Below are 54,332 nucleotides of genomic sequence, written 5' to 3'. Positions count from 1 at the left end.
TTTACCAAGCGCCGGCGCATGCGAGTGAGCCCCAGGCTGCCCGAAGGGCGTGATGCTGGCGAACGGTTATGGAACAACGCCGGTATCGGCCTGGTAGAGCTGGATGGAACCGGTGCGCCAACCAATATCCAGCAACTGAATTCACGCTCTGGCGGCACACGTTTCCTGAAACCGGAACGCCACGGCCCTGACGACGACTTCCATTGAAACAACCATTGATGAGGTAACAAGGAACATGAACCCACTCCAAAAACTGGCCGCCAGCGCCCTGATCGCCTGCAGCACCCTGATTGTCACCCCGGCCGCCGCCCACGATCATTCCTCAGACTCCGTAACCATCAATCACCCCTGGAGCCGCCCGACGCCTCCCGGTGTACCCATGGGCGTTGGCTACATGGTGATCACCAACCACAGCGACAGCGACATCACCCTGACCAGCGCTACCACGCCCAGGGCGAAGAGCGTCTCCATTCACGAAAGCACCATGACCGACGGCACCATGAGCATGCGCCCTCTGAAAGGTGGCCTGACCATCCCCGCCGGTGAAACCGTGGAGCTCAAACCCCACAGCTACCACATGATGCTGGAAAAACTGGATGGGCCGTTGAAAGAAGGGGAGCGCGTGCCGCTGACGGTGAGCTTTGATGGCGCGGAAACCATGGAGGTTGAACTGAAGGTTGCGCCGCTGGATGGGGAGATGAAGATGGAAGGGGATGGGATGGATCATTCCGGGCATTGATTCGTAGAACACCGATTCCAGAACTTTGGATGCATGGTTTAAGTTTATGAACTATATTGAGTTTTTGGACTATGTGCGGGTAGGTGTGTGGAATTATACGAATGCTGGATATACGCCCGGAGTTTTGCGAACGAGTTCGTATAACACGCTGTTAAAAAGGAAAATAGAAATTGACAGTTGTGCCTGGTAAGGACTGGTACAAAGAGATTAGTGGGGCAAAATCCCTGCCGACGCGCTGCCCTTATGCCTCTGTAAAAAGGTGCCCTCGTTATTACCAAAGCATATCCCTTCATGGCGATATTGGAGGTACGTCGCTCAACGCAGAAGAAGATAATCAGTTGCTGAACTATTGGAGCAAGTCCGATTTGTGGCCAAAGGTTGAGGAGCAGGCGACCTCGGTCTTCAAAGTTGATGACCAAGTTTCATTTATTTCAAACTTCTGTCCAGAGGTGACTTACCAGCGCTTCGGCTTTTTCTGCTCTCATTTAAGCTTTTATACAGATAGCTTAGACAGGAGAATTGCTCACGAAAATTTATCCAGGCGAGGGGCTGAAGAAGATGATCTACAATGGCGATTCGAGAGTTCGACGGAAGAGCATTTTTCAGACTGCGATCTATATTCACTAATCCGTGAATCGGGAGCCTTTGTTAAAGAAAAGACAGAGCCAGAAATCTCGCCTTGGTGGAGAGAACATGCAGCGAAGATTGCTGTGGGTAGTATAGTTGCTCTGACAGCAGCTATTTTTAAATTCATATTTTCCTGATTTTTTAACAAGTGAATCAAGCCGACCGTTTTGCGCCGGCGCTCCAAACGGCGGCTTATTCTGGCGTTAATTTTCTAGGAGCCGACTTGGATCCAACTGAAAGATATGTTGAACGGCACTTACGTCACCGCGGTTTTAAAGACATTACTTATGAACCAGACGGTAACGTACCGCCCGATTTCTTACTGGGCGGCACTATTGCTGTGGAGGTTCGACGTCTAAACCAGAATCACTTCGATGGTGGGAAATTTAGGGGACTTGAAGAGGTAGAGATACCACTCTGGAGAAAAATTGATGACCTTACCAAAAGCCTCGGTCCGCCATTGTTTGGGCAAAGTTGGTTTGTTTTTTTCCGTTTTGCTCGCCCGGTTGCTCCATGGAAAACTCTTGGCCCAAAGATAAAAACTGCTCTCCAGTCATCTGCTGAGAATCCCCTTCAGAAAAAAAGGGACTATTTTTCGGAATGGAGATTTTGAACTCGACATTTTTCCGGCAAGCAACCGGCACTCAACAATGTTTTTGATCGGAGGTTGTAGCGATGAAGAGTCCGGCGGTTTGGTCTTAGCTGAGATGGAAAAGAATATTCGCTACTGCGCTGCCGAAAAGTTGAGAAAGGTCTCCAAAGTCAGAAGTAGATACCCAGAGTGGTGGCTTACCCTCGTAGACTATGTTGGCTTCGGAATTGACGACTACGATCTAGAGATGTTTCGCAATCAAGTCCGAATTGAACATGATTGGGACAGGATCGTGGTAATCGATCCTAATGAACCAACTAGATACTTTGAAATCTAACACATATGAGCCTTCTCGGATTCAATAGGCAATAGTCATTTTTTTGGCCGCGCCAGCGGCCAACCCAAACCGTGAGCGAGAACGCCTTCCTCCTCAGCCTTGTGGGGCTGTCAGGTACTCACAGTAAACACATATAGGGGCGCTCTTAGGTGGCCTTAGATCACGACCTAACCTCGGGGGCAGGGTCACCAGCTATTAAGCCTTTAATCCCATTCCAAGGGCGCGCATACCGCAAACAACATGGCTTTTGAGCCTAGCCAACCTTTGGGTTAACATTTGGCAGTCGTACGGAACTCAAGGAAAGGAGAGCAGGACACATGGAATGTCCAACCATTTCCGGACTTCGGCTGGACTCCGAAGATCTGGAAGCTATCGAAGCCATTCGAAATGCGCAGCGCAATGGGAATATGCTGGAAATCATGTTGCCGGCAGGTGTTCTAACCACCATTTTCCTCGGCAACAACTCCGCACAGGCTGCGTACAATATCCACTCCACGGATTGGGCTCAGTTTGCAGAAGCAATGACCCACATTTCACCGATGGTCAAAAAGAGAATTGTGACCATCTCCCAGATGCAACGTTTACGCGCTGGCTTGTCCTACGAACAGACTCAATTCTGGCGGGCAGTCGAGGCGGGGTGTCAGCCATGAGAATGGGTAAAGCAGCTATTGTTCTGTGTTTAAGTTGGCTTTCCGCATCATGTCAGGCCGGGGATGCGTCTATCTCTCAGCAGTATATCGAGTCAAATATAGAGCGATTGGAAGCGGCGATCGTGAGGTGTGATTCAAAGGCTGCTGAAAACGGCATGCCGGATTCAGACGTTTTCGATCTACTCCGGCAGTACGAGTATGAAGAAGTGCGAGTCTTTCTTATTACCCGAAGTGCGGCGATGGCGAATGAGTGCCAAAAGCCCCACCTGACTGATTTGGCACACACAATCGGCATGCTAGAGGCATCTACTGCCTACGCTGAGGTCGAGGATTTGATTTCCAGCGTGAAACCCCTGATGTATGGAAAGGAAACGTGGGCGCTCAAGGAAAGGTATCTTCAGTTGCCTGACGACATGAAGAAAAATCTCGAGTCGATACCGTACTTCCAGAAGCCTTTTCGTGATATTCCGATAATCGAAAGGCTGGAATCTGCGAATGGGCTGTAAAAATTCGCTGTACATGGATGGCTGATACGCCGCTCCGTTCTGTAAAAAACATCGGTGAGCTTCGCATTAACGCCCACGGAAAACCAGAGTGAAATTCGAAGTATCGAGCAAGCTTGAAATCAGTCCAGATGAGGTCAGCGAGCTTCTCACCATGAGAGGAGTAAACTCGGAGCTGAGCCCTCTTATACGCATGACCGCGTCTCCCCAATGGGCTAACCGACCGATCTTCGAGTGGCCTACGGGGCGAGTGCTTTTTTCGAGCTGGATACTGTTTTTTGGGATCATCCCGATCGACAGGCACACGTTCTTTTTCCAGAGCATGGATCGTCAACGGGGTTTTGCGGAGACGTCCTACTCTTTAACCAACAAGTTGTGGCATCACTGTAGGGACATTGATTGTAGTGGGGCAAACTGTCTGGTTACCGATACTGTTGAGTTCCAATGCAGAGTGCCCCTACTGACATACCTTCTCGCGCCAGCTTACCGGTTCGTCTTTCGGCACCGTCACAAGGTGCTAAAGTCATGCTATGGGGGCAGTGCAGCTTAACCAGTCAACTAACTGTAGTTCCGCCGGTGCTGCAGGAAAGGGATAAAGCCCCATTTCGGCGTTTTGAATCAGGGAGTAGCCATCGATGGAGTGGCGCAAGAACGAATACCTTATCACCGACGACAAATCCCGGGTGCAACTGGATGTTGTCCACCGCTTGCTTGCCGCAACCTATTGGGGGAGCCGCCGTCCCAGAGAAATTGTGGACAGTATGGTTGCTGGTTCCATTTGCTTCAGTCTTTACTGTGGTTCCAGGCAGATTGGTTTCGGGCGAGCCGTCACCGACAGCGCTACGTTTACCTGGGTAGCGGATATTGTCGTTGAGCCTGAGTTTCGGGGTGCGGGGCTGGGGCAGTGGATTGTGGAATGTTTGGTTGCGCATCCGACCATCAAGGGCACTCAAATGGTATTGCAAACCCTTGATGCTCAAGGGTTGTATGAGAAGTTTGGCTTTTCTGGGAACAGTGCTCTCATGAGCACCACAACGTTACTGGTTTATAGAGAGTGATTGAAATCACGGTAGCCTCGGCACTGATCGTCCTGTACTTGGTCTTGAATCGTGAGGATGTCTACGAGGTGCAGGTTGCCTATGCATCAGCTTTCATGGTGATTTATCTGGCGATCTATTTGTACGTTCCCCCCAAACTGGGGATAACGGCTACTCATTTGGGCCATATTTTCGGGTTTGTCCCGGCGGTCTCCTTTGGGGCAATTCTGTTCCCGGAATTGAATGCTCGATTTCCGGTCGGAGTTACCAGGTTCTGTGGATGGCTTGGGTTGGTGGTGGTTTTCTCAATCCTTTGCGTTTTGAAGGTCTTTGTTTGGTGAGCATTAGCCTTACTGGTGCTCTGTCACCAAGTTTGTAAGTGTTTGTATGGGTATATGGTGAAACCACGATGTACTTCGCAGTTGTAACTATGAAGCGGCTTTTGCGGCCGTTTATGGCGGGTGTTCGATGAAATGACGATTTCCATCCCTGGTATAAGAAACAAACATGGCGCCACAACTGCGGATGTGGTTGCAGAGCAGATTGCGCTTTGCAAAGCGAACCTTTTTACAATTGAGAAGGTTGCTTTTTTTCGCAGGCCCAGAGAAAAGCGAGACGAAATCAATCGCAGGTTGAGAGGGTGTCATGATTTCATGGGTATGGCTGGTTCTCGAAAATTCGGCTGTCTCTATCGCGAAGTGGGTCTAAATCCTGAGATCCCAGTAGTCTGCGAACACGCTATTCCGGTATCAGCAATGGTGTCCTTATACGAGGCAGGAATTCCCTTTGAGGAGTTAGTATTCTTCCCAGTAGCTCGAATTGCCAGAACCTCAGATCAAAAGTTTGGCCGCCTAGGCCTCACAAAATCTGGGCATGACCTTGAGCGGCCGTTCTTGCGCTACCATACCGCCGGAATAGAGGTTGAAACCCACTTCGGTGAAAAGATTTCCTGTAAGGACTGGAGCATTGAAGATCATTGGAACTTGGTAGATAAAACGCCGGAACTCTCAAACATTCGACAAGAAGTGATGGATAAGCTCTCAGTCGATCAATGTACGGTGTGAAAGCTACGTTACATTTTACGGCTCCGATCTTGAGATTTATACGGCAGAGCCGTATATTCTGGTAATGCTATTCATCGAAACCTCAACGTTCACCAAGCTATTGCCGAACTACCTCACGGACGAGGAATACCGTGGGCTTCAAACCTACCTTTTGCAGAAGCCGGATGCCGGGGATCTAATCAAAGGCTCGGGTGGCGTTCGTAAAGTTCGATGGGCACCAGCGGGTTCGGGAAAGAGCGGTGGTATCAGAGCCATTTACTACTGGAAGAAGTCTGACCACGAGATATGGATGCTCACGCTGTACAGTAAATCAGAGCGCGCCAGCATTCCTGGCCATACGCTCAAGCAGATAGCGGAGGCGATCAAAAATGGGTGACAGGAACCTTGGAGCAGAGATTCTTGACGGTATCAATGAAATCAAGCAATTCAAGAAGGGCAAATTGGCTCTACGAACACATGAGCTTTCTGAGCCCTCACCGCCCAAAGTGATTAGGCTGAAGTTGAATATGTCGCAATCAGCGTTTGCAGGTCTTATGGGAGTGAGCGTGCGAACTCTTCAGGATTGGGAGCAAGGACGCAGGGAGCCACAAGGCCCAGCGGTTGCTCTTTTGCGCATTGCTGAACAACACCCGGAAGTTTTTAATCAGCTTCACTGACCAAGATGAGGTGTCATCAAGCTATGTACCGGATGCCAGAACCCCCGCTTCGCTGTGGCTGTGTCATCGGTGATGGTGGGAGTTGTAAATAATTATGGGCATAGAGATCGCTGACATACTAAATGAGCATTCCGTCACCTTAGTCTTTGCAGTGATGGTGTCGGTTGTTGGGCTAGCTCTGAAAGTTGCCAAAAGCATTTACGACTTCTATGAGGAGTACATTATTCGTAGATCATATAGGCGAATTGCTGATCTATCCGAGATAGTCAAGGAGTCTGGGCTTCATAGGGATTTTCTAAGTGACTTGAAAAACAATGAGGTATTTAGGGTGGTCTCTGGAATAAAGTCATCACCAAAAAAGTCGAAAGCGTTAATGCGACTTTATTTATCGGGTAACGTTTCTCTTGATAGATTGCAAGGAATCTCGAGGTATTTGGAGCCCTCCTCTGACGGCGGACTAAAGCTGTCGATATCTAGGTTCGAGAAGTTCGCCTCTTTATACTCTTTAGTCTCGGCTTCGATAATTTTCTTTCTTGGTCTTCTGATGGCCACTCAGCTACTGTTTTCAGATAACAGTGTAACCAGCTTCCTAGGAATGTTAGTGATGTTGGTTTTTTCATTCTTGGCAAGGCTTATGTCTAAGGACTTCAGGAATTTGCGAGATGTAAAGAAAATCGATCTCAGCGAGGTATCTAATAACTCACTTGCAGATGAACGCTGATATATCGATTGAGTGAGGCATTGATGTGCCGCGTCACCTGCAGATCATAGAAGAGAATCCTATGACTAAGCATGTCGGTTCCTGCCTGTGTGGCACAGCGAAATTTGAGGTCCATGGGGACTTCGACAGCTTTTACCTGTGTCATTGTGAGTATTGCCAGAAAGATACGGGATCCGCTCATGCGGCAAATTTATTCTCGCAGTCAGCTAAATTGGTCTGGCAGTCGGGTGTAGATGCTGTGACTTCCTTTACGCTCCCTGGCACTCGTCATAACAAAAGCTTCTGTAAGTTGTGTGGTTCGGCATTGCCAAACACTCAGGTCGCAGGTTTGCTCGTTGTTCCCGCAGGGTGTTTGGACACTGAAGTCTCTGTGTTGCCAACTGCGCACATCTTTACATCGAGCAGAGCGGTTTGGGACGAAGCGATTGGAGACGTGCCAGAGTTCGAGGTCCTGCCAGAGTGAGCTAGGATCACATAACCAGAGATTCTTGGCGGAAGAGCATGCTCTGGCGCGTTTAGCAGAGTGAAATATAAAAAACCGTTCAAACCAGCCGGTACTTCGCTGTGTTCGGCACCGGCGCTTTAAAGTAGACGTTACCTCAGTTATGAAACAACAATCGCAATCTGAAGCAAATATTGCCCCCGAGGATCGAGTGGTCCTGTTCGACGGAGTGTGCCGATTGTGTTCCGCGTGGGCGCGGTTCCTCATCAGGTTTGATAGAAAGCGTCGATTCAAGTTGGCGACTGTTCAGTCACCTGAAGGCCAGGCCATTCTGGAATCGCATGGTTTCCCAACGGATTCATACGAAACCATGCTGCTTGCTGAAGGGCCCAACATATACACGAAGTCCTCAGCGTTTTTCAGAGTAATGCTTCGGTTACCATGGCCGTGGCCACTTTTCTGTATTGGCTGGGTTGTCCCCTCAGTCATTCGGGACTGGCTTTACGACCGCATCGCACTAAATCGTTACAAGCTTTTCGGTCGCTATGAAGTTTGTATGATTCCGGATAAAGATCATGATTCGAGGTTCCTGGGCGAGTAGCCCATTTTTTAGCTATGCAGTCTGCCGTGGCGCTATCGCCTTTATTTGGTTCTATCATGGCTTGATTCCGAAACTGCTCTATCCGCATGAGGATGAACTGGCTATGGGGATGGCAGCGGGCTTTTCACCGGCTGGTGCGTTGCAGTTGGCAACTATCGGTGGCGTACTAGAGATCACCATGTCGGCTGTTGTCTTGATATTTTGGCGCCAGCGATGGCCGATAGTCGTTACATTGATTGCAATGATCGGCTTGCTGGCATTTGTGGCTCTGATGCAGCCCATGCTGCTTGGGGCAGCCTTCAACCCTGTGTCAACGAATGTCGCTGTAGCCGCGCTTGCAATCGTTAGTTTGCACCTTCTGAGCGTGGTAGAGAGTGGTAACCACGAGGATTAATGGCGAGCTCATTAGCCTCGGTAACCCAATTTCAGACGGTAGCTTGGTAGTGTATTACCATCAGCTACTCGTGCACCCAGATCAACACGGTAAAGGTGTTGGTAGGAAAATAGTTGAGGCGATGCAGCGGCGAATGCCAAAGATATGGACTTACCCGGCCTTCGTTTGCACGAACTCTCTGGCACCCGGGTGAAGTACTGCGAGAGCTTTGTCTTGAGCCCCTTGGCCTCTCTGTCACGGCGGCGGCTAAAGCATTGGGTGTTAGCCGCAAAACGCTAAGTGCCGTGTTAAATGGCAAAGCTGGCATCAGTCCTGAAATGGCGATCCGGCTCTCTATTGCTTTCGATACTTCGGCAGAAAGCTGGTTGAATCAGCAGTCCCAATATGAACTCTGGCATGCCGAACAACATCGCAAAGAGCTCAACGTGAAGAGGCTTGTTGCAGCCTGAAGAAGCGCATAACCCATATGATCCTTCTTGGGATCAATAAGCAATAGTCTTTTTGGGGCCGCGCCAGCGGCCACCTGGCTCTCAGTCATCATCTTGTATGATTCAGTTAGAGGTCATGCTCAAACCGTGGCGTGACTAACAAAACCGTCGCAAAAGCCAGCGTTAGGAGATAAGGATGTCCGTAAGTATTGAGGTGGCTGAGACCGCCGAACAGTTTGATTTGGGTGGTAGGTTGATTCGTGCATATGCAGAATTTCTAGGGCTGGATTTGGAGTTTCAGGGCTTTTCCAGTGAGTTGGCATCGCTGCCAATTGTACGGTCCACCCAAAGGTGCGCTATTGCTGAGCTCTTTTGAGGGAGTGCATGTTGGTGCTGTCGGCCTCAGAGAGTTCGAGCCCGGAGTTGCTGAGATGAAGCGGATGTATGTTTTGCCAGACTACCATGGCATGGGTATCGGTAAAGCTCTGACTGAAGCTTTGCTCTGTCAGGCGAAGGAAATGGGTTATGGTTCAGTGCGACTCGACAGCGTTCGTGAGCTTGATAAGGCCTTGCGGTTGTACCAAGCTTTTGGCTTCAAGGAAATCGAGCCGTACCGGTTCAACCCTCACCCAGAAGCTGTATTCATGGAGTATAGAATCTCTTAATTATCGAATTGAGTTATGGGAGCGTTACACATATTGCAGGAGGCATCGTGATAGTCATATATGGAATCAAAGAACACCTTAACCCGGTCAAAGCTCAGCTCTCTGAGGTCATTCACGGATGCATGCAATCCGTACTCGGAATGCCGGAAGACAAGCGGGCTCATCGTTTTATCCCTATGGATGCCGAAGATTTTTATTACCCAGGTGGCAGAACTCCAGCCTACACTGCCATAGAGATCAATATGATGCAGGGGAGGGCTCCAGAGACCCAAAAGGCTTTGATCAAGGAACTTTTCAGAAAAATTGAGTCTGTGGTTGGCATATCTCCTGTAGATATCGAAGTGACAATTAAGGAGCAGCCTGCCCATTGTTGGGGATTTCGGGGTATGACTGGAGACGAGGCACGTGACCTTAAGTATTCAGTCAATGTGTAGCAGGTCGCTCAAGTACGTTTTGGGCCTCCGGCCTCCACCGAATGCCTTTTCGTTAAGCCACAGGGGCGCTGCCAAACAAAGGTGTTGAGCAATAGTCTAAAACACGGAAGAGATGGTTATGATCAGGGATGTGGTCTTCCCCGCAGATAGCGATGAGTTAAGAAAGCTTATTCTCGAGTATGCAGATTGGCTGGGTATCGATCTTTCCTATCAGGATTTTGAGGGAGAGATGGCCTCGCTCGAAGCACTGTTCTCGCCGCCTAGCGGCCAATATACATTCGCAATAGAACGTTTTCGTATCGCCGGTGGTGTTGGGTTTAGACGGATTGACGAGTACACAGCCGAGGTGAAGCGCCTGTACGTACGTCGACAGTATCAGGGTAAGGGACTCGGGCGTGTGCTCATGGACAATCTGCTATTGAAGCTGAAAAGAATGGGTTATACCCGAGTCGTTTTGGATGCCGTGCCTCCTACGAAAAAAGCCCAGGAACTATACGAGTTAATGGGCTTTGAGGAAATCGAGCCCTATTTTTTCAACCCGACGCCCGGCACCAAATTCTATGGCCTTGATCTGCAGAGTTATGCCCTGGAGTCAAATGCTTAACGAGGTCAAGAGACGCTACTGATGTGGCGCACATGTTGCCCGTTTCATCCCAATGGATGCTGAGGACTTTTACTATCCAGGTGGTAGATCACCCGCTTACACGGTTATTAAGATTAATATGATGCAGGGGCGCACCTCGGTGATTCGGAAGGTTCTAGTTAAGGAGTTATTCAGCAAAATCGAGTCGGAGGTTGGCATTCGTTTTGTGGCAATTGGAAAAGAGACTTGAATGACAGCAAAATTTAGCCAAGCGAAAGAAAAGCTTTTAAGCACGGGTTACCCGCGTTGGCGCAATATTCTATCTTGCGTGATTCTTGTGCTACTCGCTACGGGGGCAGTTTCGGCTTGGTGGTATGCGTATTACACAGCAACTGACGTAGAGTGCCACAAAGGTTTTCTGTATTTCTCAGTCGTGTGGCTGGTTGTGCAATGGGTGGTGATCGGGTATTTATTCCGATATCAAAATATTCCGGCCTTTGCGCGGGGCGGCATCAAGTTACTGATACTTCTTGGTAATGTGTGGTTTGGGCTTTTCATTTTTTCACTCCAACCGTGTGCCTCATAGGTCAAGCACATCACCAGAGACTATGGTTTCGACCCCCAAGCCTCAAATAAAGGCCATCTCACCTTGCTGCCAGTAGCAAATAGCAAGCTGCAATGGTAATTCTCTATACGTGTCGGTGGACGCGCTAAAGTAAGCCACTACACCCTGACCCTGCATCAAAGGAATGAATCGGATGGCGAGTGAAAGCTGGTTGTTAGTTGGTGGACTGGTCGCCATCGTTGTAGCGGTTGTCCATTCAGCGCTTGGCGAAGTTCTGATTTTCCAGCGAATGCGTAAAGAGACAATTGTCCCAACGCAGGGGCAGCCGGTCCTCAGAGAGCGTTACGTTAGAATTTTGTGGGCCACATGGCACATCGTTTCTGTATTCGGTCTGGCCATTGCGGGGGTACTTGTTTTCATGTCTCTTTATCCGGTCACCGATGTCCGAGGCTTGTTTCTCCGAGCGGTGGCAATTTCAATGGGCGTGTCCAGCGCATTGGTACTTTTCGCAACTAAAGGAATGCACCCGGGGTGGGTTGGGCTGCTGATCGTGGCGATATCATCGGCAATGGCATTTTGAGAATGCTGCATAAACACAGCAATATTGAGGTCTAGTAAGTTGAGAAGAGTATTAATGAGCGCCTGCCTTCTAGGGAAACGGGTTCGATACGATGGTGGGAGCCTTTCGATGAATGATCAGCTTGTAGAGACCTGGATAACAGAAGGTCGGGTTGTTTCAGTGTGTCCCGAAGTTGAAGCCGGAATGAATATCCCAAGGATGCCTGCGGAGATTTACGGAGGAAGCGGGAACAATGTATTAGACGGCGAATCCGACGTTATTGAAAAGGGCGGAAATATTGTCACCGACGATTTTATTGCAGGTGCTTCTATTGCTCTGGAATTGTGCAAAAAGTTCAGTATTGAGATAGCGATACTGGCCGAGTCCAGTCCTTCTTGTGGAAGTTCATTTATCTATGACGGTCGCTTTTCAGGTAACCGAACTCCAGGCATGGGTGTTACGGCTGCGTTGTTACGTCGGCATAATATCCAGGTATTTAGCCAATATGAGATAGCAGAAGCTAATAACGCCATCCACGCGACAAGCGCTTGATGGTCCTTTTCCAAGGCACCACCTGAACCATGACTTAGAACTGAACGATTGATACTTCGGCAATGGGATGTCAGACCTACCTATGCTGCGCTTTTCTGCGCAGTGCAGCCACACGTTAAACAGTTCATTACTCATCTTGAATGGCTGCCACTGTCGATATATGATCCGTATATAAATCGTATATTAAGGGGCTGCTATGGGAATTGTTAAGATTGACGATGAATTACACGGGGAGATCCGCAAGGCAAGTGCCGTGATGGTTCGCTCTATCAATGCTCAGGCTGAATATTGGATAAAAGTTGGCATGCTTGCCGAGGCGAATCCCAGCATGTCGTTCTCCGAAATCATGCGCGACCAAATGAAGCTGGCCGAGGTAGACATAAGGAAGGCTGTCGGTGGCTAGTGTAAAACGGAAAAGCACCGAGGAACTGAGTGCAATGCGGGAGTCCGGTCGGCTTCTCGCAACGGTTTTCGACTACCTTGATGGCCATATGGAGATCGGCGTATCTACAATGGATATCAACAATCTTGCGGAGAGGTACATTGTCGATCAGCTGAACGCTCGCCCAGCGAGTAAAGGTCAGTATGGGTATCAGTATGTTCTGAATAGCTCTGTAAACCGGGTTGTATGCCACGGCGTTCCTTCAACCGCTCAGAAGCTGAAATCCGGGGATATCATCAACGTAGATATCACGTTAGAGCAGGGCGGATTTATCGCTGATTCCAGCAAAATGTACATGATCGGCGACGTGACTCCGGTCGCCAGGCGTTTGGTCGATAAAACCTATGAAGCCATGTGGGAAGGGATTCGAAGCGTAAAGCCTGGTGCCACACTTGGAGATGTCGGCCATGCCATTCAAAGCCACGCCCAGAAGAACGGCTATTCAGTTGTTCGCGAGTATTGTGGGCATGGGATTGGTCGAGAAATGCATGAAGAGCCACAGGTTCTGCACTATGGCCAGCGTGGAAAAGGGTTGGTCCTCCAGGAAGGCATGGTGTTTACAATAGAGCCCATGTTTAACCAGGGTAAGGCCAAGGTTAAGTTGAAGAAGGATGGGTGGACCGTTGTCACCAGTGACAAGAAGCTGTCGGCTCAGTGGGAGCATACAGTGGCCGTTACCTCCGATGGTTATGAGGTACTGACACTCCGGGCCGAAGAGCATAGTTAAGAGCCTTTAAGTCCACGGCTTTTTCGTTGCGGCGGCGCCTTCACCACAAAACCGTGGACTTCCCTCACTTCAATAGACAGGCATCGATAACTCCGCAATAGCCTTTGTTATCACCTGCTCTTAAGCAAGCCCCTCCAACATTCCCTGAAGGCGCTGCTGTGCCTGCTCATTCAAAGGCAGAAGAGGCTTTCTCGGGTTGCCGACATCGTTGCCTTGCAGGGCCAGGCCGGATTTCACCGCTGCCGCCAAGCCCGATGAAACGATAAACTCCAGAAACGCGTACTGCCGGTAAAACAGCTCTTTGGCTTTCTCGTTTTCACCTTGCTTAACGGCATCATACAGCTGCTTCGGCTTGTCACCGATCAGGCAGGGTGCCGCCGTACACCAGCCGGTGGCACCCGCATTGAGGGCTTCGAGGGCCATGTGGTTGCAGCCATTAAAGAATGGCACTTTGCCATCCGATAGCGTGTAGATTTTATGCATACGCTGAATGTCGCCGGTGCTTTCCTTGATCATGCTGGCGTTCGGGATGCGCTCAACCATTTCCAGCATGAATTCTGGGGACATATCCACGCCGCAGGTGGCGGGGTTGTTGTAGATCATGATGGGCAGTGGGCTGGCGCTTGCGACTGTTTCATAGTGCTGGAAGGTTTCCGCCTCGCTCAACTTGTAGTACGAGAATGGCGAGAGCATGATCGCGTCCGCACCAATTTGATAGACATGCTGCGCTTTTCGCATAGCCTGTTCGGTGGTCAGCTCGGCGATGCCGATGACCACCGGCACCTTACCCGCAATATGCCGCACCGTGTACTCGGCGACCTGCTTCCATTCCGCTTCACTCAAATAGGCGGCTTCACCGGCACTGCCCAAGGCCGCTATGGCGTCCACTTTGGCTTCAAGCAGCACATCGATGACGTCGCCGAGCTTATTGAGGTCAACCTGTTTATTGTCCTGGCTAAAAGGGGTTACCGGATAGCCAATGATGCCTGATAGGTTCATGTCCTGTTCCTCGAAAAAAGGTTGTTAAATGCAGTCCGCGTGGTGTTTAAGCGCCTGCCGTGCGTAGTAGGCAAAATTCACTTTGTTGCGCTTGTCGGTGGATACCCAGTCGTGTGCTTCCCGGGCCAGCTCGTGTGGCAGCGGCTTGATCTCTCCTGCAGCCATCGCAAGCAGCTGCAGCTGTGCCGCGCGCTCTATCAGCACGGCCAGGTTGCAGGCCTCTTCGATCGTCTTGCCGGTGACCAGTTGGCCGTGGTGGGAGAGGAATACGGCGCGGTTGTTGCCCAGGGCGTTTGAGATCAGCACGCCTTCCTCATTGCCTACGGGGACACCAGGCCAGTCCGCGACGAACGAGCAGTCGTCGTACAGAGCGCAGACGTCCATCTGGGAGATCTGCAGTGGTACCTCCAGCATGGCCAGCGCAGCCACGTGGGTCGGGTGGGTGTGAATAATGCAGTTAACCTCCGGATGCTCTTTGTAGATCCAGGTATGGAAGCGGTTGGCGGGGTTGGGCATGCCTTCCCCTGCCAGCGGCTTGAGATCATGGTCGACAGTGATCAGGTTGTCGGCCGTAATCTCGTCGAACCCCAGCCCCAGTCGCTGGGTCAGGAAGGTGTCGCGGTGCTCGGTACGACAGGTGATCTGGCCCGCCAGGCCGGAGTCATGGCCCTTGTCGAACAGAATGCGACAGGTGAGCGCGAGCTTCTCATGGTCGGTCAGTTCCATATCCTGAATCAGGCTTTGCATATCGCGTTCGGTGCTCTGCATCAGTGCCTGCTTGCTTGTGGTGGCGGTCTTCATACGCGTTCTCCTTGGTGTCAGCTTTGACGTGGGGAGAACGATATCGCTATTCTGGACCGGCAATAAGAGCCAGTTTTGTTAGGTTTTCTGGTCCAGTGGAGAGGCGGGCATGTTAAGACCCTGGAAAACGCAGCTGTGGCTGGAGGACAGCCCCGGCAAAACCCTGCATGCAAGATTGCTGAATACGTTGACGGTGGATATCAAGGAAGGCCGGCTGTCGCCGGGGAGCATGCTGCCGGGCTCCCGCTCACTGGCCGAGCAGTTGGGTGTAAATCGCAAAACCGTGCAACAGGTGTATGAGGAGCTGGAGGCCCAGGGCTGGCTGGTTACGCGCCCGCGGTCGGGAACCTTTGTGTCCGAGACCCTGCCCGAGCAGGGGCTGTCGTCCTCTGACCATCAACTGGTTAACAGTACCAACAGGACTCGATCCGCCTCGGAGCTGGTGGAAATCCTCTATCAGGACGCGCTTAGCGCCTACAACGCAATGCCGGTCACCAATGACGGCACCCCGGATTCCCGGTTGATCCCCTATCAACTGCTGGCGCGCACTTATCGACGGGTCTGTATTGAGCTGAGCCGCAACTCCAGGCTGGGCTATGGCGATCCCAAAGGCAGTGTTGACCTGCGCAAGTCGGTTGCGAAGATGCTGTCTGGTGACCGCTTTATGAATTGCTCAGCCGAGCAGGTGTGCATTGTCAGGGGTAGCCAGATGGGTATCTATCTCGCTTCCCGTATTCTAGACCCGAGTAAGGGGGCCATCGTGATGGAAGATCTCTGCTATCTGCCCGCCCGGGCAGCCTTCGAGTCGAATGGTTTCAAGGTGCTGAAATGCAGGCTGGATGGCCAGGGGCTGGATATCGAACACCTACAGGCATTACTCGCCGAGCATTCGGTTGCCGCCATTTATGTCACACCGCATCACCAGTATCCCACCACCGTTTGCCTGCCCATGGATCGGCGGCTAACACTGCTAGAACTTTCCAAAGCACACAGGTTCGCGGTGTTGGAGGATGATTATGACCATGAATTCCACTATGAGACGAACCCTGTTCCCCCACTTGCGAGCTTGCCCAATGCCGAGAACGTGGTGCATATCGGCTCGATGTCCAAAGTGTTTGCGCCGGGTTTAAGGCTTGGCTACATCGCAGCGGATATCCGGTTCATTGAACGTGCTGCACAGGAAATCATACTCATTGACCGTCAGGGCAATACAGTCACAGAGCAGGTTTTGTCTAACCTGATGGAGTCTGGTGAGGTCCGGCGTCACATTCGTAAGACGCGCAAGGAGTATGAGGCCCGGCGTAATTTTGCTGCAGCCGAGTTCGCCCGGGTATTTGGTGACAAGGTATCTTTTACCTTGCCTACCGGCGGAATGGCTATCTGGGTTGATATTTCCAAGCTGGCCAAAAGCCGGGAGCTGGATAGCCTGCCAGGTAAGGATTCGACCCTTAGTACTGCTTATACGGACGATCAGGTGGCGCCGACTCACCTGCGATTTGGGTTTGGAGCGTTAAGTAAAGCTGAGATAACCCAATCGGTGGAGTTGTTAGCGGAGGAGTTGAACTCGACAGGACGTTAGACAGCGAAAGTACGGCGCCTCAGCAATCAGAGGCGCCGCGAGTGGAGGCAACGATTACTTCAGATCTGAGATGCTTGCCCCAAAGTTGATATGGAACGGAGCCCCTTCCAAGACAAGAGCCGGGACTGACTTGACTCCGGCTGCCTCGGCTTCGGCGATTCTCGCCTTGTCATTGCCAAGATGGACCACTTCAACATCGTAGCGAGAGCGATCAATCGCCTCGGCAACATGGTCCTCAGCAGCGACACATACAGGGCATCCTGCGTGGTAGAAAATAGCTTTGCCACTCATTATTGAACTCCTAATATCTGTTGGTTGATTGGCGTGCGCACGACTAAACGATAGAGTTGGCAGAGTGCGTTGACTAGTGGGCACAAATGAGTGGGCTGGGCACCTTTTGGTGTAATTTGTCGAAATGAAAGGAGAAAAATTCTTGCAGACTCGCAGCACCTATCGCAAGTTGGAGGACATAGTGGGCTGCAAATGGTCGGTTTCCGTCCTTCTCGCCGTGGAGAAGGGGGTTAACCGGCCTGGGGCCCTTGAGCGACATATTGAAGGAATCTCGGCAAAAGTCCTCTCTGAACGACTTCGAAAACTTACGGCATATGGCCTGATGCACAAGGAGAGCTTCCCGGAGGTCCCACCGCGTACCGAGTATTCGCTGACCAAGTCTGGTCAGAGGCTCATCAAAATCATTCAGCAAATCCAAGATCTCGATGTCGAAATGAGCGAAAAAAGTGAAAATTCTGTGTAGATGCAACTACCACATAACGCATATGAGCCTTCTTGGAACCAACAGAGAATAGGCATTTTGTTGGCCGCGCCAGCGGCAAACTGAACTCATGAGCGAGAACATTTGCCTCGACAGTTTCGTTCAGCTTTCAGACGCTTAGCGGTTCAGCGGTCACCGGTTAGAGCTAAATGAACCTCAATCTGTGGGAGACAAAATGAAGGTAAAACGAATAGTTACCAACATAGCGGCGGCAACCCCCTCCGAAGCAGAGAAATTCTACTCGGCTATTTTTGGGCTTAAGATTGTGATGGATCATGGATGGATAAGAACCTATAGCTCGGGCGAGGAAATGACCACTCAGGTAAGCGTGGCATCGGAAGGTGGCTCCGGAACGCCAGTTCCTGATCTGTCTATCGAGGTTGATAACCTGGAGATCGCTTTGGAGAGAGTGAAGAATGGAAATATTGAGATTGAGTATGGCCCGGTAAGTGAGCCCTGGGGTGTTCGTCGGTTCTATGTTCGTGATCCGTTCGGGAAGCTCATCAATGTTTTACAGCATGAGTAACCGTTGGGGATTGCTCTAACGGTTCGTTCCGTGTCAGATGGTAAAAATATGGAACCCGTTGTTCAGGAAGAAACCACTGGTTGTGGTATAGCCGCAAGTGCAGCTTTAGCAGGCATCAGTTATGCCGAGGCTAAACGGACTGCAAACGCGCTGGGTATTTACGCCGACGATACGGCGCTTTGGTCAGAGAGCGTGGTGATGCAAAGGTGTTGGATTCCAGGAAGGCACTGAAAGCAAATGTCCGCCGGGATTTCGGGCGCACGAAACCCAAGTGGTACATTGAGATATAAAGCGAATAGGCCACAGCAGTGGTGGCCTGCACCGGTTCATGGGTTTGGTTCAAAAGGGAGCCAAAATTCAAACTGAATGTTAGGTATGGAACAGTCGATTCAGTCCAGGTTCTGACGGGATCAAACAAGCAGACAAGGAGGTGTACAGATGAAGCAAATGGGTCGCTGTCTCTGCGGAGGCATTCAATCGTGAAAGAAACCCCGTCAGCAAAGCTTGTATCGTCAGCTAATCATACCGCCTCGCCATTTGGCACTCAGTTTTGCGATCATATGACACTCGTCCGTTTTGCCGATGGGCGTTGGTCTGAGGTGGAGACACTGCCGGTAGGACCTTTGCCGCTACACCCAGCATCTCATGTGTTGCATTATGGCAGTTCGTGTTTCGAGGGCATGAAAGCTTTTCGGATGCAGAATGGCGGCGTTCGTATTTTTCGCCTCGACCGCCATGTTGAACGCTTCCAGCGCAGCGCCGAGTTGCTTTGCTTGCCTCTGCCGCCCGCCGACATTGTCGAAGCAATGATCCGCCAACTCGTTGATTTATGTTTTGACGATATACCGGAAGCACCTGGTGCGCTCTACCTACGGCCGGCGCTGATTGGCACGGAGGAGAACATCGGTTCGGCGGGTGCGCCCTCTGCACAGGCCATGCTCTATGTGTTGGCGTCGCCCGTCGGAGATTATTTCTCGAGAGGTGGTCATGGTTTGACTATCCTGATCGAAGATCAGGAGTTGCGGAGTACTCCCGGCTTCGGTCAGGCGAAAGCCGGAGGTAATTATGCCTCAGCGCTTCGCCATGTCGTTAAAGCCAGGAAAGAACATGGAGCAGATCAGGTGTTGTTCTGCCCGAACGGCGATGTGCAGGAAACAGGGGCGTCGAACTTCTTCCTGATCAATGATTCTCAGCTGCTCACGAAGCCTTTGGATGCGTCGTTTCTGCATGGCGTCACCCGGGATTCGGTAATAACCCTTGCTCGAGACTTGAACTATGACGTCATCGAACGAGATTTTACCGTTGCTGAGGTCATGGATTGGATTCAGACCGGAGAAGCCGCGTTATCCGGAACAGCGGCTGTTCTTTCTGGTGTGGGGTCGTTTGTGCACAAAGGCGCTACATACAAGGTAGGCGATGGTAGCACCGGCCCTAACACTCGAAAACTGAGCGACGCACTGCGGGCACTGCAATCTGGTAGAACTGAAGATAGATTCGGCTGGCTGAGCTGAATGTTGCTTCTGGAGTAGCGACGTGAAACTCAAGGAACTTTTAGAAGAACTCGAGACGCTAGGGAAAGAGAACGATGCGTCGGTAGAGCAGAAAGATCGCAAGTATCTCAACATCACCAGGGATACCGGGGAGTTCTTGTCGGTACTGATAAAAGCTGGCGCAGTGAGACAGGTTCTGGAGATCGGAACGTCTAACGGTTATTCCACTTTGTGGATAGCGTCCGCGCTACCAGAGGATGGACATGTGACCACTCTGGAAGTGTCTCCGTTCAAGATTAGTCAGGCCAAAAGCAACTTCAAACGTGCCAATCTCGATCATAAGATCACTGTGGTACAAATGGGCGCCGTCGATTATCTCGGGCAAGCTAGCCGTTTGTTTGATCTGGTTTTTCTTGACGCCGACCGCGCGAGCTACGTTCAAGTTGCTGGCCAAATCGTTTCCCTCATTCGGCCCGGGGGCATTCTGGTGTGTGACAATGCGGTTTCGCACGCTGAGGAACTGAGGGAATTCATTGATTTTGTCGACAGCACTGGCGGGTTTACCACCACTACTGTGCCGGTAGGCAAAGGTGAGTTCGTGGCGTGTAAAAAAACATAATCAAGACTGGTGGTGGGAACGCTTGGAAGCGGTTTCTCTACAACCTCGTTAAGCACCAGGGGCGGATGCGCGCGTGTGTGGCCCGCAGCGGAATGTTATCTGATTGGAATGGAGGCACAGATGAGATCTATTGCAACATCACTCATGTTTGTTGGAGAGCAGGCTGGGAAAGCCGAGGAGGCCATCAGGTTTTATACCTCGCTATTCGTTGGTTCAGAGATCGTCGATATTCAACGTTACCAGGCCGGCGAGCATGAACCAGAAGGTTCTGTGAAAATGGCGAAGTTTAAGATAAACGGTCGAGAGTTTATGGCGCTCGACAGCCACCTTGATCACCAATTTACGTTTACGCCCTCCATGTCGCTGTATGTTGAGTGCGAATCGGCGAGCGAAATTGAGGAAGTATTTAAAGCCCTGGCAGAAGGTGGCTCAGAGCTAATGCCGCTGGATAATTATGGTTTTAGCCAGAAATTCGGGTGGTTGAATGATAGGTATGGTGTGTCTTGGCAGCTAAACCTGTCGAACTAGTGTGGCGACAACTCCAGCCCAAAACCGTGCGCAGTGTTACGTAGTTTCCGCGGTTGCCGGAGGCCCTACATTGAACGCATAGGAGACTCAGACAATGGCGACAGATAAACAGCCACTACCGGAGGTCGTTTCTTCGGAACAGTGGAAAGCGGCGCTGGATCAGCTTCTTGTAAAAGAGAAAGAGTTAACCCGGGCACGGGATGCACTGAACGCAGAGCGTAGGAAGTTACCGATGGTCAAGGTGGCCAAGCACTATACGCTCCAGGGGGAAAATGGCGCAGTGTCCCTGCTCGATTTGTTCGAAGGGCGCCGTCAGCTCATTGTTTATCACTTCATGTTTGCCCCGGATTGGAACGCTGGCTGCGACGGTTGCTCCTGGTTGGTAGATGCCATGACACACCCGGCCCACCTGCATGCTCGCGATACGTCGTTGGTTATGGTGTCACGCGCACCAAGGGAAAAACTCATGCAGTACAGGTCGCGGATGGGATGGACGGCGCCTGTTCCATGGTATTCGTCTTACGAGAGCGACTTTAACGTCGATTTCGGCGCAACCACGGATAACGGTGAACGACACGGTGCCAGTGTTTTTATTCGCGACGGAGATGATATCTACCGCACCTACTATACGGGTGCGCGTGGCGTCGAATATCTCGGCACTCTCTGGACATACCTGGATTTGACCCCCTTTGGTCGCCAGGAAACTTGGGAAGACTCACCGGAAGGCTGGCCTCAGACGGAGCCCTACGTATGGAATCGCCGCCACGATGAGTACGACGTCTGACAACTCATATGGAGGAAAGATGATATGAACACGGCTCCCGCACCCTATCCCATCGGTAAGCCTGGCACTCCCTGGGGTGAGGTGGAACGTGCTGAGTGGTTGTCACAGCAGACCCGTCAACGGAGCTATGAGTCTGATGTGTTGAGCGTGATCGAGCGTCTGCGCCCACGTTTTGATGTGGAAGAGTATGGCCGTCTGGATTATGGCGCCAACCGTTATCCGCTGATGGCGATTCGCAGCCGCGACTGGCGTGAGGATTTGCCAGTCGTGCTGATAACAGGCGGGGTACACGGCTATGAAACCAGCGGTGTACACGGCGCACTGCAGTTTCTTGATCAGCATGCGGCGGATTACGCGGGCCGTGTCAATCTGTTGGTCGCGCCGTGCGTCAGCCCTTGGGCATACGAGCGCATCCATCGCTGGAACCCGAACGCGGTCGACCCGAACCGTTCGTTCCGAGATGACGGTTTGGCGGATGAGGCGGCGGCGCTTATGCGACTGGTGGCCCCCGTTCGCGATCATGCATTGATGCATATCGATCTGCACGAGACCACTGATACGGATGAAACCGAGTTTCGTCCCGCGCTCGCGGCCCGAGACGGCAAGCCGTTCGAGCCGGGGGAAATTCCTGACGGCTTCTATCTGGTCGATGACAGCGAAAGCCCAGAGCCCGAGTTTCAACAGGCGTTGATTGAGGCGGTGGAGCAGGTCACACACATCGCACCGGCTGATGGTAACGGTGAGATCTTTGGCTCACCGGTCGCCGCTCGAGGCGTCATTCAGTACCCGCTCAAACAGCTGGGCCTGTGCGCCAGTATCACCAGTGCTCCATACAGGACCACCACTGAAGTCTATCCCGACAGCGCACGAGTGACCCCCGAGCAATGCAATGCAGCGCAGGCTACTGCCGTGTGTGCGGCGATCGACTACGTGCTGGTGAACCCGTAGGGAAGGACAGTCATGATTCTGCAACTAACGTGGGTCGTTATGAGCAGCACAAATGTTTGAGGGGCTGCTCAACCCAGGCGGCTTCCAACTGTCTATTCCGTAATTTGTCTCTGGTTGAAAAAGCCCCTTCCCGCCGTAACGTCATGATGAGTGAGGCGAAAGATCCCCCATCACTCAATTGCACCAGTGGGAGGTAAGCAATGGCAAACGCACAAAACTGGAAACGCGAGCGGGAACAGTATCAGGCGGCCTGGGCCAAGTACCAGAACGTGGCTGAGCGGATAGATGCCAAATACGAAAGCCTCGATAGTGGCACCAAGGACCAGGCGCCCGCCGAGGAAGATCTATCGGAGCTACAGGAAGCCTGGAAAGAGCTTGAGAACGCTCGTGAGCGCCTTGGTGAGTATAACAATGAGCTCCATGAGCGGCATATGGCCCAAGGTAAAAGCATGTGATTTTGTTGAGCACGACCGCGCCATTCTGAGGAAGCGCTAGAGGCGTGTCCTGAACGCGTGTCTAGATAGCTTTTATCCGTGTCAAAGGCCGGAGAGTAGCGCTACTCTCCGGCCTTTATATTTGGATGGCAGTTAAAGCCAGGTCAGGCCCGCGCTGATAATGATGCCGGTGACGATCAGCAGCATCAGGCAGTAGCCCATGATGTCCTTGGCTTTCAGCCCAGCGATGGCAAGCACAGGCAGAGCCCAGAAAGGTTGTAAGAGATTGGTCCAGGCGTCGCCCCACGCAACCCCCATGGCCACTCTGGATATGTCAGCGCCAAGCTCCTGTGCAGCAGGCAGCATAACCGGCGCCTGAACGGCCCACTGGCCGCCGCCGGATGGCACGAATATGTTGACCACCCCGGCGCTGATAAAGCTCCAGAATGGCAAGCTCTCGGCGCTCGCAATGGACACAAACCCTGTTGAGATGCTTGCTGCCAGTCCGGAAGCTGTCATTACGCTCATGATGCCGGCGTAGAACGGAAACTGGATAACGATGCCGGCGCCGCCTTTCACGGCTTCATTCAGGCTGGCAAGCAGGCGCTTTGGGGTCTGGTGCAGGATGATGGCAACGAACAGGAACATGAAGTTCACGATGTTCAGGTTCAGCCCGCCACCCTCGATAAAGTATTGGAAGATGAATGCGATACCACTGAATCCGATCAACCAGGCAAGTATTCTGCTGTTCTCCAGGTAGTCGGCCGGGCGATTGATAACAACCGAGGTGTCGGGCTCATCGTCCAGGATTTTAGGGTCCGCGTACACGCTGTCTCTTTCGTCTGGCAGCATGAGTCGGTTAACCAGGGGCACAATAATAAAAAGTGCGGCGACGATGGCCAGGTTGAAGAAGGCGAAGATGGTTTCACTGGTGCCGATAACGCCGATCACATCTGCAGTGAAGTGGTTCTCTGTGGCAATCGTCAGTGGGATGGAGCCTGCAAGCCCGCCGTGCCAGACAATGAACCCGGAATAGGCACTGGCGATCAGCAACGGATAGTGTACGCGGATTTGCCGGGCGAGGGCTTTGGCAAACAGCGCGCCGACCACCAGGCCAAAGCCCCAGTTGATCCAACTGGCGATCAGCGCGATGAAGGTAACCAGTACAATTGCCTGGCCCGGTGTTCTGGCAAGGCCTGCAATCCGGTTCAGGATGCCACGCACCAGTGGGGTGCTCGCCATCATGAAGCCGGTGACCAGTACCAGCAGCATTTGCATTGAGAAGGTCAGCAGGTTCCAGAAACCGTCCCCCCACATCTCTACTACCGCCATGGGGCTATGCCCCTGGAACACCATAGCGGCAACGAATGACAGCAGTGTCAGTATGATGACGAATAGGTAGGGGTCCGGTAGGTATTTGTCTACCAGACTGACCATAGGTTTGGCTGCTCTGTCTAACACATTGTCCCCCAATATTTTTTTCAGCTTGTTTTGTTGCTGGCAAGCTAAACTAAAAGCCTGGGGTAGCACCAACTATCCTTTCGCCGTATTGCATTACTCATTCATTGGGGGAGGGGGTACTCCCACCATCGTCTATTGCTCCCAGATAGCCCGATTTCTATAATCAATCGTTGGTCCGCTGCCTGATAGCGGCACAGCGATCTTCACAATCCCAATAAAAAGGAAAACCACATGTTGAAACGTCGCTCTCTTCTTGCTGCCGCGGCGGCTACCCTGCTGTTCAGTGCCGTTGCTCAAGCCGATTACAAGGATGAATACACCGTTTCCACCGTACTGCCGTCTGCGTTTCCCTGGGGCCAGGCTGCCGACAAATGGGTGGAGCTGGTGAAAGAGCGCTCCGATGGGCGTATCAACATGAAAATCTACAGCAACTCCCAACTGGTTTCCGGTGACCAGACCAAAGAGTTCTCGGCGATGCGCTCCGGGCTGATCGATATGTCGGTGGGGTCCACCATCAACTGGTCGCCTCAGGTGCCTGAGCTGAACCTGTTTTCCCTGCCTTTCCTGATGCCGGATTATGCCGCCATCGATGCGATCACCCAAGGCGAGGCTGGCGAAGCTGTCTTTGCCGCGATCAAGAAGCGTGGTGTTACACCGCTGGCCTGGGGCGAGAATGGCTTCCGCGAGCTCTCCAACTCCAAGCTGACCATCGATGAGCCGGCCGACCTGGATGGCCTGAAAATACGCGTAGTCGGTTCGCCGCTGTTCCAGGATACCTTTACGGCCCTGGGCGCTAACCCCACCCAGATGAGCTGGGCCGATGCCAAGCCGGCGCTGACCACCGGTGCCGTCGACGGCCAGGAGAACCCGCTATCGGTCTTTGACGTGGCGCGTATCGATCAGGTTGGCCAGAAGTACCTGACCCGCTGGCACTACATGGCGGACCCGCTGGTGTTTGCAGTCAGCAACAGCATCTGGGACCAATTCAGCGAGGAAGATCAGGCGCTGCTGAAGCAGGCGGCGATTGATGCCGGCCAGTGGGAAATCGAGAAATCCCGTAGCGAAATCGACGCGACCCTGGCCGCCATCAAGGAACGTGGCGTAGAGGTCACCGAACTGACTGATGAGCAGCGTGATGCCTTCATGAAGGCCACCCAGTCGGTTTATGAAACTTGGACTCCGCGCATTGGCGAGGATCTGGTCAAGCAAGCGCAGGAAGCGGTCGCCAACCGTAACCAGTAAGCGCGATCTGTTCAGGCGCCCACCGTTGCCGGTGGGCGCTCTTTCCGAACCGGAGTTACCATGCCGTCCCGTCCTCCCAAATTCCGGCTCGATGCCTGGCTGGCCACCATTGCCCTGGTTGCGATCTGCTTGATCAGCCTCGGCAATGTGATCGTGCGCTACGCGACAGATGCCTCCTTTGCCTTTACCGAGGAATTCTCGGTGTTCCTTTTGGTGGTGCTTACCTTCGCAGGCGCTGCGGTGGCTGCGCGACACAACCAGCACATTCGCATTGAGTTGATCGAGCACTATCTGCCGCCCTGGGCACGAAAGGTGGTGTTTGTCCTGCAATGGCTGGGCGGGGTGACAGTCCTGGGGATCATGACGTGGTATGGCAGTACCTTCGCCATGCAGGAATACCAGTGGGAGTCATTGTCACCAGGCCTGGGATTACCTAACTGGATTTACGTGATCTGGCTGCCGCTACTATCTGCAGCCATCATTATCCGCCTGACCCAGAACCTTGTTGATCGCCTTCGCGGCCGGGAAGCCCCAGAGGTGATCCATGAGTCCTGATCTGCTGATGATTGGCAGTTTCCTGCTGGCGTTGCTGTTGGGCATGCCGGTCGCAATTGCCCTGGGCCTGGGCGGGCTGGTGGGTATCGTCGCGGGACTGCCGCCCGCGATGCTGGGCACGTTTGGTACCAACACGTATAACAGCGTGGCCAAATACCCGCTGATTGCGATTCCCCTGTTTATCCTGACCGGCCTGATCTTCGAGCGTGCGGGCGTTGCCGCCGCGCTGGTGCGGTTTGCCCAGTCGATCATCGGCCCCCGCCATGGTGGGCTGACCGTTGTCGCGGTGCTGGTGTGCCTGATCATGGGTGGCATGAGCGGTTCTGGTCCAGCTGATGCGGCCGCTGTTGCCATGGTGATGCTGCCAAGCATGCAGAAGGCCGGTTATCCGAAGCCGTTTTCGGCGTCATTGATTGCGGCTTCGTCGTCCACAGCAATCCTGATTCCGCCGTCCATTGCATTGATTCTTTATTCCATCGTGGTGCCTGGTGTTGATCTGCGGGCGCTGTTCGCCGCTGGTATTTTTCCGGGCATTCTGGCGGGCGCGTCCTTGCTGGCGCCAGCGTTGTATTTTGCGAAGAAGTACCGTTGGGAAGACCCCGAAGCGGTCGAACGCCCGCCTTTCTGGCCCAGCCTCAAGGCGGCCTTGCCCGCGCTGTTTGCACCGGTGATCATCCTTGGGGGCCTGCGCTCAGGCCTGTTTACGCCCACTGAGGCGGCCGTGGTGGCGGTGGCATACGGCGTGCTGGTCGGTTGCGTGTTGTATCGCAATCTCAGCCTGCGGAACCTCTGGGGCCTGATGACAGACGCCGCCGTTACCTCCGGCGTGGTGATGTTTATCATTGCGCTGGCGGGCATCTTCGCCTGGGCGGGGACGACGCTGGGTACTTTCCAGCACCTTGCGGATGCCTTGTTGTCGCTCTCGGAAAACGGCTGGGTGCTGTTGGGTCTGGTGATGGTCCTGGTGCTGATTGCCGGGATGCTGCTGGATGCCATCTCGATCTACCTGATCCTGATTCCGATTGTTCTGCCGCTGATGAATCACTTTGGCTGGAACCCGATCTGGTTTGGCATATTGCTGGCCATGAACATCGCCATTGGCCAGTTCACACCACCGGTCGCCGTGAACCTGATGGTCACCACCCGCATCGCCAACATCCGCCTGGAACACACCATCGGTTGGGCCATGGTGTTTGTGGCTGCGATGGCTGTCAGCCTGGTGCTGGTGATGTTGGTGCCGGGGATTGCGTTGTGGTTACCGGAAAAGCTTGGTTATGTCGTGGGTCCATGGTAAATAGAGCACCGCTACGCTTCGCGGCCTCCCCAAGGATTACCTATGAACCAACTTGATCTGCTTTACGGATTCAGCAGTGTCGTTATCGTTGTAATTCTCTTCATGGCGATAGTTGCGCTTAATGAAGTGGGATTTAGAGTAGGGCGCTTCGTACAGTCCCATACGGACGATGAAGTTAAAGCGCTTACGAGTTCCATTCAGGCCAGCGTACTGGGTTTATTGGCATTGTTGCTCGGGTTTACATTCAGCATGTCCATGCAACGATATGATAATCGAAGTATGGCCTTAATAGATGAAGCGAATGCCATAGGAACCGCAATACTGAGGGTTCAATTGCTGCCAGAGGAATACAGAGACGAAGCTGGCAATCTATTCCGGCAATATGTTGGTTTGCGTGTAGAAATTGGCCAGTTGGACCTTACCAAAACGGAAGAGCGTACTTCCTACAATGATAAAATCGCCGACTTGCAGAATCGGTTATGGGCATTGGCAATATCAGCTACCGAGGTGGACCCCCGCCCGGTAACAACTGGCGCATTTGTAAAATCACTCAATGACGTTATTGATAGCCAAGGTAAAAGAAATGCATTGCTTCAAATGCAAGTTCCAGAAGTTGTACTGGTTTTACTGTTTATAGTGTTCGTCTCCTCAGGTGGGATAATGGGGTATTCCGCAGGGTTGAGTGGAAAACGTATGTTCGCGCCGATAGTGTTGGTTTCCATACTGATTACCTTGATCGTCTTTATAATAATTGATCTGGATCGACCAAAACGCGGTCTTATACAGGTGAACCAGAGTGTCATGACTCAACTGCTGAATGATCGCAAGGAGTGATTCATTCCCTTGCCGTTGTCTTGTGCTTAGTCACTTGCGCCCGATATTCTGGCACCGGCAATCCCCCGATTCCCCAGTCCTCAAGCGCCACTTCATCAATCACGACCATGGTTGAGGCCGGTTTCTTGTCCAGAATTCGAACGAGCAAGTCGGTAACGCCCGCGATCAGTTCCGCTTTCTGTTGCGCAGAAGGTCCCTTGCCCTCCGGGCCGCCTTCGCGGGTAATTTTGATATTGACGTACGGCATGGTCAGTCTCCCTGGCTTGTGATTTCATAGTGAAAGATTTTGGCCATGATGGCCCAGCGGCCTTGATCGTAGATCAGGGTCAGGAAATCGGTGTAGTCGCGGCCCATCATGGTCATTTCCACTCGCGCGAACGCGAGAGTCGGGCCTCCCGTTTCGATCGAAATGATGCGCTCGTTGCGGGTTTCTCCGTTGCTTGCTGGCGGCACCCGTTGATCCAGCACCTTCCGGTATTCGTCGAACGACAGTACCCGGTAATCCTCTGGTGTCGCACTCACATACTGGGCGTGCGGATGGAACACGCCAGAGAGCATGGCGCTGTCGGCCTTGTGCAGTCCTTCAAAATAGGTTTCGAGCAGGACCGGGATGGCTTCGTAAGGCTTGGGTGAGTTCATTGTGCGACCAGTCCTTCCGACAACATTGCGGCTTTAACGCTCGGCCGGGCCGCCATGCGATTCCAGAGGGTGTTCAGGAACGGCCAATCCTTGAGATCGATCCCGGGCACGGCGGCCCAACTGCACACTACAAAAAGGTAGGCGTCAGCAACGGTGAAGGTGTCGCCCACCAGATAGGCTCGACCATCGTCGAGCAGAGACTCCAGGTAGTCGAAATGGCGGGGGATGGTCTCCAGTGCCTGGGCACGCTGTTCGTCCGTTGCGCTGGCTTTGAAGAAGGGGCCAAAGGCCTTGTGCAGCTCTGATGCAATGTAGTTCAGGTGCTCCTGCAAACGGGCTCGCTCAAGGGTGCCTACGTCGGGTATCAATGTAGTTGATTCCGCCAGGTATTGAAGGATCGCAGCGCCTTCGGTCAGTACCGCTCTGCCGGTATCCAGCGCCGGCACATAACCTTTGGGGTTGACGGTTTTATAGTCGATACCGGACTCGGTGCGCTGGGTTTGGGTATCAACGGGCTCAAGGGTGAAATCAATACCCAGTTCTCTAAGTACAATGTGTGTCGCCAGTGAGCAGGCGCCGGGCTTGAAATACAGTTTCATGGGTAGATCTCCTTTGTGTGATAAGCACTGGGCTTGGACACAGAGGAGATTACTGTCTGCAATAAGAATAAAATAATATTGAGTTATTATAATAATGATAATCTAATAGAATCATCTTTGGGTGAAGAAACGAGAGGCGTCGATGAAGCTGGAGCAATTGCGTGTGCTGGATGCCATCGTGACGCAAGGCAGCTTTCGCAAAGCGTCTGAGGTGCTCTACAAATCCCAGCCCGCTTTGAGCCAGGCTATCAAAAGCCTGGAAGAGGAAACCGGGCTAACCCTGCTGTCCCGGGAGAGTTACCGCCCGGTGCTTACCCCAGCCGGTAAGGCCTATTACCGCCAGGCACGGGGTGTGCTGGACCAGGTACAGGCTCTGAAGGAGTTGGCCGGCAAGTTGTCGGCCAGCCAGGAAGCTGAGGTGCGGCTGTCGGTATCCGCCACTTGTCCGTTGGGTAATCTCCTGTCAGTGATTGGTGAGCTCAAGGAGGCATACCCAGCCACGGATATCCGGCTGATGTCGGATGCCATGGGTGGCAGTGCAGAACGACTCATGGCGGGCGAGGTTGATTTTATCATCGCCACAATGGATGGTCTTTCCACAGAGGCAGTTCATGCTTCGCCCTACACCGCCGTGAATATCATCCCGGTAGCCCATCCCGGCTATGGTCCGGCAAGCAGTCGCAAGCGGCTGAGCAATGCTGAAATGCGCCCGTACGTCCAGGTTGTGGTGGCGGGTACCGGGCAGGGGCAATATGACCAGAGCCGGGATGTGGTTCCGGAGAGCCTAAGGTGGACGGTGTCGGATTTTGCCGCTAAAAAAGAGATCGTGATGGCCAGGATGGGATGGGGCGGTCTGCCGGAGCATTTGATTGCCCGTGAATTGGAGGCCGGCGAACTGGTAACGCTTGATCTGAAAGGTTACCCGATCCGCCGTTCACAGCTTCACCTGGTGCGTCGTCGGGAAGGCGCTCTGGGGGTGGTTGCCCATGAGCTTTGGGAGCGACTCTCCACCAATTAAGAATCTAGAGGTAAAAAATGACCATCCAGAATGTGCTGGGAATTGATCTGCCCGTCATTCAGGCGCCAATGGCCGGTGTGCAGGGGCATGAACTGGCTGTAGCGGTGTCCAATGCTGGAGGGCTGGGCTCGTTGCCCTGTGCCATGCTTAGCTCTGAAGCACTGCGAAAAGAGTTGGAAGCACTGACAAGCCAGACCAGCAAGCCCTACAACGTCAACTTCTTCTGTCACACGCCCCCAGAGCCAGATGCCAATGCAGAGCATCATTGGCGCGAAGCGCTGTCGCCATATTTCGACGAGTTGGGTATCGATTCCAATGATGTATCCGCGCAAGCGGGAAGGGCCCCTTTCAGCTCTGAGGCAGCGGATGTCTTGGCGGACTTCAAACCGCCGGTGGTGAGTTTCCACTTTGGCTTGCCGGCACCCGAGTTGATGGCTCGTATAAGAGGGTGGGGCGGGAAGATACTGTCGACCGCCACAACCGTGGACGAAGCGCTTTGGCTGGAGGCGCAGGGCGTCGATGCCATTATCGCGCAAGGGCTTGAAGCGGGCGGCCATCGCGGGTTTTTTCTGTCGCGGGACATCAGTACTCAGGTCGGCACCTTCGCCCTGATTCCACAAATGGTAGACGCGGTGAAAATCTCCGTTATCGCCGCTGGCGGCATTGCGGACTTCAAAGGCGTACAGGCTGCAATGGCGCTTGGGGCGGCCGGAGCGCAGATTGGCACCGCGTATTTGTTGTGCCCCGAAGCTCAAACCAGAGCAGTGCATCGCGCCGCCCTGAAATCAGAGACCAGCCGTGTAACTGCGCTGACAAATCTGTTTAGCGGTGGCGCCGCCCGGGGTATTGTGAACCGAATAATGCGTGAATTGGGGCCGATGAGTTCCAAAGCTCCTGCTTTCCCCCTGGCATCATCCGCCATTGCACCATTACGTGCGAAAGCCGAAGCTGAGGGGAGCGGTGACTTTTCGCCTCTGTGGGCGGGACAGAATGTTGGTGGCTGCAAGGAGGTTTCGGCGGCAGCTCTTACGCGGGAACTGGCAGGATTGGGTGGGTAAGTAACTTCAAAACCGAGTGACAGGCTCAGGAGCAAGTTTGCATGGAAGATTGAGACTTCCGCGAATCAGCAAGCCAGAGCCGGTGATGTTTGAGGGCTAGTCGACGCTATGATACAGCGAGAAGCCAAATTAACCTTGTCTTCGTAGTTGCCTGCAATAGACTGATAACTGCAGCCGGAAGCCCGTCTTAGGGTGTTGTGGCGGCTTGATAATCAAAGAAAGGCCAACCAATGAGAGGAATAACCGTGCCCGCTATCTTTCCTTTTTACCGCGCAGCGGCTTTTACCCTTGCTATGATCGCCGGGCCGGCTATGGCTGCTGACCCAGTGGTGGTGTCGTCCAAGATCGATACGGAAGGCGCAGTGTTGGGCCAGATGATCCTGCAAACCCTTGAAGAAGCGAACATTCCGGTTGAGAACCGCCTGCAGCTCGGCGCGACCAGCATCGTTCGCAATGCTATCAAGGCCGGCGAGATAGATCTGTACCCGGAGTACACCGGCAATGCCGCTTTCTTCCATGATCAGGCAGACCGGGACATCTGGAAAGATGCCGCCAAGGCCTACGAGCAGGCTGCCAGCCTTGATAAGAAGGCACATAACATTGTCTGGCTAACACCGGCGAAAGCCAACAATACCTGGGCCATGAGTGTGCGGGGCGATCTGGCACGTGAGAACGGCTTGAACACGCTTGAAGATCTGGCTTCCTATATCAATGGCGGCGGCGCCTTCAAGTTTGCAGCCAGTGCCGAGTTTGTCGAATCTGCCAGCGCGTTGCCGGCGTTCCAGGAAGCGTACGGTTTCAAACTGGGGTCTGATCAGTTGCTGATCCTGTCCGGCGGCAACACTGCTGCGACGCTCCGGGCTGCGGCCCTGACCGACAACGATGTGAATGGCGCCATGACCTACGGCACTGATGGTGGTCTGAACGCACTCGACCTGAAGGTGATGGAAGACACCCTGGGCGTTCAACCGGTCTATCAGCCCGCGCCTATCGTGCGCGCAGAGGTGCTGGAAACGTATCCGAACATCCGCGAAGTTCTTGCGCCGGTCTTTGAGTCACTGGACCTGGAGACTCTTCAGCGCCTGAATGGCCAGGTTGCGGTGAATGGTGTGCCTGCCGAAGCCGTTGCCCGGGACTATCTGGATTCCCTGGCTCAGGACTAAGATTTGGCGATCACCGAGACTTTGCGCCCAAACCGAGTCATTCCGGTGCTTGGGGTGTTGGCCCTGGCACTGGTCTGGTTGCTGGACCTTGGTACTATCCAACCCAACCGTATTGTTCCGGGCACCGGCCATGGCCTACTTTCGGCCGTGGGATGGACAGGGGCAGGGCTGGTTACGGGGATTCTGTTGGCGACCATTGTGCTGTCCACATTGCCGTTACGTCGTCGCTATGAGCTCCTGCTCGGTCTGATTGGGCTTTCACTGGCAACGATGCCGCTGTTGCTGGATATGTTTGCCGCCCTCCATCTGCCCGAGGGTTCGCCCTACGCCCGCTCGTCGGTCGGGGCAGGGTTCTGGTCTCTTCTGTTCCTGCTTTCGCTGATGTTGATTGAGACCCTTGGCCGGCTCGAAGCCCGGCGTTGGCTTCAACTGATACTGCTCGTGTTTATCGGTGGGAGCTGGATTGTCCTGCTGCGTGGCGAGGGCCTGGAAAGTCTGTCGCTGGTGCGGGAGTTCAACGCTCGCCCCGACAAGTTCCAGCAAGCGCTCTGGACGCACCTGGCCCTGGCATTGGGTGCGGTCGCCATCAGTGCGGGCCTGGCGTTCGCCCTGGCGCTTAAAATGATCCGAAGCCCCGCCTGGCAGCGTCCTCTTCTGGGCGCCGTGAGTTTTCTGCAAACCATTCCAAGCCTTGCGGTATTTGGTTTGCTGATTGCGCCACTCAGTGCGCTCTCGTCAGCGCTCCCGTTTCTGCAGGATCTTGGCATCCGGGGGATTGGCTGGGCGCCAGCGCTACTGGCGTTGATCGCTTACAGTTTGCTGCCGATGGTGCGCAACACCTTTGTGGCTCTTACCGAAGTTCCCGAAAGCCTGGCCGATGCGGCGCGGGGTATGGGTATGAATGAACACCAGGTGTTTTATCAGCTCAAGCTGCCGTTGGCGCTGCCGGTGATGATTGAGGGTGTACGCATCACAACCATTCAGGCAATCGGCCTGACGGCGGTAGCCGCCCTCATCGGAGCGGGTGGTTTCGGTGGTTTTATCTTTCAGGGGCTGGGGCAGGCGGCTATGGACCTGGTGTTGCTCGGCGCCTTGCCTACGATTGCGTTGGCGCTGCTTGCCGATGCGTTACTCACGATGCTGGCGGCCAGTCTCAAGCCGACACCGGCAACGGCCTGATAGGGGAAGGAACTGGTCGGATGATTGAACTGAAAAATGTCTCCCGGCGTTTCGGCGATACCATCGCAGTGGATGGGGTTAACCTGACCATCGAAACCGGTGAAGTCTGCGTGCTGGTGGGCAGTTCCGGCTGCGGTAAATCGACCACGCTGCGCATGATCAACCGTCTTTTGCCCCACAGCGCTGGCGAGATATTGGTGGATGGTGAGGACATCACCACCATGAATCCGGAACAGCTGCGGCTGAACATGGGGTATGTGATCCAGGGTACGGGGTTGTTTCCTCACTGGACGGTGGCGCGCAACATCGCCATGGTGCCCAGGCTATTGAACTGGCCGAGGGAGCGGATCGACGCACGAGTCGACGAGTTGATGACCTTGTTGGATCTCGACCCCAGCGCCCACGCCAACAAATACCCCCAGCAATTGTCTGGCGGCCAGGCGCAACGGGTCGGTGTTGCGCGGGCATTGGCGGCGGACCCCAACATTCTGCTGATGGACGAACCTTTTGGTGCATTGGATGCCATAACGCGGGAAAACCTCCAGCTGGAAATGCTGCGGATCCAGAAGCAGGTCCGTAAAACCACTGTTTTCGTGACCCACGATATTGATGAAGCACTGAAGCTGGCCACCCGGATTGCCGTGATGGATCAGGGGCGCATCATCCAGCATGACACGCCGGAGAATATCCTCCGCCATCCAGCATCGGACTTTGTTGAAAACCTGATTGGCAAGCAGGACCGCGGTCTGAAACTGATGAGCCTGCGGCCTGTGCGAGACCTGATGGCCAATCACACTGAGCCGCGGCAGTCGGAACCCGGGGAGCATGTACTCAGGGAGGAAGACAGTGTTCGCCTGGCTCTGTCCGTGATGCTCTGGCAGGACCTGCGGCAGGTCGCGGTGTTCAATGCGCAGGGGCAGGAGACAGGTGTGATTACCCGTGAACGCATTATCCAGGAAGGCGTGTAATGCGTGTCTGGTTACCTGCCACTCTTTTGGCTTCACTGCTGATCGTGCTGAGTGCCGGCATGCCGGTGCTGGAGCCATTGTTTAACTGGGTGCAGCCGGGCAAGCAGCAGGTGATCTATGAACGGGAGAGTTTTTTATTCCTGCTTCAGAATCACCTGATGCTGGTCGTCGTATCGGCGGCCGTGGGTACGTTCGTTGCGGTGGCTGGCGGCATCTTTGTTACCCGTCCTTTTGGCCGCGATTTCCTGCCCTTGGTTGGGCAAGTGGCCTCCATTGGCCAGACCTTTCCGCCGGTGGCTGTACTTGCGTTGGCGGTACCAGTGCTTGGTTTCGGCGAGGCTCCGATTCTTCTTGCGTTGGTCCTTTATGGCTTGCTGCCCATTCTGCGTAATACCCTGGCGGGGCTGGAAGGTATCAATCCGGCTGTGCGGGAGGCCGCACTGGGTATGGGTATGTCGCCAGTGCAGGTCCTTGTGCGAGTAGAACTGCCCCTAGCCGGAAGGGTCATTCTCGCGGGTATTCGAACCTCTGTTACTATCAATATCGCGACCGCCGCTATCGGCTCAACCATTGGGGCCCGCACCCTGGGCGATCCGGTGATCGCCGGGCTGGTGAACGGCAATACCGCGTATGTGCTGCAAGGAGCGATTCTGATCGGGTTGCTTGCGCTGACAACGGATAGCCTGTTTGAAGCACTTGAACGATCCTGGGATCGTCGATTGCAATCCGTAGGAGTCTAGATGGGTAGTTATCTGCTGTTCGTAGTTATCGCTATAGCGACTGTCCTCAGCCCGGGGCCAGGCGTTATGTTGACACTGACCAACGCCATTCGGTTCGGTGTGTCCGGTGCCTTCGGCGGAATTCTGGGGATTGCCTCTGGTACTTTCATTGTTGCGGGTATTTCAGCCACAAGCCTGGGCATTGTACTGGCGACGTCAGCGACGGCATTTAGCGTCATGAAGTTTATCGGTGTCGCCTACCTGATTTATCTGGGGGTAAAACTGTGGCGGTCTCCTGTCACCGAAATTGAGGAAGCGACGACGGCAGCTCGGAGCAGGAAGCTCCAGTTTCTCGAGGGGCTGACATTGCAACTGACAAACCCGAAAGCCGTCTTTTTCTTCTTGTCGGTATTCCCGCAATTTATTGATTACTCGACTGAATTTGTCGGCCAGTTCGCCCTTTTGGTTGTGACTTACAGCGCCCTGGTTGTCGCCATCCACTTGCTGTATGCGCGCCTCGCCAGATCAGCCCGTGGCTGGCTTTCATCTGAAAAAGGGGGGCACTTGGTCAATAAACTGGGTGGGGCGACGTTTGTTGGTTTTGGGCTGGGGCTGGCAACGGCGAGCAGGTAGCGGCGAATCACTTCCAGCGCTTGTATGGGTGATTCAGTCGTTGGAAACTGCACCATTGTCTGTGGTGTAGCCATCGGTTAGATTTTCCAAATATGTCGGCGATAAAGTCAAAGAAAGTGGTAATGCCTAGTGCATGTCGAGGGGAGGAAAAGCATGGAGCAAAGTGAAACAAACTCTCAGTTCAACGCGGAATTACTTTGTCCGGCTAAGCCCGGCGAAGGCGCTCCCTGGGCCTTTATCGTTCTGCCCCGGGAGGCAAGCGAAAAGCTTCCCAGGCGGGGAAGAACAACGGTAGAGGCCAGCCTCAACGGTCATCATTTTCAGGTAACGCTCGAGCCCGATGGTCAATTGAGCCATTGGCTAAAGGTGAGCAAGGAACATCTCGAAGCCGCAGGTGTGAGCGTCGGTGATGTTGTTGATTTGGGCATCAGGCCGGTGGACCAGGAACCTGAACCAGAAGTTCCCTCGGACCTGCAAGAGGCGTTGGAAGCGGCCCCCGAGGCTCGGGTGGTTTGGAATGAGACAACCACCATCGCGCGTCTGGACTGGATTCATTGGATTGTCTCAGCCAAGCAGGCAAAAACCCGGACGAAGCGAATTAGCGATGCGTGCGACATGCTGGCCTCGGGAAAGCGGCGCGTTTGCTGCTTTGATCCTTCAGGGTATTACAGCAAAGCACTCAGTGCGCCCAAGGCGGCGGACACACAGGAGACTGGATGAGCAAGCCCGTTGTATCAAGCCCCCTGCGGCGAGCTTTCCCGCTTGTCGCAATCCTTTTGCTCACCGCCTGCGATGCGCCACAACTGCTTCCGCCTGACGCCCGCCTTCCGGACGGCAGTACCTATTCCGGTGATATTCAGGACGGTTACTTTCACGGTGAAGGCGTTCAGGAATTTGCCAGTGGCATGGTTTACACCGGTCAGTTCCAGGAGGGCTACTGGCACGGCCATGGTGAGCTCGAGTCCCCGGCGGGTTGGCATTACGAGGGCGAGTTCCAGAAAGGGACGATGTCGGGACAGGGCGTAATCGAAGACGACGGCAGTCGCTACGAGGGGGAATTCCGGAACGGTGAGTTTCACGGTGAGGGGCGTTACGAAGCCGGTGGCAGTGTCTATATCGCTGAGTTTGAAGATGGCGAGCCCGTGGAGGGAAAACACGTTACGGATTACGGCACCTACGAAGGGGAGTTCCGTGACTGGTATTACCACGGGGAAGGCAGCTACGCCTTTACCGGCGAATCGGAGGATCTGGGTAGCCTCACAGGAACCTGGGAGTTTGGTGAGTTCTTCGACCAGGAAGAGTACGTCGCGGAAGCACCTGTCCCGGAAGAACCAGCGCTTTTCACCGAGACTATTCTCGTCGAAGACCGTCGGCGCCTGAACAACCAGATCGAGAGCCTCGCCCCTGAACAGGCGGAGGCAGCAGATGCTTACTTCCTGGCAGTTGGTGGCGACGGCACCGAGTCGGTGTTCATGCGCGATATCCAGGTTGCCAAAACTGGCCTTCAGGCGCAGTTCGATGTGGAAAACCGCGCCATCATGCTGCTCAATCACCGGGACTATGAAACGTTTCCCCTGGCTACCCGGCCATCCATTGCCTCAGCTCTGGCGGCATTGGATGCGCAGATGAATCCTGAGGAAGACCTGCTTGTGGTTCACCTGGTCAGCCACGGTATGCAAAACGGACAACTGCTGTTGCAGCAACCCGGTATCGAGTTGCCGAACCTCTCGCCGCAGGATTTTGCGAAAATGCTGGAACCACTGAACGCGCGCCGAAAATTGCTGGTAATTTCGGCATGCTACTCCGGTCAGTGGATAGAGCCACTCAAGGACGAAGACACACTGATCATGACCTCCGCGCGGGCAGACCGTACCTCTTTCGGCTGTGGTGATGACTCGGAAATGACCTGGTTCACCAAGGCGGTTTATCAGAGTGTGGGGCTGTCATTGGCCGACCCTGATGCCATGTTCGAGGACATCAACCAGCAGATCCGAATCTGGGAAGAAGAGATTGGTATGGAGGAATCGAATTGGTCCTATCCCCAGTCGCACGTGGGTGAGAACCTGCGCGAGTGGTTGAGCCAGATGCCTCAGCCTGCACCTTAGAAAGCTAAAACACCGTGACGAGCTCGCGATGGACCCACTGATCACAGCCGCTGGTCGAGCACTTGCGATGGGCGACCCGTTGGCCGCGCTGAACTGCGTTGCCTTGCGCGACGACGCGCCGTCGCTTGCGCTGCGTGGCATCGCCATGGCCCAGCTCGGAGAACTGGACCGGGCCAGGGTGTTGATAGGCAACGCTACCCGTGCTTTTGGTTCGCAGAAACCGTTGGCACGCGCAAAGTGCATTGTGGCCGAGGCGGAAATTGCGCTTGCTTCCCGTGATCTCGGCTGGCCATCCCGCAAGCTTGACGCAGCGCGCGAGGTGCTGGAACAGCATGGCGACCGGGTGAATGCAACGCATGCGCGCTATATCGATATCCGGCGCCGGCTGCTGATCGGTCGACTCGATGAAGCTGAGCTCGAACTGGGGGTTATGGACGTAGCCTCGTTGCCGCCGGCGTTGAGAGCCATCCATGAACTTATTGTTGCCGGGATCGCTATGCGGCGCCTGGAAACCCAGGTGGCACGCGATGCGCTCCTGCAGGCCGAACGCGCCTCACAGCACGCCGGTATTCCGGCTCTTGTGGCTGAAGTCGCCAGTAAAGTTGAACTTCTGGGCTTGCCCGCCGCTCGCCTGACCAGGATGGGTAGTGAGCGTTTGCTGCTTCTGAACGAAGTAGAAGCGTTAATGGCGTCCCAGGCGTTTGTGGTCGACGGGTGCCGTTATACCGTGAAGCACAAGGAAGCCGTTGTGTTACTCGCGACGCGCCCAGTGCTGTTCGTGTTGCTTCGCATCATGGCTGAAGCCTGGCCCAAAGAAGCATCCAGAGACGAGCTGATTGCACGGGCATTTCGCATGAAACAGGCTGATGATTCCCATCGTGCACGCCTGCGGGTGGAGATCGGGCGCCTTCGTGAGTTATTGAAGCCGTTGGCAACCGTGGATGCCACGTCACGGGGTTTTGCACTGGTACCCCACGAGGCGTGCGAGGTGGCCGTCCTGGCACAGCCAGTGGAGGAAAAGTACGCGCCTATACTGGCACTGCTTTCCGATGGTGAGTCCTGGTCGAGTTCCGCCTTGGCTCTGGCGTTGAATATCGGCCAGCGCAGCGTGCAGCGGGCACTCGATACGTTAGCGACAGAAGGCAAGGTTTACTCGTTTGGCCGGGGCCGAAACCGCCGCTGGACAACGCCACCCATTGCCGGATTCGCGACAATCTTGTTACTCCCTGGTTCACTGGCCCTTGGCTAATATGGGGACGTGATTAAGTCAACCAGGAGACGACCATGAAACAGTTTAGTGCAGAGATTCTCAACGAGTACGGCCCCTTCCACGGAGCTGAGCAGATCCATGGTGTTACATTCGATGGGCAACGCGTCTGGTTCGCATCCGGTGACAAACTGAATGCAATCGATCCGGATAGCGGCAAGCCGGTCGATTCCCTTAGTGTGCCCGCACAAGCCGGGACCGCTTTCGACGGGCACCATATCTTTCAGATTGCGGACAGCCAGATTCAAAAGGTTGATCCAAAAACCGGCGAGGTACTTGGAACCATCCCTGCGCCAGACGGCTGCTCGGGGCTGGCATGGGCGGAAGGTTCTCTCTGGGTGGGGCAGTATCAGGCGTGCAAGATTCATCAGCTGGACCCGCAAACAGGGAAGGTTCTTCGTAGCATCGAATCCAACCGACATGTGACCGGTGTTACCTGGATCGACAGCGAACTTTGGCACGCCACCTGGGACGGTGACGACAATGAGATCAGGCAGATCGACCCCCAGACCGGGGACGTTCTGAAAAGCATTGCAATGCCGTCCGGCGTTGGCATATCGGGACTTGGGGCCGATGGTCGTAGTCGCTTCTTCTGCGGAGGCGGCCAGAGTGGGAAGTTGAGGGTTGTTCGTCGTCCGGATTAGCTGCCCAAACCATCCATGGACAGGTGGCTCAGTGGGGTTGTTGCAGGCGCATCCTACGCATCCTAGATGTCTCGTGATTCAAACTCCGTATTGCGCGGATCAAGTTCCTCAACCCCCAATCCTGCTTCCGGAGTGACGGTGTAGTACTGCTCCTGCTGCTCCACAGTCGGGTGTTGGCGCTTCGGCCCCGCCACCATGAACAGGATCAGCCCTCCCAGCATCAGGGCATTGCTGACGAAAAGGCCCCGCGGCCCCAGAAGGTCCATGAATAGGGAACTGATCAGCGGGCCGATGATGCTGCCAATGCCATAACTCAGTAACAGCGCTGTGCTTGCTGCGGTGATCTGGTGGGTTTCCATCAGGTCATTGGTGATGGCCACAGCGATTGGGTAGATGGCAGCACTGATGCCCATGTACAACCCGACGAATAGCACCAGGGCCACCATGCTGATGTTGCCAATAGCAGCGGCAGCCAGGCTGCACACGGCAGCGACGATGGCGGCCACCAGCATGACCCGGTATCGGTCGAAGCGGTCGCACAGTTGCCCGATGGGCCAGGCCATCAGCATGGCAGCCACGATGGCCGAAGCCATGAAGTTGGAGAGCTGCCCGAGGTTCAGGCCAATCTGATTGGCGTACACTGGCCCCATGGCATAGAAGGCACTGATGAGCAGCCCGGCGATCAGTGCGCCGAGCGTGCCCGTTGGTGACTTGTTATAGAGTTTACGTAATGACAGGCGTTCACCCTGCGAAACCGACGGTGACTCCCGGCGGGTCATTGTCAGGGGGGTGAGGGCGAGCACCACCAGGATGGTGGCCAGGGAAAAGGGAATAAAGCCCGCCGGGTCGGCGACGCGTATCAATACCTGACCCCCGGCAGTGGATAGGAAGAAGATGACCTGGTAAATGGCAAACAGGCTGGCCCGGTTACGGTTGTCGGCCTTGCTGCTGAACCAGCTTTCCATCACGATCATCAGGCCGGCCATTACGAAGCCGCCCACGGCCCGCAGGCCACCCCAGAGTCCGGCCTGGACGGCCATTGGATAAATCAGAATCGAGGCAGAAAGCACCGCGGCGAAAACCGCGAACGCGCGGATGTGTCCCACCTTTTCAATGATGCGCCCGGCATAGAGCGTGCCGGCCACAAAGCCGATGGAGTAGAACGCCAGGATCCACCCGATCACACTGGCGCTGAAGTCTTCGATGCTGAGCCTGAGCCCCAGCAGGGTCATGAGGAAAGCGTTACCCGCGATGAGCAGAATGATGCTCAGGATCAGTGACGTCAGGCTGATGATGGTTTGCCGCATCAATCGTCGGTCCCCGCTTGTCCGCTAGTCTGGATGTCCGTATAAGTTTGTGGGGTTGTGCGGAAATACTGTAGTGATGGTCTCGCTTGAATTAAAGGGGCCCATCCGATCCGTCTGTGGTGTGAATTCGTGCGCTGTTGAGAACAGCGCTTCAGAGGTGAGGTAGAAAGTTCATTGACGCCGGAACAAATCGATACCCTGCTGGAAACCATCCCCGACGCCCGTGACGGTCTCACCCGCACGGAGCGGATCATTCTCTATGTGTTACACGAAACCCAGCATGAGTTAAAAGGTCGTAACGTGCCAACGGTTATGCTCTATGGCCGGGTGGTGGAATACGTCAACATCAGCGAAGCGGAGCTCCATGTCTATCTGGACAGGTTGGGTGTGAGGGGCGGCTGAGTTGCCCCAGGTCATTGATTTTCGCCGTTCATTATTTGCGCAAACGCTAATCCACTGTTAGGTTTCTAGTCAGGGCTTCATCCTGAATTCATAGGGAGAGCGCATGGCAGACACCGTCACTGACTTGCTGGTCCGCTACTGGGCCACCGGCTTCTTCATCGTTGCCACATTGGGCCTTTGTGCCTTTATGGTGGGTGCCTCCAGCTTGCTTGGAGGGCGTAGCCGGGGTGTCAGCAAATCCCTCCCTTTTGAGTCCGGCATCGTCGGCACCGGTGATGCCAGACAACGCTTTTCCGTCAAGTTTTATCTGGTCGCGATGCTGTTCGTGATCTTCGATATCGAAGCCGTGTTCCTGTTTGCCTGGGCCATTGTCATTCCCGACGTGGGCTGGACAGGATTCTGGGGCGCGGCGGTTTTTATCCTGATTCTGCTGGCCGGTCTGCTCTATGACAGTCGTACCGGTGCCCTGGACTGGGCCCCGGAATCATCCAGCGGTAGACCTCGTAGTCCGGCAGGCTGATTCAACGCACCCGATTATGGCGCGGGCCAACGGTGATTTCGCTGTTGGGACCAGCGCCCATGGAGGCGCAGCATGTCCTACACACTGACCAGGGCGGAACCTTCGCCGGACGGTGACACGCAATACCCTGTACGGCAACAGGAACCGTCGGAAGATCCGGTGAAACGCCAGCTTGAACGCAATGTGTTCACCGGCAAGCTGAGCGACGTTCTCAATTCCGCGGTCAACTGGGGCCGCAAGAATTCCCTCTGGCCCTACAACTTCGGGCTGTCCTGCTGCTACGTGGAAATGACCACGGCCTTCACCGCGCCCCACGACATTGCCCGTTTCGGCTCCGAAGTTATCCGCGCATCGCCCCGACAGGCGGATTTCATGGTGATTGCCGGTACCTGCTTTATCAAGATGGCACCGGTGATCCAGCAACTGTACGACCAGATGCTGGAACCCAAGTGGGTAATCTCCATGGGCTCCTGCGCAAACTCCGGCGGTATGTACGATATCTACTCGGTAGTGCAGGGCGTCGACAAGTTCCTGCCAGTGGATGTGTATGTGCCCGGTTGCCCGCCCCGGCCAGAGGCCTTTCTGCAGGGGTTGCAGTTGCTGCAGGACTCCATTCAGGAGGAGCGCCGCCCGCTGTCCTGGGTGGTGGGCGATCAGGGTGTCTATCGGGCGGAGATGCCGTCCCAGCGTGAAAAATGGCGGGACCAGCGCATCCAGGCCACCGAACTGAGAACGCCGGACAAACTGTGACAAACGCAACGATGACGACAGGCACCGCTGACTTAGAGAGCCTGCTGGGCGATTTTAGAGAGGATGTACTGCATGTACAGCCCACGCTGACGGGCATGCCCGTATTCTGGGTGTCTCGTGAGAGCATCGTGGATATCCTGACCCACTTGAAGCGGCAGCCAGCGCCATTTTCCATGCTCTATGACCTGTCGGCCGTGGATGAGCGCTTGCGTGGTCACAGGAACGGTCTGCCAGAGGCTGACTTCACCGTGTTCTACCACTTGCTGTCGGTGGAGCGTAATGAAGACCTGATCCTGAAGGTTGGGCTGCCAGAGAGCGATTTGCGGGTGCCCACCGTTAGCAACGTCTTCGCCAATGCCAACTGGTACGAGCGGGAAATTCTGGACATGTTTGGCATCGCCGTCGCCGGACACCCGCATCCGGAGCGGATCCTGATGCCGCCGACCTGGACAGGCCACCCGCTGCGGAAGGATTACCCCGCCCGGGCCACCGAGTTTGACCCCTATACCCTGACTGTGGAAGGCCAGGATGCCGAACAGGAAGCCATGCGGTTCGACCCGGAAGCCTGGGGCATGCAGCGTGAACGCGACGGGGCGGAGTTTATGTTCCTCAACCTGGGGCCCAACCACCCATCCGCCCATGGAGCTTTCCGCATCGTGCTGCAACTGGACGGTGAGGAAATCGTCGATTGCGTGCCGGACATTGGCTACCACCACCGGGGCGCCGAGAAAATGGCCGAGCGCCAGTCGTGGCACAGCTTTATTCCCTACACCGATCGCATTGATTACACCGGTGGCGTGATGAACAACCTGCCTTATGTGCTGGCCGCAGAAAAACTGGCCGGTATTGAGGTGCCGGACAGGGTGAAGGTGATTCGGGTGATGATGGCCGAGATGTTCCGCATCACCAGCCATCTGCTATTCCTCGGGACGTACCTGCAGGATCTGGGGGCCATGACGCCGGTGTTCTACACCTTCAGCGACCGGCAGCGGGGCTACGAGGTGATCGAAGGCATTACCGGTTTTCGCATGCACCCGGCCTGGTACCGCATTGGCGGTGTGATGCAGGACCTGCCACAGGGTTGGGAAAAATTGGTGCAGGGCTTTCTGGACTGGATGCCTGCACGCCTGAAGGAATACGAGCGGGCGATGATGGAAAACGCCATCGTGCGCGAGCGGACCCGCCATGTGGCGGCCTTCAATACAGCCGAGGCACTGGAGTGGGGGGTGACCGGGCCTAACCTGCGGGCCACCGGCTGCGATTTTGATTTGCGTAAGCAGCGGCCTTACTCCGGTTATGAACAGTTCGATTTTGAGGTGCCGCTGGGCCACAACGGGGATGTGTTCGATCGGGGACAGTTGCGTATCGACGAAATGCGCCAGAGCCTTCGAATCATCCAGCAGTGCGTCAACAATATGCCCACGGGTGACTACAAGGCAGATCATCCGCTGACGACGCCGCCACCCCGGGAACGCATGCTCCAGCACATTGAAACCCTCATTACCCACTTCCTGCAGGTGTCCTGGGGGCCGGTGCTGGAACCCAATGAATCCCTGCAGATGATTGAGGCCACCAAGGGCATCAACAGTTATTACCTGACCAGTGACGGCAACACCATGAGCTACCGTACCCGCATCCGCACCCCGAGCTTCCCGCACCTGCAGCAGATACCGGCGGTGATGCGTGGAGGCTTCGTGCCGGACCTGATCGCCCACCTGGGCAGTATCGACTTCGTGATGGCAGACGTGGACCGCTGATGATGGCAACAACACCGCAGACACATCGGCTTATCGGCACCGACGGATTCGAACTTGATCCCGCGGACGAGGCCGCGATGCTGGGAGAAGTGGGGCACTACGAGCAGCCTCAGGCCGCGTGCATTGAGGCCCTGAAAATCGTCCAGCGCCGATACGGCTGGGTGCCGGATGGTGCCATTGGCGCCATTGCAAAGGTGCTTGGTATCGGCCCCGCGGCGGTAGAGGGCGTGGCGACCTTCTACAGCCTGATTTTTCGACAGCCGGTGGGTCGGCATGTGGTGCTGGTCTGTGACAGCAGTTCCTGTTTTCTGAGTGGTTTCGACGAATTGAAACAGGCGTTGGCGAGCCATCTTGGAATCGACTATGGCCAGACCACAGAAGACGGCCGGTTCACCCTGCTGCCGGTCTGCTGCCTGGGTGCCTGCGATGGCGCGCCGGCGCTGATGATTGACGATGATACCTATGGCCCGGTGTCGCCGGACGACCTGCCGGGCCTGCTGGAGGGTTACCCATGAGCGAGTCCATTTCCAGCCAGCGAACATCCGTGCGTTATCGCAGCCGGCTGTTGCAACCGGAGGCGGACCGTCATCCGGATACCCATCCGCTGACCTGGCGGCTGCGGGACGACGGCGAAGTGATCTGGCTTGACGAATACCTGCGCAAGGAAGGCTACCAGTCGGTTCGCAAGGCGCTGGACAACGGCGACCCTCAGGCCATCATCGCCACCATGAAAGACGCCAATGTACGAGGTCGCGGGGGTGCGGGCTTTTCTGCCGGGCTCAAGTGGAGCCTGACCCTGCAGGGCGGCGACATGCCCCGGGGCTACCTGATCTGCAATGCGGACGAAATGGAACCAGGCACCTTCAAGGACCGCCTGCTGATGGAGCAACAGCCTCACCTGCTGATCGAAGGCATGATTCTGGGGGCTTTGGCCAACAATTCCTTTTACGGCTACATCTTTCTACGCGGTGAATACGTGGAGGCAGCGCGAGTTCTGAACCGAGCTCTGGACGAAGCCAGGGAGGCCGGTTGGCTGGGCGCCAACATTAATGGCAGCGGCTTTGATTTCGACATTGCCGTGCATACCGGCGCAGGGCGGTACATCTGTGGCGAGGAAACCGCGCTGATCAATTCGCTGGAAGGCAAACGGGCCAACCCCCGTGCCAAGCCGCCGTTCCCGGGCCAGTCCGGGGCCTGGGGCAAACCCTCGGTGGTGAACAATGTGGAAACCCTGTGCAACGTGCCGGCGGTGATCCTCAAGGGTGCGGACTGGTATCAGGCACTATCCGGTGATCGCACTGACGACGGTGGCAGCAAACTCTATGGCGTGTCCGGCCCGGTGGAGAAGCCCGGCCTGTGGGAATTGCCCATGGGGACAACCGGCGCAGAAATCCTTGAGCGGGCTGGGGGTATGCGTGGCAACCGATCACTCAAGGCCTGGCTGCCAGGCGGCGCCAGCACCGGGTTTCTGTTGCCGGAGCATCTCGAGCTGCCGCTGGATTTCGACACCGTGGGCAAGGAAGGCAGTCGTCTGGGGACGGGGTTGCTGACGGTGGTACCTCAGGAACAGAGCATGGTGGCGCTGATGCGCAACCTGGAGGAATTTTTTGCGCGGGAATCCTGTGGCTGGTGCACCCCCTGCCGGGACGGGCTGCCGTGGACGGTCAAACTGCTGTGGGCACTGGAACTGGGGCAGGGTGAAACTGGCGATATCGAACTACTGGACAAGCTGGCGGCGGACTGCGGCCCAGGGCTGACCTTCTGCGCCCATGCTCCCGGCGCCGCCATGCCGTTACAGACGGCCCTCAAACACTTCCGGCAGGAGTTTGAGCAGGGCGTCAGCAAACCCAGGGGTAAGGCCCATCAGGACCCGATTCCGGTGGGAGAAATCTGAGCGAAAGTCATCGAAGGATAGGCAGGCAACATGGCGACGATTCACGTGGATGGACAACGCTATACGGTCAATGGAGCCCACAACCTGCTCCAGGCGTGTCTGTCCCTCGGCCTGGATATTCCCTATTTTTGCTGGCACCCGGCCATGGGCAGTGTGGGTGCCTGCCGCCAGTGCGCGGTCAAACAGTATAAGGACAAGGACGACGACAAGGGCATGGTGGTGATGTCCTGCATGACGCCAGCCGCGGATCAGACCCGCATTGATATCGACGATGAGGAAGCCAAAGCCTTCCGCGCCAGTGTGGTGGAGTGGCTGATGATCAACCATCCCCACGACTGCCCGGTGTGCGAGGAGGGCGGGCATTGTCACCTGCAGGACATGACGGTGATGACCGGCCATGATCGCCGCCGTTACCGGTTCCGCAAGCGCACGCGCCGGAACCAGTATCTGGGGCCGTTCATTGCCCATGAGATGAACCGGTGCATTACCTGTTACCGCTGTGTGCGTTTTTACAACGACTACGCTGGTGGTACCGACCTGGGGGCCTTTGGTGCCAAGGATAATGTCTATTTCGGTCGCTACGAAGAAGGCATTCTGGAAAGCCCCTTCGCCGGCAATCTTACGGAAGTATGCCCCACCGGCGTGTTCACGGATCAGAGCCATTCCGAACGTTACACCCGCAAGTGGGATCTGCAGTTTGCGCCCGGCATCTGCCACCAGTGTTCAATGGGTTGCAACATCAGCCCGGGGGAGCGGTACGGAGAGTTGCGCCGTATTGAAAATCGCTACCACGGTGAGGTGAACGGGTATTTCCTCTGTGACCGGGGCCGGTTCGGCTACGGTTACGTCAACCGGGCAGATCGGCCGCGACTGCCGGAATGTCGGGAATCGTCAGGCAGTGATCCGGTCAGCCTCGAAGTGGACACCGCTCTGGCCCGTATCAGCGACGCTCTGCGCCATTCCCGCCGGGTGATCGGCATCGGCTCGCCACGGGCCAGCCTGGAGAGTAATCACCAGTTGCAGGCATTGGTCGGCGTGGAAAACTTTTCCACCGGCATTGAGTCGCGGGAACAGGCCTGCCTTGACCTGATGAATCATCTGCAACGCCATACCGGCCTGCCAACGCCCACGCCCCGCGAGATGGAAGATCACGACGCCGTGTTGGTTCTGGGCGAAGACCCGGTCCAGAGCGCCGGTCGTCTGGGCTTGAGCCTTCGTCAGGCCGCGCTGTCGCGTCGTGAGGCACTGGGCGAGACCATTGGTGTGCCCGCCTGGAATGCTGAAGCCCTCAAAACCCTGGCGCAGGATCGTTACCACCCGCTGTTTATCGCCTGGCCCACCGCTACAGACCTCGATGATGTGGCTGCGGCTCGCTATGCCATGAGTCCCGATGAGATTGCCAACCTTGGCTTTGCGGTGGCCCATCGGATCGACCCGGCAGCCCCGCCAGTGGAAGGGCTTTCTGAGGCCATGGCTGAGGCTGCTGAAACCATTGCCACTGCTTTAATGGCGGCGGAGCGCCCTTTGGTGGTGAGTGGTGGATCGCTGGCCTCCGAACCGGTACTGGAAGCGGCCGGTAATGTGGCCCGAGCATTGTCCCGGCGTGCCAAACGGGGCGGGCTGGCACTGATACGGCGCGAGGCCAACAGCACGGGCTTGTCCCTGATGGGCGGCCAACCACTGGACTGGGCGCTGGAGGAACTGACCAATGGCCACGCGGATGCCGTGGTGGTGCTGGAAAACGACCTGTACCAACGAGTGCCCCGGAAAACGGTGGATGCAGCGCTGGCGCCGGCAGAGATCTGCGTGGTGCTTGATCATCAACGCACGGCAACGGCCGAGCGCGCCAACTTCCTGCTGTCCGCGGCCAGTTTCGCGGAGGCGGACGGTACGCTGGTTAACCTGGAGGGCCGGGCACAACGCTTCTTCCAGGTATATGACCCAAGTTACATGCGGCCGGAAAGCCGTATTCATGAAAGCTGGCGCTGGTTGCACGCACTGGCGGTGAACCTGCAAGGCGAGAAGGCCGGTGATATCACCCTGGATACCGTCATTGCGGCGTGTGTCGAGGCTCATCCAGAGCTGGGCGGTATGGAGGAAGCCGCTCCCGCCTCACACTACCGCATTGATGGCCTGCAGCTGGCGCGGGAGCCCCACCGGTACAGTGGCCGTACCTCCATGCGGGCGAACCAGAGCGTCAGCGAACCACGGGTGCCGCAGGACCCGGATTCCGCGTTTGCCTATTCCATGGAGGGCTACAGCGGTTATCACGAACCCCGGCAGCAGGTGCCCTTTGCCTGGGCGCCCGGCTGGAACTCGCCTCAGGCCTGGAACAAGTTTACCGACGAAGTAGGCGGGCATTTGCGCGGCGGTGACCCCGGCGTGCGTTTGATGTGTCCGGTCCCGGGGCAGGGCCATTACAGCCGACCGCCTCAACGTGCCGAGGGCGTCGAAAGCGTCGAAAGTGGAGAACGCTCGCCAGCTTTACGGGCCCTGATTCTGCCGCGGCTGTTTGGTGGCGAAGAGACGTCCTCATTGGCCGTGCCCATTCAGGAGCGTACGCAAACGCCCAGTGTCACCCTGAGCATGGATGACGCTGAACACTTGTCGATCCGGGGCGGTGACACGGTGACCCTCTTTGGGGAAACGCTATTGGTGGTTCAGAAGGATGGCTGGCCCAAAGGCTGGATCGGTCTTCCGGCCGGGCTGTTTGCCGGACTGCTTCCGGGAGAGCCAGTCGCACTGGATAACTCCGTCGGAGGTGAACCATGACCTGGTGGACTCCGCAACTGGCTGCCATTGCTTGGGGGATGTTCCAGGCCCTGGTGATCCTGCTGGGTGCTGTGCTGCTGGGTGCAGTGCTCACGGTAGTGGAGCGTCGCCTGCTGGGGCTCTGGCAGGACCGTTACGGGCCCAATCGGGTCGGGCCGTTTGGCACGCTGCAATTGGTGGCGGACATGATCAAGATCTTCTTCAAGGAGGACTGGATACCGCCATTCGCCGACCGGCCGCTGTTCGTCCTGGCGCCGGTGATTGCCTTTGCCTCATTGCTGCTGTCGTTTGTCATTATCCCGATCACCCCCGGTTGGGGCGTGGCGGACATGCACATTGGCCTGCTGTTTTTCCTGGCCATGGCTGGGGTCAACGTATACGCGGTGTTGCTCGGGGGCTGGTCCAGCGGCAACAAATACGCGCTGCTGGGCGCCATGCGCGCCACGGCCCAGACGCTGTCCTACGAAGTGTTCATGGGGCTGTCGCTGATGGGGGTAGTGGCCCTGGCCGGGTCGTTCAAACTGCGGGACATTGTCAACGCCCAGGAAGGTTTCTGGTTCATCATTCCCCAGTTCTTCGGTTTTGCCACCTTCCTGATCGCCGGTATAGCCGTCACGCACCGCCACCCGTTCGACCAGCCGGAAGCGGAACAGGAACTGGCCGACGGGTACCACATTGAATACTCCGGCATGAAATTCGGCCTGTTTTTCATCGGCGAATACGTCGGCATGGTGCTGGTGTCGGCGCTGATCGTCACGCTGTTCTTTGGCGGCTGGCACGGCCCGTGGCTGCCACCAATCCTGTGGTTCGCGCTCAAGACCGGCTTCTTCCTGATGCTGTTTATCCTGCTGCGGGCATCGTTGCCCCGGCCCCGCTATGACCGGGTGATGAGTTTTGGCTGGAAGGTGTGCTTACCGCTAACACTAATCAACTTACTGGCGACGGGGGCGGTGATGCTCCTGGTGGCTGAATAAGGGAGGACTTATGGAAAGAGAAAAGGTCCCGATCATCAAACACATGCTCTGGCTGTTGCCGGCCACCTGGTCGCAATTGCGCACCCTGGGCATGGTGTTCATGCACAGTTTTCGCAAGCGGGAGACAGTGAACTACCCGGAACAACAGGTCTATCTGCCACCGCGCTACCGCGGCCGCATTGTGCTGACCCGCGATCCGGACGGCGAAGAGCGTTGCGTGGCTTGTAACCTGTGTGCGGTGGCCTGCCCGGTGGATTGCATCTCGCTGCAGAAGGGGGAGCAGGAAGACGGCCGCTGGTACCCGGAGTTCTTCCGCATCAACTTCTCCCGCTGCATCTTTTGTGGCATGTGCGAGGAAGCCTGCCCGACGTCGGCCATCCAGCTGACGCCGGACTTCGAGATGGGCGAGTATGATCGCCAGCAACTGGTGTACGAGAAAGAGGATCTGCTGATCAATGGTCCCGGTAAAGACCATGACTACCACTTCTACAAGGTAGCGGGCATGGCCATCGGTGGTAAGGACAAGGGGCAGGCCCAGAACGAGGAGGCGCCGGAGGATGTGCGCACGTTGTTACCCTGATAGTCACCGCAATAGCGACCGTAAGCCGGAGGAGGCAATCTGATGGAGCTGGCCTTCTATGTCAGCGGACTGGTGGCGGTGCTGGCGACCATTGGCGTGATCACCGGCACCAGCCCGGTTCATGCGGTGGTGTATCTGATCGTGTCGCTGATCGCCGTGGCACTGGTGTTCTTCGCTCTGGGAGCACCGTTTGCCGGTGCCCTGGAAATCATCGTGTATGCCGGGGCGATCATGGTGTTGTTTGTGTTCGTGGTGATGATGCTGAACCTGCGGTCGGATGCAGAGCGGGAACCGTCCTGGCGGAATCCTCGCCATTGGGCAGGGCCGTCGTTGCTAACGTTGCTGCTTCTGGGTGCCCTGGCGGCCCTGATCGGTCAGGGTGGCATGGAGCAGATGATCGATGGTGAGCTGCTGACCGCACGAGCCGTGGCCCTGACCCTGTTCGGGCCCTGGTTGATGGTGGTGGAGCTGGCCGCCATTCTCCTGCTGGCGGCCCTGGTGACAGCGTCCCATGTGGGCCGGCGATCAAATCCTTTGCGAAAGCAGACGACATTGGACAACCGCAACCAGGGAGGCAACTCATGACGGGAGTTCCCATGGAGCATGGGCTGATCCTGGCCGCCATTCTGTTCAGCCTGGGGTTGCTGGGGCTGATGCTGCGTCGCAGCATGTTGTTTGTGCTGATGAGCCTGGAAGTCATGCTCAACTCGGCGGCGCTGGCGTTCGTGGTGGGGGCCACGGCCTGGAACCAGCCGGACGGCCAGGCCATGTTCCTGCTGGTCATTACACTGGCGGCGGCGGAAGCCAGTGTTGGGCTGGCGCTGATGATCCAGCTTTACCAGCGGTTCCGCTCCCTGAATCTGGATGCCGTTAGCAGGATGCGTGGATGATGGCGATGGCAGTGATTCTTTCGTTTCTGTTGCCTCTGGCGGGCACACTGATCCTGGCGTTCAGCGGCGGACGCATGGGCGCGTTGGCCAGTTCCGTCGTGGGCGTCGGTAGTGTGGGGCTGGCGGCGCTGGCCACGGCCTGGGCGACAATGGCTCACTCAGGCGGCAGTGAAGGGATAACCCTTTGGACCTGGATTGCCGTCGGGGATTTCCAGCCCACCATCGGCCTGGCAGTGGATGGCCTGGCGCTGGTGATGATGTCAGTGATTACCGGTGTGGGTTTCCTGATTCATCTGTTCGCCGCCTGGTACATGACCGGTGAGGAAGGCATTACCCGCTTCTACGCCTGGATGAACCTGTTTGTGTTCAGCATGATGCTGCTGGTGCTGGGAGACAACCTGCTGTTGTTGTTCCTCGGCTGGGAGGGTGTCGGTTTCTGCAGCTATGGCCTGATCGGCTATTACTACCGGGGCAGCGCCAATGGCTGGGCGGCTTTCAAGGCGTTCGTGGTGACACGCATTGGCGACGTGTTTCTGGCGCTGGGGCTGTTCCTGATCTTCATGGAACTGGGCACACTCGATATCCAACAATTGCTGGCCCTGGCTCCGCAGCAGTGGCAGGAAGGCAGTACCACCGCCAACCTGGCGACGTTACTGGTACTTGTTGGTGCCCTCGGCAAGTCGGCTCAGGTGCCACTGCATACCTGGTTGCCCGACGCCATGGCTGGCCCCACGCCGGTGTCTGCGCTGATCCACGCGGCGACCATGGTTACGGCGGGCGTGTACCTGATTGCCCGGCTCAATGGCCTGTTCCTGCTGGCCCCGGATGTGCTCCTGCTGGTCGGCGTGATCGGGGCAGTGTCTCTGCTGCTGGCGGCTTTTGCGGCTCTGGCCCAGACCGATATCAAGCGCGTGCTGGCCTACTCCACCATGAGCCAGATTGGCTACATGTTCGTGGCGTTGGGGGTAGGCGCGTTCGATGCCGCGATCTTCCATCTGGTGACCCACGCCTTCTTCAAGGCACTGCTGTTCCTGTCAGCCGGGGCAGTGATCATCAGTTGCCACCACGAACAGGACATGCGGCGGCTTGGCGGGCTTTGGCGCAAGCTGCCCGTGGCTTATGGTGGCTTCCTCGTGGGCGGTGCGGCGCTGGTGGCATTGCCACTGGTGTCGGCTGGCTTTTTCAGCAAGGACGAAATCCTGTGGCAGGCAATGGCGGCTGACCAGACCGGACTGCTGATTGTTGGATTGCTGGGTGCGGTGTTGACCGGCATCTATACGGTTCGGCTGATCCTCGGCACCTTCCATGGCGAGCCCGGAAGCGACCACGCCCGCCATCCGGAACCCGGCACCAACCCACTGACTCATCACCTGCCGTTGATGGTGCTGGCGGTGCTGTCCACCTTTATCGGCGCCTGGCTCTATCCGGGCCTTGGCGGACTCTTCCCGGACGCACCCGGAGAAGCAGCGGAAACCGGCCATACCCTGCTGCAGGTACTTGCCATGGGTGCCGCTATTGCGGGTTTGCTGTTGGCAGCATGGCTGTTCCTTTGGCGGCGTGACTGGCTTGCAAAACAGGTCGGGCAGGGCATAGGCGCCCGCCTGTGGACACTCTGGCACCATGCGTGGGGTTTTGACGCCCTGTTTGACCGGGTGCTGGTGCAGCCTTGGCAGTGGATGGTGAAGGTTCTGAGGGTGGATCTGGTGAACCTGGTGATGAATCTGCCAGCGCTATTGGCGCGTGCGCTTAACGCCGGGCTGGTGAAAAGCCAGAACGGTCGCGTGCGCAGCTACGCCCTGGTCATGGTGTTGGGCGCCACAATCATTCTGCTGGCTCTGGCGGTGTTGCCGGGAGGGCTAGCATGATCCTGGTGTGGTTGATCCTGATCCCGTTTGTGGGTGGGCTGCTGTGCTGGCAGGCGGACCGTTGGGGCGACAGGGCGCCTCGCTGGATAGCGCTGGCCACCATGTTGTTTGTACTGGTTATCAGCCTGGTGCTCTGGGTAACCGGTGATTTTGCGTTGCCGGGTGAGGTCACCAGGCATTGGCTGCTGGAATGGAGAACGTCCTGGATCCCGCGTTTTGGTATTGAGATTCATCTGGCGATGGACGGCCTGTCGCTGATCCTGGTGGCGTTGACCGGGTTCCTCGGTGCATTGGCCGTGCTCTGTTCCTGGCACGAGATTGACCACCGTGTGGGCTTTTTCCACCTGAACCTGCTGTTCATCCTCGGTGGTGTTGTGGGCGTATTCCTGGCGCTGGACCTGTTCCTGTTCTTCCTGTTCTGGGAAATGATGCTGGTGCCGATGTA

General features: G+C 55.7%; 71 protein-coding genes and 1 pseudogene (1 of these 72 only partly in view). 64 read left to right on the top strand and 8 right to left on the bottom strand.

The genetic code is table 11. The features are described from left to right. From B3M52_RS12380 to map, 27 genes are all read left to right on the top strand, one after another. Nucleotides 1-207, top strand: partial view of an alkaline phosphatase family protein gene (locus tag B3M52_RS12380; RefSeq protein WP_151981565.1) — the final stretch only. Its footprint begins 1,764 nt before the window's first position; 207 of the gene's 1,971 nt are visible here — the last part of the coding sequence; the start codon falls outside the window, past its left edge; it ends in the stop codon at nt 205-207. Nucleotides 208-235: 28 nt separating this feature from the next. Continuing rightward, nucleotides 236-739: a copper chaperone PCu(A)C gene (locus B3M52_RS12375; RefSeq protein ID WP_286749637.1), complete on the top strand. Its 504-nt coding sequence runs from the start codon at nt 236-238 to the stop codon at nt 737-739. Nucleotides 740-909: 170 nt separating this feature from the next. Beyond that, the gene (locus B3M52_RS12370) at nt 910-1,503 is read left to right on the top strand and encodes a hypothetical protein (RefSeq protein ID WP_075195950.1); all 594 of its coding nucleotides are present in this window, start codon (nt 910-912) and stop codon (nt 1,501-1,503) included. An 86-nt stretch (nt 1,504-1,589) separates the two neighbouring features. After that, on the top strand, nt 1,590-1,979 hold the full coding sequence (locus B3M52_RS12365) for a hypothetical protein (protein ID WP_127400808.1): 390 nt from the start codon (nt 1,590-1,592) through the stop codon (nt 1,977-1,979). Between the two features lie 633 nt (nt 1,980-2,612). Continuing rightward, nucleotides 2,613-2,945 (top strand): hypothetical protein, encoded by a 333-nt coding sequence (locus tag B3M52_RS12360; RefSeq protein ID WP_151981559.1) that lies wholly within the window; start codon nt 2,613-2,615, stop codon nt 2,943-2,945. Then, entirely contained in the window at nt 2,942-3,451 is a 510-nt protein-coding gene (locus B3M52_RS12355; RefSeq protein ID WP_286749635.1) for a hypothetical protein, read from the top strand. Before B3M52_RS12360 ends, B3M52_RS12355 begins: the two co-directional genes overlap by 4 nt. A 632-nt stretch (nt 3,452-4,083) precedes the next feature. Beyond that, nucleotides 4,084-4,506, top strand: a complete 423-nt coding sequence (locus tag B3M52_RS12350) for a GNAT family N-acetyltransferase (RefSeq protein WP_151981555.1) — start codon at nt 4,084-4,086, stop codon at nt 4,504-4,506. After that, the gene (locus B3M52_RS12345) at nt 4,503-4,826 is read left to right on the top strand and encodes a hypothetical protein (protein WP_085681446.1); all 324 of its coding nucleotides are present in this window, start codon (nt 4,503-4,505) and stop codon (nt 4,824-4,826) included. The genes B3M52_RS12350 and B3M52_RS12345 overlap by 4 nt, the downstream gene beginning before the upstream one ends. A 132-nt stretch (nt 4,827-4,958) precedes the next feature. After that, nucleotides 4,959-5,549, top strand: coding sequence for a hypothetical protein (locus tag B3M52_RS12340; RefSeq protein ID WP_075195943.1), 591 nt, complete (start codon nt 4,959-4,961; stop codon nt 5,547-5,549). Nucleotides 5,550-5,613: 64 nt separating this feature from the next. Then, complete coding sequence (locus B3M52_RS12335) at nt 5,614-5,925, top strand: type II toxin-antitoxin system RelE/ParE family toxin (RefSeq protein WP_012137896.1); 312 nt, start codon at nt 5,614-5,616, stop codon at nt 5,923-5,925. After that, nucleotides 5,918-6,205, top strand: coding sequence for a helix-turn-helix domain-containing protein (locus B3M52_RS12330; RefSeq protein ID WP_012137897.1), 288 nt, complete (start codon nt 5,918-5,920; stop codon nt 6,203-6,205). Before B3M52_RS12335 ends, B3M52_RS12330 begins: the two co-directional genes overlap by 8 nt. Nucleotides 6,206-6,299: 94 nt before the next feature. After that, nucleotides 6,300-6,926: a hypothetical protein gene (locus B3M52_RS12325; RefSeq protein WP_286749632.1), complete on the top strand. Its 627-nt coding sequence runs from the start codon at nt 6,300-6,302 to the stop codon at nt 6,924-6,926. A gap of 61 nt (nt 6,927-6,987) precedes the next feature. After that, a complete protein-coding gene (locus B3M52_RS12320; RefSeq protein ID WP_075195941.1) occupies nt 6,988-7,389 on the top strand; it encodes a GFA family protein in 402 nt (133 codons plus the stop codon). A 142-nt stretch (nt 7,390-7,531) separates the two neighbouring features. Beyond that, complete coding sequence (locus B3M52_RS12315; RefSeq protein WP_075195940.1) at nt 7,532-7,969, top strand: thiol-disulfide oxidoreductase DCC family protein; 438 nt, start codon at nt 7,532-7,534, stop codon at nt 7,967-7,969. After that, entirely contained in the window at nt 7,944-8,363 is a 420-nt protein-coding gene (locus tag B3M52_RS12310) for a DoxX-like family protein (RefSeq protein ID WP_075195939.1), read from the top strand. The genes B3M52_RS12315 and B3M52_RS12310 overlap by 26 nt, the downstream gene beginning before the upstream one ends. Continuing rightward, nucleotides 8,344-8,556, top strand: coding sequence for a GNAT family N-acetyltransferase (locus tag B3M52_RS20025; protein ID WP_127400810.1), 213 nt, complete (start codon nt 8,344-8,346; stop codon nt 8,554-8,556). Before B3M52_RS12310 ends, B3M52_RS20025 begins: the two co-directional genes overlap by 20 nt. Next, nucleotides 8,477-8,812, top strand: a complete 336-nt coding sequence (locus tag B3M52_RS12305) for a HigA family addiction module antitoxin (RefSeq protein WP_273633663.1) — start codon at nt 8,477-8,479, stop codon at nt 8,810-8,812. The genes B3M52_RS20025 and B3M52_RS12305 overlap by 80 nt, the downstream gene beginning before the upstream one ends. 175 nt (nt 8,813-8,987) lie before the next feature. After that, entirely contained in the window at nt 8,988-9,167 is a 180-nt protein-coding gene (locus tag B3M52_RS12300; protein WP_127400811.1) for a hypothetical protein, read from the top strand. Beyond that, complete coding sequence (locus tag B3M52_RS12295) at nt 9,103-9,456, top strand: GNAT family N-acetyltransferase (RefSeq protein WP_178380790.1); 354 nt, start codon at nt 9,103-9,105, stop codon at nt 9,454-9,456. Before B3M52_RS12300 ends, B3M52_RS12295 begins: the two co-directional genes overlap by 65 nt. A gap of 47 nt (nt 9,457-9,503) precedes the next feature. Then, nucleotides 9,504-9,890, top strand: coding sequence for a tautomerase family protein (locus tag B3M52_RS12290; RefSeq protein WP_036204345.1), 387 nt, complete (start codon nt 9,504-9,506; stop codon nt 9,888-9,890). Nucleotides 9,891-10,008: 118 nt separating this feature from the next. Then, nucleotides 10,009-10,494 (top strand): GNAT family N-acetyltransferase, encoded by a 486-nt coding sequence (locus B3M52_RS12285; RefSeq protein WP_178380789.1) that lies wholly within the window; start codon nt 10,009-10,011, stop codon nt 10,492-10,494. Between the two features lie 46 nt (nt 10,495-10,540). Continuing rightward, nucleotides 10,541-10,723: a tautomerase family protein gene (locus B3M52_RS12280; RefSeq protein WP_256713615.1), complete on the top strand. Its 183-nt coding sequence runs from the start codon at nt 10,541-10,543 to the stop codon at nt 10,721-10,723. Further along, entirely contained in the window at nt 10,724-11,059 is a 336-nt protein-coding gene (locus B3M52_RS12275) for a hypothetical protein (protein WP_075195937.1), read from the top strand. It abuts the gene before it with no gap. Nucleotides 11,060-11,231: 172 nt separating this feature from the next. Next, nucleotides 11,232-11,618: a hypothetical protein gene (locus B3M52_RS12270; protein WP_075195936.1), complete on the top strand. Its 387-nt coding sequence runs from the start codon at nt 11,232-11,234 to the stop codon at nt 11,616-11,618. 39 nt (nt 11,619-11,657) lie between these two features. Continuing rightward, nucleotides 11,658-12,149, top strand: a complete 492-nt coding sequence (locus B3M52_RS12265; RefSeq protein ID WP_228712221.1) for a DUF523 domain-containing protein — start codon at nt 11,658-11,660, stop codon at nt 12,147-12,149. 196 nt (nt 12,150-12,345) lie between these two features. Next, entirely contained in the window at nt 12,346-12,552 is a 207-nt protein-coding gene (locus B3M52_RS12260) for a ParD-like family protein (protein WP_075195934.1), read from the top strand. Then, the gene (gene map, locus B3M52_RS12255) at nt 12,545-13,318 is read left to right on the top strand and encodes a type I methionyl aminopeptidase (RefSeq protein WP_075195933.1); all 774 of its coding nucleotides are present in this window, start codon (nt 12,545-12,547) and stop codon (nt 13,316-13,318) included. Before B3M52_RS12260 ends, map begins: the two co-directional genes overlap by 8 nt. 120 nt (nt 13,319-13,438) lie before the next feature. On the opposite strand, the gene B3M52_RS12250 is transcribed toward map, so the two are convergent. Then, entirely contained in the window at nt 13,439-14,317 is an 879-nt protein-coding gene (locus B3M52_RS12250) for a dihydrodipicolinate synthase family protein (protein ID WP_075195932.1), read from the bottom strand. Nucleotides 14,318-14,341: 24 nt separating this feature from the next. Continuing rightward, the gene (locus tag B3M52_RS12245; RefSeq protein WP_075195931.1) at nt 14,342-15,118 is read right to left on the bottom strand and encodes an aldolase; all 777 of its coding nucleotides are present in this window, start codon (nt 15,116-15,118) and stop codon (nt 14,342-14,344) included. 109 nt (nt 15,119-15,227) lie between these two features. Between B3M52_RS12245 and B3M52_RS12240 the strand changes: the two genes are divergently transcribed. After that, the gene (locus B3M52_RS12240; protein WP_075195930.1) at nt 15,228-16,697 is read left to right on the top strand and encodes a PLP-dependent aminotransferase family protein; all 1,470 of its coding nucleotides are present in this window, start codon (nt 15,228-15,230) and stop codon (nt 16,695-16,697) included. Nucleotides 16,698-16,751: 54 nt separating this feature from the next. Here the strand turns inward: B3M52_RS12240 and B3M52_RS12235 are convergent, their stop codons facing one another. Continuing rightward, the gene (locus B3M52_RS12235; protein WP_075195929.1) at nt 16,752-16,988 is read right to left on the bottom strand and encodes a thioredoxin family protein; all 237 of its coding nucleotides are present in this window, start codon (nt 16,986-16,988) and stop codon (nt 16,752-16,754) included. A gap of 142 nt (nt 16,989-17,130) precedes the next feature. Between B3M52_RS12235 and B3M52_RS12230 the strand changes: the two genes are divergently transcribed. The 8 genes from B3M52_RS12230 (at nt 17,131) to B3M52_RS12195 (ending at nt 22,819) form a co-directional block, all read left to right on the top strand. Then, the gene (locus tag B3M52_RS12230) at nt 17,131-17,451 is read left to right on the top strand and encodes a winged helix-turn-helix transcriptional regulator (RefSeq protein ID WP_218618582.1); all 321 of its coding nucleotides are present in this window, start codon (nt 17,131-17,133) and stop codon (nt 17,449-17,451) included. A 193-nt stretch (nt 17,452-17,644) separates the two neighbouring features. Next, nucleotides 17,645-17,995, top strand: coding sequence for a VOC family protein (locus tag B3M52_RS12225; RefSeq protein ID WP_075195927.1), 351 nt, complete (start codon nt 17,645-17,647; stop codon nt 17,993-17,995). Between the two features lie 479 nt (nt 17,996-18,474). After that, nucleotides 18,475-19,506, top strand: a complete 1,032-nt coding sequence (locus B3M52_RS12220) for a branched-chain amino acid aminotransferase (protein ID WP_075195926.1) — start codon at nt 18,475-18,477, stop codon at nt 19,504-19,506. Nucleotides 19,507-19,528: 22 nt separating this feature from the next. After that, the gene (locus B3M52_RS12215) at nt 19,529-20,104 is read left to right on the top strand and encodes an O-methyltransferase (protein WP_075195925.1); all 576 of its coding nucleotides are present in this window, start codon (nt 19,529-19,531) and stop codon (nt 20,102-20,104) included. 120 nt (nt 20,105-20,224) lie between these two features. Next, complete coding sequence (locus B3M52_RS12210) at nt 20,225-20,632, top strand: VOC family protein (RefSeq protein ID WP_041335301.1); 408 nt, start codon at nt 20,225-20,227, stop codon at nt 20,630-20,632. Between the two features lie 94 nt (nt 20,633-20,726). Continuing rightward, nucleotides 20,727-21,416, top strand: coding sequence for a DUF899 domain-containing protein (locus B3M52_RS12205; RefSeq protein WP_075195924.1), 690 nt, complete (start codon nt 20,727-20,729; stop codon nt 21,414-21,416). 24 nt (nt 21,417-21,440) lie between these two features. Continuing rightward, on the top strand, nt 21,441-22,364 hold the full coding sequence (locus tag B3M52_RS12200) for a M14 family metallopeptidase (protein WP_075195923.1): 924 nt from the start codon (nt 21,441-21,443) through the stop codon (nt 22,362-22,364). Nucleotides 22,365-22,564: 200 nt separating this feature from the next. Continuing rightward, nucleotides 22,565-22,819: a hypothetical protein gene (locus B3M52_RS12195; protein ID WP_075195922.1), complete on the top strand. Its 255-nt coding sequence runs from the start codon at nt 22,565-22,567 to the stop codon at nt 22,817-22,819. Nucleotides 22,820-22,951: 132 nt separating this feature from the next. On the opposite strand, the gene B3M52_RS12190 is transcribed toward B3M52_RS12195, so the two are convergent. Next, nucleotides 22,952-24,259 (bottom strand): short-chain fatty acid transporter, encoded by a 1,308-nt coding sequence (locus tag B3M52_RS12190; RefSeq protein WP_075196020.1) that lies wholly within the window; start codon nt 24,257-24,259, stop codon nt 22,952-22,954. Between the two features lie 231 nt (nt 24,260-24,490). Here B3M52_RS12190 and B3M52_RS12185 point away from each other — a divergent pair, with 231 nt between their 5' ends. From B3M52_RS12185 to B3M52_RS12170, 4 genes are read left to right on the top strand one after another with little or no spacing between them, the layout of a single operon-like run. Continuing rightward, nucleotides 24,491-25,501, top strand: coding sequence for a DctP family TRAP transporter solute-binding subunit (locus B3M52_RS12185; RefSeq protein ID WP_075195921.1), 1,011 nt, complete (start codon nt 24,491-24,493; stop codon nt 25,499-25,501). A gap of 60 nt (nt 25,502-25,561) precedes the next feature. Then, the gene (locus tag B3M52_RS12180; protein WP_075195920.1) at nt 25,562-26,056 is read left to right on the top strand and encodes a TRAP transporter small permease; all 495 of its coding nucleotides are present in this window, start codon (nt 25,562-25,564) and stop codon (nt 26,054-26,056) included. Continuing rightward, nucleotides 26,046-27,350: a TRAP transporter large permease gene (locus B3M52_RS12175; RefSeq protein WP_075195919.1), complete on the top strand. Its 1,305-nt coding sequence runs from the start codon at nt 26,046-26,048 to the stop codon at nt 27,348-27,350. Before B3M52_RS12180 ends, B3M52_RS12175 begins: the two co-directional genes overlap by 11 nt. 42 nt (nt 27,351-27,392) lie before the next feature. Then, entirely contained in the window at nt 27,393-28,184 is a 792-nt protein-coding gene (locus B3M52_RS12170; protein WP_041335313.1) for a DUF4239 domain-containing protein, read from the top strand. A 1-nt stretch (nt 28,185) separates the two neighbouring features. On the opposite strand, the gene B3M52_RS12165 is transcribed toward B3M52_RS12170, so the two are convergent. Genes B3M52_RS12165 through gstA form a run of 3 tightly spaced genes read right to left on the bottom strand, consistent with a single transcriptional unit; the run spans nt 28,186 to nt 29,422 of the window. Further along, a complete protein-coding gene (locus B3M52_RS12165) occupies nt 28,186-28,431 on the bottom strand; it encodes a tautomerase family protein (RefSeq protein WP_075195918.1) in 246 nt (81 codons plus the stop codon). A 2-nt stretch (nt 28,432-28,433) separates the two neighbouring features. Next, nucleotides 28,434-28,823 (bottom strand): nuclear transport factor 2 family protein, encoded by a 390-nt coding sequence (locus B3M52_RS12160; protein WP_075195917.1) that lies wholly within the window; start codon nt 28,821-28,823, stop codon nt 28,434-28,436. After that, nucleotides 28,820-29,422, bottom strand: coding sequence for a glutathione transferase GstA (gene gstA / locus B3M52_RS12155; protein WP_075195916.1), 603 nt, complete (start codon nt 29,420-29,422; stop codon nt 28,820-28,822). The genes B3M52_RS12160 and gstA overlap by 4 nt, the downstream gene beginning before the upstream one ends. Nucleotides 29,423-29,564: 142 nt before the next feature. Between gstA and B3M52_RS12150 the strand changes: the two genes are divergently transcribed. The 11 genes from B3M52_RS12150 (at nt 29,565) to B3M52_RS12100 (ending at nt 40,176) form a co-directional block, all read left to right on the top strand. Further along, nucleotides 29,565-30,440, top strand: a complete 876-nt coding sequence (locus B3M52_RS12150; RefSeq protein ID WP_075195915.1) for a LysR family transcriptional regulator — start codon at nt 29,565-29,567, stop codon at nt 30,438-30,440. Between the two features lie 17 nt (nt 30,441-30,457). Further along, nucleotides 30,458-31,498: an NAD(P)H-dependent flavin oxidoreductase gene (locus tag B3M52_RS12145; RefSeq protein ID WP_075195914.1), complete on the top strand. Its 1,041-nt coding sequence runs from the start codon at nt 30,458-30,460 to the stop codon at nt 31,496-31,498. Between the two features lie 293 nt (nt 31,499-31,791). Further along, complete coding sequence (gene osmF / locus B3M52_RS12140) at nt 31,792-32,661, top strand: glycine betaine ABC transporter substrate-binding protein OsmF (RefSeq protein WP_075196019.1); 870 nt, start codon at nt 31,792-31,794, stop codon at nt 32,659-32,661. Nucleotides 32,662-32,664: 3 nt separating this feature from the next. Continuing rightward, nucleotides 32,665-33,840 carry an ABC transporter permease gene (locus B3M52_RS12135; protein ID WP_075195913.1) on the top strand — a complete coding sequence of 392 codons (1,176 nt, stop codon included), beginning with the start codon at nt 32,665-32,667 and terminating at the stop codon, nt 33,838-33,840. Between the two features lie 20 nt (nt 33,841-33,860). Beyond that, nucleotides 33,861-34,808: an ABC transporter ATP-binding protein gene (locus tag B3M52_RS12130; RefSeq protein WP_075195912.1), complete on the top strand. Its 948-nt coding sequence runs from the start codon at nt 33,861-33,863 to the stop codon at nt 34,806-34,808. Continuing rightward, nucleotides 34,808-35,548, top strand: a complete 741-nt coding sequence (locus B3M52_RS12125; RefSeq protein WP_075195911.1) for an ABC transporter permease — start codon at nt 34,808-34,810, stop codon at nt 35,546-35,548. Before B3M52_RS12130 ends, B3M52_RS12125 begins: the two co-directional genes overlap by 1 nt. Beyond that, a complete protein-coding gene (locus B3M52_RS12120; protein ID WP_075195910.1) occupies nt 35,549-36,160 on the top strand; it encodes a LysE family translocator in 612 nt (203 codons plus the stop codon). It begins immediately after the preceding gene. Between the two features lie 153 nt (nt 36,161-36,313). Further along, complete coding sequence (locus B3M52_RS12115; RefSeq protein WP_041335325.1) at nt 36,314-36,880, top strand: YdeI/OmpD-associated family protein; 567 nt, start codon at nt 36,314-36,316, stop codon at nt 36,878-36,880. Continuing rightward, nucleotides 36,877-38,265 (top strand): C13 family peptidase, encoded by a 1,389-nt coding sequence (locus B3M52_RS12110; protein WP_075195909.1) that lies wholly within the window; start codon nt 36,877-36,879, stop codon nt 38,263-38,265. Before B3M52_RS12115 ends, B3M52_RS12110 begins: the two co-directional genes overlap by 4 nt. 28 nt (nt 38,266-38,293) lie before the next feature. Then, on the top strand, nt 38,294-39,514 hold the full coding sequence (locus B3M52_RS12105; RefSeq protein WP_075195908.1) for a helix-turn-helix domain-containing protein: 1,221 nt from the start codon (nt 38,294-38,296) through the stop codon (nt 39,512-39,514). Nucleotides 39,515-39,549: 35 nt separating this feature from the next. Continuing rightward, nucleotides 39,550-40,176, top strand: a complete 627-nt coding sequence (locus B3M52_RS12100) for a PQQ-binding-like beta-propeller repeat protein (RefSeq protein ID WP_036204389.1) — start codon at nt 39,550-39,552, stop codon at nt 40,174-40,176. Nucleotides 40,177-40,238: 62 nt separating this feature from the next. Here the strand turns inward: B3M52_RS12100 and B3M52_RS12095 are convergent, their stop codons facing one another. Further along, entirely contained in the window at nt 40,239-41,483 is a 1,245-nt protein-coding gene (locus B3M52_RS12095) for an MFS transporter (RefSeq protein WP_075195907.1), read from the bottom strand. Nucleotides 41,484-41,657: 174 nt separating this feature from the next. Here B3M52_RS12095 and B3M52_RS12090 point away from each other — a divergent pair, with 174 nt between their 5' ends. The 13 genes and pseudogenes from B3M52_RS12090 to B3M52_RS12030 form a co-directional block, all read left to right on the top strand. Then, complete coding sequence (locus B3M52_RS12090) at nt 41,658-41,885, top strand: hypothetical protein (RefSeq protein WP_075195906.1); 228 nt, start codon at nt 41,658-41,660, stop codon at nt 41,883-41,885. A 103-nt stretch (nt 41,886-41,988) separates the two neighbouring features. Beyond that, nucleotides 41,989-42,405 (top strand): NADH-quinone oxidoreductase subunit A, encoded by a 417-nt coding sequence (ndhC, locus tag B3M52_RS12085; protein WP_041335332.1) that lies wholly within the window; start codon nt 41,989-41,991, stop codon nt 42,403-42,405. A 72-nt stretch (nt 42,406-42,477) separates the two neighbouring features. Further along, on the top strand, nt 42,478-43,155 hold the full coding sequence (locus tag B3M52_RS12080; RefSeq protein ID WP_075195905.1) for a NuoB/complex I 20 kDa subunit family protein: 678 nt from the start codon (nt 42,478-42,480) through the stop codon (nt 43,153-43,155). A gap of 11 nt (nt 43,156-43,166) precedes the next feature. After that, a complete protein-coding gene (nuoC, locus tag B3M52_RS12075) occupies nt 43,167-44,912 on the top strand; it encodes an NADH-quinone oxidoreductase subunit C/D (protein ID WP_075195904.1) in 1,746 nt (581 codons plus the stop codon). Then, a complete protein-coding gene (gene nuoE, locus B3M52_RS12070) occupies nt 44,912-45,427 on the top strand; it encodes an NADH-quinone oxidoreductase subunit NuoE (RefSeq protein ID WP_075195903.1) in 516 nt (171 codons plus the stop codon). The genes nuoC and nuoE overlap by 1 nt, the downstream gene beginning before the upstream one ends. Beyond that, nucleotides 45,424-46,806, top strand: a complete 1,383-nt coding sequence (gene nuoF, locus B3M52_RS12065; protein ID WP_075195902.1) for an NADH-quinone oxidoreductase subunit NuoF — start codon at nt 45,424-45,426, stop codon at nt 46,804-46,806. The genes nuoE and nuoF overlap by 4 nt, the downstream gene beginning before the upstream one ends. Nucleotides 46,807-46,836: 30 nt before the next feature. Beyond that, entirely contained in the window at nt 46,837-49,578 is a 2,742-nt protein-coding gene (nuoG, locus tag B3M52_RS12060; protein ID WP_075195901.1) for an NADH-quinone oxidoreductase subunit NuoG, read from the top strand. Continuing rightward, nucleotides 49,575-50,552 carry an NADH-quinone oxidoreductase subunit NuoH gene (gene nuoH, locus B3M52_RS12055; RefSeq protein WP_075195900.1) on the top strand — a complete coding sequence of 326 codons (978 nt, stop codon included), beginning with the start codon at nt 49,575-49,577 and terminating at the stop codon, nt 50,550-50,552. The genes nuoG and nuoH overlap by 4 nt, the downstream gene beginning before the upstream one ends. 31 nt (nt 50,553-50,583) lie before the next feature. After that, nucleotides 50,584-51,132: an NADH-quinone oxidoreductase subunit NuoI gene (nuoI, locus tag B3M52_RS12050; protein ID WP_036205735.1), complete on the top strand. Its 549-nt coding sequence runs from the start codon at nt 50,584-50,586 to the stop codon at nt 51,130-51,132. Between the two features lie 42 nt (nt 51,133-51,174). After that, nucleotides 51,175-51,717, top strand: a complete 543-nt coding sequence (nuoJ, locus tag B3M52_RS12045) for an NADH-quinone oxidoreductase subunit J (RefSeq protein ID WP_075195899.1) — start codon at nt 51,175-51,177, stop codon at nt 51,715-51,717. Then, nucleotides 51,714-52,022: an NADH-quinone oxidoreductase subunit NuoK gene (nuoK, locus tag B3M52_RS12040; RefSeq protein WP_075195898.1), complete on the top strand. Its 309-nt coding sequence runs from the start codon at nt 51,714-51,716 to the stop codon at nt 52,020-52,022. The genes nuoJ and nuoK overlap by 4 nt, the downstream gene beginning before the upstream one ends. Further along, complete coding sequence (gene nuoL, locus B3M52_RS12035) at nt 52,019-53,887, top strand: NADH-quinone oxidoreductase subunit L (protein ID WP_075195897.1); 1,869 nt, start codon at nt 52,019-52,021, stop codon at nt 53,885-53,887. Before nuoK ends, nuoL begins: the two co-directional genes overlap by 4 nt. Beyond that, nucleotides 53,884-54,332 (top strand): annotated as a pseudogene (locus B3M52_RS12030) (NADH-quinone oxidoreductase subunit M); the annotation flags it as partial. The gene nuoL and the pseudogene B3M52_RS12030, both read left to right, overlap by 4 nt.

It is taken from the genome of Marinobacter sp. UBA2688, from assembly GCF_002352785.1.
In the GTDB taxonomy this organism is placed as follows: Bacteria; Pseudomonadota; Gammaproteobacteria; order Pseudomonadales; family Oleiphilaceae; genus Marinobacter; species Marinobacter salarius.
This window is presented reverse-complemented; position numbering and strand designations above follow the sequence as displayed.

Bases quoted from the DNA above. Each gene is read 5' to 3' on its own strand.
- B3M52_RS12375 (WP_286749637.1), top strand. From the start codon at position 236: ATGAACCCACTCCAAAAACTGGCCGCCAGCGCCCTGATCGCCTGCAGC.
- B3M52_RS12360 (WP_151981559.1), top strand. From the start codon at position 2,613: ATGGAATGTCCAACCATTTCCGGACTTCGGCTGGACTCCGAAGATCTG.
- B3M52_RS12355 (WP_286749635.1), top strand. From the start codon at position 2,942: ATGAGAATGGGTAAAGCAGCTATTGTTCTGTGTTTAAGTTGGCTTTCC.
- B3M52_RS12350 (WP_151981555.1), top strand. From the start codon at position 4,084: ATGGAGTGGCGCAAGAACGAATACCTTATCACCGACGACAAATCCCGG.
- B3M52_RS12340 (WP_075195943.1), top strand. From the start codon at position 4,959: ATGACGATTTCCATCCCTGGTATAAGAAACAAACATGGCGCCACAACT.
- B3M52_RS12335 (WP_012137896.1), top strand. From the start codon at position 5,614: ATGCTATTCATCGAAACCTCAACGTTCACCAAGCTATTGCCGAACTAC.
- B3M52_RS12330 (WP_012137897.1), top strand. From the start codon at position 5,918: ATGGGTGACAGGAACCTTGGAGCAGAGATTCTTGACGGTATCAATGAA.
- B3M52_RS12325 (WP_286749632.1), top strand. From the start codon at position 6,300: ATGGGCATAGAGATCGCTGACATACTAAATGAGCATTCCGTCACCTTA.
- B3M52_RS12320 (WP_075195941.1), top strand. From the start codon at position 6,988: ATGACTAAGCATGTCGGTTCCTGCCTGTGTGGCACAGCGAAATTTGAG.
- B3M52_RS12315 (WP_075195940.1), top strand. From the start codon at position 7,532: ATGAAACAACAATCGCAATCTGAAGCAAATATTGCCCCCGAGGATCGA.
- B3M52_RS12310 (WP_075195939.1), top strand. From the start codon at position 7,944: ATGATTCGAGGTTCCTGGGCGAGTAGCCCATTTTTTAGCTATGCAGTC.
- B3M52_RS12300 (WP_127400811.1), top strand. From the start codon at position 8,988: ATGTCCGTAAGTATTGAGGTGGCTGAGACCGCCGAACAGTTTGATTTG.
- B3M52_RS12285 (WP_178380789.1), top strand. From the start codon at position 10,009: ATGATCAGGGATGTGGTCTTCCCCGCAGATAGCGATGAGTTAAGAAAG.
- B3M52_RS12275 (WP_075195937.1), top strand. From the start codon at position 10,724: ATGACAGCAAAATTTAGCCAAGCGAAAGAAAAGCTTTTAAGCACGGGT.
- B3M52_RS12270 (WP_075195936.1), top strand. From the start codon at position 11,232: ATGGCGAGTGAAAGCTGGTTGTTAGTTGGTGGACTGGTCGCCATCGTT.
- B3M52_RS12260 (WP_075195934.1), top strand. From the start codon at position 12,346: ATGGGAATTGTTAAGATTGACGATGAATTACACGGGGAGATCCGCAAG.
- B3M52_RS12250 (WP_075195932.1), bottom strand. From the start codon at position 14,317: ATGAACCTATCAGGCATCATTGGCTATCCGGTAACCCCTTTTAGCCAG.
- B3M52_RS12245 (WP_075195931.1), bottom strand. From the start codon at position 15,118: ATGAAGACCGCCACCACAAGCAAGCAGGCACTGATGCAGAGCACCGAA.
- B3M52_RS12240 (WP_075195930.1), top strand. From the start codon at position 15,228: ATGTTAAGACCCTGGAAAACGCAGCTGTGGCTGGAGGACAGCCCCGGC.
- B3M52_RS12235 (WP_075195929.1), bottom strand. From the start codon at position 16,988: ATGAGTGGCAAAGCTATTTTCTACCACGCAGGATGCCCTGTATGTGTC.
- B3M52_RS12225 (WP_075195927.1), top strand. From the start codon at position 17,645: ATGAAGGTAAAACGAATAGTTACCAACATAGCGGCGGCAACCCCCTCC.
- B3M52_RS12210 (WP_041335301.1), top strand. From the start codon at position 20,225: ATGAGATCTATTGCAACATCACTCATGTTTGTTGGAGAGCAGGCTGGG.
- B3M52_RS12205 (WP_075195924.1), top strand. From the start codon at position 20,727: ATGGCGACAGATAAACAGCCACTACCGGAGGTCGTTTCTTCGGAACAG.
- B3M52_RS12200 (WP_075195923.1), top strand. From the start codon at position 21,441: ATGAACACGGCTCCCGCACCCTATCCCATCGGTAAGCCTGGCACTCCC.
- B3M52_RS12195 (WP_075195922.1), top strand. From the start codon at position 22,565: ATGGCAAACGCACAAAACTGGAAACGCGAGCGGGAACAGTATCAGGCG.
- B3M52_RS12185 (WP_075195921.1), top strand. From the start codon at position 24,491: ATGTTGAAACGTCGCTCTCTTCTTGCTGCCGCGGCGGCTACCCTGCTG.
- B3M52_RS12180 (WP_075195920.1), top strand. From the start codon at position 25,562: ATGCCGTCCCGTCCTCCCAAATTCCGGCTCGATGCCTGGCTGGCCACC.
- B3M52_RS12175 (WP_075195919.1), top strand. From the start codon at position 26,046: ATGAGTCCTGATCTGCTGATGATTGGCAGTTTCCTGCTGGCGTTGCTG.
- B3M52_RS12170 (WP_041335313.1), top strand. From the start codon at position 27,393: ATGAACCAACTTGATCTGCTTTACGGATTCAGCAGTGTCGTTATCGTT.
- B3M52_RS12165 (WP_075195918.1), bottom strand. From the start codon at position 28,431: ATGCCGTACGTCAATATCAAAATTACCCGCGAAGGCGGCCCGGAGGGC.
- B3M52_RS12160 (WP_075195917.1), bottom strand. From the start codon at position 28,823: ATGAACTCACCCAAGCCTTACGAAGCCATCCCGGTCCTGCTCGAAACC.
- gstA (WP_075195916.1), bottom strand. From the start codon at position 29,422: ATGAAACTGTATTTCAAGCCCGGCGCCTGCTCACTGGCGACACACATT.
- B3M52_RS12150 (WP_075195915.1), top strand. From the start codon at position 29,565: ATGAAGCTGGAGCAATTGCGTGTGCTGGATGCCATCGTGACGCAAGGC.
- B3M52_RS12145 (WP_075195914.1), top strand. From the start codon at position 30,458: ATGACCATCCAGAATGTGCTGGGAATTGATCTGCCCGTCATTCAGGCG.
- osmF (WP_075196019.1), top strand. From the start codon at position 31,792: ATGATCGCCGGGCCGGCTATGGCTGCTGACCCAGTGGTGGTGTCGTCC.
- B3M52_RS12130 (WP_075195912.1), top strand. From the start codon at position 33,861: ATGATTGAACTGAAAAATGTCTCCCGGCGTTTCGGCGATACCATCGCA.
- B3M52_RS12125 (WP_075195911.1), top strand. From the start codon at position 34,808: ATGCGTGTCTGGTTACCTGCCACTCTTTTGGCTTCACTGCTGATCGTG.
- B3M52_RS12120 (WP_075195910.1), top strand. From the start codon at position 35,549: ATGGGTAGTTATCTGCTGTTCGTAGTTATCGCTATAGCGACTGTCCTC.
- B3M52_RS12115 (WP_041335325.1), top strand. From the start codon at position 36,314: ATGGAGCAAAGTGAAACAAACTCTCAGTTCAACGCGGAATTACTTTGT.
- B3M52_RS12110 (WP_075195909.1), top strand. From the start codon at position 36,877: ATGAGCAAGCCCGTTGTATCAAGCCCCCTGCGGCGAGCTTTCCCGCTT.
- B3M52_RS12105 (WP_075195908.1), top strand. From the start codon at position 38,294: ATGGACCCACTGATCACAGCCGCTGGTCGAGCACTTGCGATGGGCGAC.
- B3M52_RS12100 (WP_036204389.1), top strand. From the start codon at position 39,550: ATGAAACAGTTTAGTGCAGAGATTCTCAACGAGTACGGCCCCTTCCAC.
- B3M52_RS12095 (WP_075195907.1), bottom strand. From the start codon at position 41,483: ATGCGGCAAACCATCATCAGCCTGACGTCACTGATCCTGAGCATCATT.
- ndhC (WP_041335332.1), top strand. From the start codon at position 41,989: ATGGCAGACACCGTCACTGACTTGCTGGTCCGCTACTGGGCCACCGGC.
- B3M52_RS12080 (WP_075195905.1), top strand. From the start codon at position 42,478: ATGTCCTACACACTGACCAGGGCGGAACCTTCGCCGGACGGTGACACG.
- nuoC (WP_075195904.1), top strand. From the start codon at position 43,167: ATGACGACAGGCACCGCTGACTTAGAGAGCCTGCTGGGCGATTTTAGA.
- nuoE (WP_075195903.1), top strand. From the start codon at position 44,912: ATGATGGCAACAACACCGCAGACACATCGGCTTATCGGCACCGACGGA.
- nuoF (WP_075195902.1), top strand. From the start codon at position 45,424: ATGAGCGAGTCCATTTCCAGCCAGCGAACATCCGTGCGTTATCGCAGC.
- nuoG (WP_075195901.1), top strand. From the start codon at position 46,837: ATGGCGACGATTCACGTGGATGGACAACGCTATACGGTCAATGGAGCC.
- nuoH (WP_075195900.1), top strand. From the start codon at position 49,575: ATGACCTGGTGGACTCCGCAACTGGCTGCCATTGCTTGGGGGATGTTC.
- nuoJ (WP_075195899.1), top strand. From the start codon at position 51,175: ATGGAGCTGGCCTTCTATGTCAGCGGACTGGTGGCGGTGCTGGCGACC.
- nuoK (WP_075195898.1), top strand. From the start codon at position 51,714: ATGACGGGAGTTCCCATGGAGCATGGGCTGATCCTGGCCGCCATTCTG.
- nuoL (WP_075195897.1), top strand. From the start codon at position 52,019: ATGATGGCGATGGCAGTGATTCTTTCGTTTCTGTTGCCTCTGGCGGGC.